Below are 57,671 nucleotides of genomic sequence, written 5' to 3'. Positions count from 1 at the left end.
AAATGAGCACGAAGAAGCGGTCCAGCAGCGGTGAATGCAGGCCATGCATCTGCCACAGCAGCGGCGCATCGAAATGGAACGATTCAAACTCGTGCACTTCGTCGGCTAGGGCGACGAAACCCGCCAACGGCAGCAGCACGCCACCGAACAGCAGCACCAGGCGCCAGGCATTGCGCGCCATCCAGTGGCGGAAACCGGAGGCGGACTCCGGCGCAGCGAGGATCGCGGGCTTATCCGGCGCTTCGGACATATTTGTGTTCGACGTAGTCGTCGATCAGGGCGACGAATTCCTGGGCGATGTTCTCGCCACGCAGGGTCACCTTCTTCTCGCCATCGACGAACACGGGCGCGGCCGGGGTTTCACCGGTGCCCGGCAACGAAATACCAATGTTGGCGTGCCGCGACTCACCCGGCCCGTTGACGATGCAGCCCATCACCGCCAGGGTCATGTTCTCCGCACCCGGGTGGTGGATCTTCCACAGCGGCATCTTCTCGCGCACATGGTTCTGCACCACCTTGGCCAGTTCCTGGAAGAACTCGGAGGTGGTGCGACCACAGCCCGGGCAGGCCGTGACCAGCGGCGTGAAGGCGCGCTGGCCGGTGGTCTGCAGCAGTTCCTGGGCGACGATCACTTCCTGCGTGCGCGACTGGCCCGGCTCCGGGGTCAGCGAGATGCGGATGGTGTCACCGATGCCTTCCTGCAGCAGCACGCTCAACGCCGCCGACGAGGCGACGATGCCCTTGCTGCCGATACCGGCCTCGGTCAGGCCCAGGTGCAGGGCAAAATCGGAGCGCTGGGCCAGGTCGCGGTACACCGCGATCAGCTCCTGCACGCCACTGACCTTGGCCGACAGCACGATGCGGTCGCGCGGCAGGCCGAGTTCCACCGCCTGCTCGGCCGAATCCAGCGCCGAGCGGATCAGCGCTTCGCGCAGCACGCGACCGGCATCCCAGGGCTGCTCGCGCAGGTTGTTCTCGTCCATCAGCTTCGCCGCCAGGGCCTGGTCCAGCGAGCCCCAGTTGGCGCCGATGCGCACCGGCTTGTTGTAGCGGATCGCGAACTCGATCAGCTGGGCGAACTGCAGGTCCTTCTTCTTGCCGAAGCCGACGTTGCCCGGGTTGATGCGGTACTTGGCCAGCGCTTCGGCACACGCCGGTTCGGCGGTCAGCAGCTGGTGGCCGTTGTAATGGAAGTCGCCGATCAGCGGCACGTCGATGCCCATCATCGCCAGCTTGTCGACGATGCGCGGGATCGCCGCAGCGGCTTCCACGGTATTGACGGTCAACCGCACCATTTCCGAACCGGCCCGCCACAGCTCGGCCACCTGCTTCACGCTGGAGGCCACGTCGGACGTGTCGGTGTTGGTCATCGACTGCACCACCACCGGCTTGCCTCCGCCTACGGTGACCCCGCCGATCTGCACGGCATGGGTCTGGCGGCGGGGCCAGGAGGTGGCATCGGAGGGAGGAGTCGGGCGGGTGACGGCGTCGTGCATGGGCGCATTCTACCGCCCGCCCCCGCATTCCGGGTGACTCGCATTCAGCCGGTGGCACGGCTGCGGCCTATTGTCGCAGGCACGGCCGCCCGTGAACGCATACGATGAGCGTGAATGACCGGTCCCGACGCCCCGTTTCTCCGTACCCTGTGCAGCCTGCGCTGGCTTGCCGTAGGCGGCCAGGCCGCCACCATCCTGGTCGCCACCTGGGTGCTGGGCCTGCCATTGCCGCAGCTGCCGCTGTGGGCAGGCGTGGCGGTGCTGACTCTGTTCAACATCTATACCCAGCTGCGCCCGGAAGCGGCCGACACCGCGCCGCTGACCGCATTCGGCCACATCCTGGTGGACGTGATCATCCTGACCTGGATGGTCGGCTGGAGCGGCGGCATGGCCAACCCGTTCAGTTCACTGTTCCTGATCCTGATCGCACTGGCCGCGTTCGCCCTGCCCCTGCGCTGGGCACTGGCGGTGGCGCTGGCCTGCCTGCTCGGCTACGCCGCCAGCGGCATCTTCGGCCAGCCATTGCCGGACGGTTATTTCCGCGCGCAGGATCTCAATCGCTGGGGCGTGGTCGCCAACTTCCTGATTTCCGCCGCGGTGGTGCTGGCCTTCTCCACCCGGCTGGCGCTGGCCCTGCGGGAGCGCGAACTGGAACTGTCGGCACTGCGCGAGCGCTTCGCCCGCAACGAGGGCATCGTCGCGCTGGCCACCCATGCCGCCTCGGTGGCGCATGAACTGAACACACCGCTGGCGACGATGACCCTGCTCGCCGACGACGTCGCCGAGCGCAGCGAAGAGCCGGAAGTGCGCGAGGACATGGAAACCCTGCGCGAGCTGCTGGTGCAGTGCCGGGAGCGCGTGCTGGCGCTGGCTGCTCCGGCCTCGGCCGACGCACCGGGCCGCAGCCACTCCAGCGCCCAGCAGGTGCTGGAGCAATGGCGCCTGGTGCGGCCGACCATCGACCTCCACCGCAACGACGATGCGCCGCTGCGGCTGCCGCTCGACCCGGGCGTGGGCCATCTGCTGATGGTCCTGCTCAACAACGCTGCCGATGCCGGCGAGAAGGCCGGCCGGCCACGTGTGGACCTGGACCTGCGCATCGAAGGCGACGACCTGATCGGCGAAGTCCGCGACTACGGCCATGGCTTCGACGCCCGTGCCGCCGTGCTGCCGGGCAAGCTGTTCGGCAGCAGCAAGAGCGAGGGCATGGGCGTCGGCCTGGCCCTGTCCCATGCCACCATCGAACGCCTCGACGGCGAGATGTGGATGCGCCCGGCCCAGGGGGCCGGCAGCCGCGTCGGCTTCCGCCTGCCGCTGGCCCCACGCGAGGACACCCCATGAGCCTTCACCATTCCACCCAGGGCCTGCTGGTCGACGACGACGAGCTGTACCTGCGTACCCTGCAACGCAGCCTGGCCCGCAAGGGGCTTGAAACGCAGACCGCACAGGATGCCGCCAGTGCGCTGGCGCTGGCCCGCCAGCATCCACCGGCGTTCGCGCTGATCGACCTGAAGCTGGGCAGCGATTCCGGCCTGGCACTGATCCAGCCGCTGCGCGCGCTGCGCGCGGACATGCGGATCCTGCTGGTGACCGGCTACGCCAGCATCGCCACCGCGGTGGAGGCGATCAAGCTGGGTGCGGATGATTACCTGCCGAAGCCGGCCACGGTGCCGATGATCCTGCGCGCCCTCGGCGAGGAAGACGACGGCCCGGCCGACGATGGCGAAATGGAAGTGCCCGATGCGATGACGCCGATCAGCCGCCTGCAGTGGGAACACATCCAGCAGGCGATGCACGAGACCGGCGGTAATGTGTCAGCGGCCGCGCGCCTGCTCGGCATGCACCGGCGCTCGCTGCAGCGCAAGCTGGCCAAGCGGCCGAGCCCGGAGCGCGACCCGAGCCGGTGACGTGGTAGTGCCGGCCGCTGGCCGGCACCAGAACCTCAGCCCTTCAACTGCGCCAGGATCTCGCGGGTCATCGGATCGGCAATCGCCACATCCTCGCCCTGCAGCGCCGGCAGCAGGCCACTGGCCAGCTGCTTGCCCAGCTCGACACCGAACTGGTCGAACGCGTTGATGTTCCAGATCACCGACTGCACGTACACGGCGTGTTCGTACATGGCGATCAGCGCACCCAGCGCCTGCGGGGTCAGCGCGTCGAGCAGGATCAGCGTGCTCGGGCGGCCGCCCGGGTAATCACGGTGCGGATCATCGCTGCTCTGGCCATTGGCCAGTGCCTCGGTCTGTGCGAGCAGGTTGGCCAGCAGGGCCTGGTGATTGATCGTGTAGGGATCATCGTTGTGCACGCAGCCGATGAAGTCGGCCGGAACGATGCTGGTGCCCTGGTGCAGCGCCTGGAAGAAGCTGTGCTGCACATCGGTGCCCGCCCCGCCCCACCACACCGGCACGGTGTCGGTGGTGACCGGCGCACCATCACGCTGCACGCGCTTGCCCAGGCTCTCCATCACCAGCTGCTGCAGGTAGGCCGGCAGCAGCGCCAGGCGCTGGTCGTAGGTCATCACCGCATGCGTGGCATGGCCCAGCACGTTGCGGTTCCAGATGTCGGTCAGGCCGTGCAGCACCGGCAGGTTGCGCTCCAGCGGTGCATCCAGCGCATGCGCATCCATCTGCGCGGCGCCTTCCAGCAGCTGCTCGAAGCGCTCGAAGCCGATCGCCAGCGCGATCGGGAAACCGACCGCCGACCACAGCGAATAACGGCCACCGACCCAGTCCCACATCGGCAGTACGCGATCGGCGGCGATCGCGAAGGCCTTCGCGGCACGTTCCGGATTGGCGCTGACGGCATACAGGCGCTCGCTGCCGCCCAGCCAGTCGTGCAGGATCTGGCCGTTGAGCAGCGTTTCCTGGGTGCCGAAGGTCTTGGAGATCAGGATGCCGGCGGTCTTGGCCGGATCCAGCGTGGCCAGCGTGCGCTGCATGGCGGCGCCGTCCACGTTCGACACGAAATGCACGCGCAGGCGCGCACCGGTGACCGGGCGCAGCGCGTCGGCGACCAGGCGTGGGCCAAGGTCGGAACCACCGATGCCGACACTGACCACATCGGTCACGCCACTGTCTTCCAGCGCGCGCACCAGCACGCCCATGCGCTGGCGGATCGCGCGCGCGGTGGCATAGGCCTCGGCCGCCACCGGCGCATCGACCACATCGCCACGCAGCGCGGTATGCAGCGCGGCGCGCCCTTCGGTCAGGTTGACCTGCTCGCCGCGGAACAGGCGCGTGATGGCGCCGCCGACATCACGCTCGGCAGCCAGCGCCAACAGCGCCTGCAACGCTGCGGCATCGTACTTCTGCCGGGCGAAATTGACATACAACGGACCGACCCGCAGCGCCAGGTCCTGTACACGGCCGGGTTCGGCGGCGAGCAGGCTGGGAATGCTTGCGCCCTTCAGGCGCTGGGCGTGGGAATGCAGCGAGTCGAATCCGTTGTTCGTTGTCATGCGGCCTGGGTCGGGATCGTGTCGTTGGTGTGGGTGATCTGGTTGTTGCCATCAACGTACACCAGCTTCGGCTTGAAGCTGTCAGCTTCCTGCTCGGTCATGCTGGCGAACGCGGCGATGATGATGATGTCACCGACCTGCACGTGGCGCGCGGCGCCACCGTTGAGCGAGACAACGCCGCTGCCTGCTTCGGCGCGGATGGCGTAGGTCGAGAAACGCGCACCGTTGGTCACGTCCCAGATGTGCACCTGCTCGAACTCGCGGATGCCGGTGGCAGCCAGCAGGTTGTCATCGATGGCGATCGAGCCTTCGTAGTTCAGCTCGGAATGGGTGACGGTGGCGCGGTGGATCTTGGTCTTGAGCAGGGACAGGTGCATGGGGGCGCTGCAACGGCAAAGGAAAGAGCGGATTCTAGCACCCGCTTGGCCGTCATCAGGGGGCTGCAGCAGGACGCTGAAGGCCGTTCAGGCGCCCTCGCCCGGCAGCGCTGGCGGCATGGGGCCAACGCTACCTGCCAGCGACAGGCGGAACACCGCATGGAACGCCCAGCCGGCCACCGCACCGAACCCCCCGGCAGCCAGCACTGACAGGCCATAGCTGATCACGTCGAAGGTGTCGATGTAGCGCAGGCGCTGCAGCAGCGGGCCGCTGTCGTCGCCCGGCCAGGCACAGGTGGCCATGGCCAGCGCGCCCAGGCCGAACCCCACAAGGACGAAACCGACCCGGCGCAGGCGCTGCTGAGACTGCAGGATCAGCGCCATCGGCAACAGCACGGCAATGGCATTGCAGACCGCCAGTACGAACATCAGCCCGCCACCGATCAGGGCCGGCACCGGCGTACGCCCGAGGTCCAATGCGAACAGCAGGCCGCCGAACAGCTGCGCCGGCAGCATGCCGGCAGCCAGTACAGCGAAGATCGAGGCCTGGGCAAGGCGGCCGGCGTCAGTGGTGCGGGGTGTCATGTCCAGTCTCCCGTCCGTGGGATGTGAGAGGCGCCCATTGCGGGCGCCCCGGAGCCGCATGCGGCTCAGAACTCCAGGTTGTCGATCAGGCGGGTGGTGCCCAGCCGCGCGGCAATCAGCGCCACGCGGCCACCGCCGTCGAAGGTCGGCTCGGCCAGTTCCGGAGTGCGCAGCACGGCGTAGTCGACCTGGAAACCGGCGGCCTGCAGCGCAGCGGTGGCATCGGCCTCGATGCGCTCGCGCGCCTGCCCCGCGACGTAGCCCTCGCGCATCCCCATCAGGGTGCGGTGGAGGGTGGTCGCGACCGGGCGCTGTTCGGCGCTCAGGTACTGGTTGCGCGAACTCTTGGCCAGGCCATCCTCGTCCCGCACGATCTCCGCACCGACGATCTGGATCGGGAACGACAGCTCGGCCACCATCTGCTTGATCACGGCAAGCTGCTGGTAGTCCTTGCGGCCGAACACGGCCACGTCCGGCTGCACCTGCAGGAACAGGCGCGCCACCACCGTGCACACGCCATCGAAGTGTCCCGGGCGGCTGGCGCCTTCCAGTACTTCACTGACACCCGGCGCGTGCATGCGCGTGGTCCTGTCCACGCCCAGCGGATACATCGCCTCCACGCTGGGCAGCCACACGGCATCGCAGCCGACCTGCTCCAGCCCGGCCACGTCGGCCTCGGGCGTGCGCGGGTAGCGGCTGAAATCCTCGTTGGGGCCGAACTGGGTCGGGTTGACGAATATGCTCGCCACCACCTTGTCGGCGTACTGGCGGGCCAGGGTCACCAGCGAATGGTGGCCCCCATGCAGGTTGCCCATGGTCGGCACCAGCGCCACGCGCAGCCCCTCGCGCTTCCACTGGGCGATCTGCTCGCGCAGTGCGCCGAGCTCGTTGAAGGTCTGGATCATTGGGCGTAGGCGTGCTGTTCGTCGGGGAAGCTGCCGTCGCGCACCGCGTCGGCATAGGCGCGGGTGGCACCGGCCACCGAGCCACCTTCGGCAAGGAAATCCTTGACGAACTTGGGACGGCGATGGCCACTGTCCAGGCCAAGGAAATCGTGCAGCACCAGCACCTGGCCATCGCACTGCGGGCCCGCACCAATGCCGATGGTCGGCACATCCACCGCAGCGGTCACTTCGGCAGCGACCGGGGTCGGCACGCATTCGAGCACCATGATGCTGGCGCCGGCAGCGGCCACGGCCCTGGCATCTTCCACCAGCTGGCGCGCGGCGTCGCCACGACCCTGGATCTTGAAGCCGCCCAGGCGCAGCACCGACTGCGGGGTCAGGCCCAGATGCGCGCAGACCGGAATCTCGCGCTCCACCAGGTAGCGGATGATGTCGACCTTGAAGCCGGCACCTTCGATCTTGACCATCTCGGCACCGGCCTGCAGCAGCTGCAACGAGGCATCCAGCGCGCGCTCCGGGGTGGCGTCGGCGCCGAACGGCAGGTCGGCCACCAGCAGCGCACGCTGCAGCACGCGGGCCACGGCGCGGGTGTGGTAGACCATGTCCGCCACGGTTACCGGCAGGGTCGAATCATGGCCCTGCACGACCATGCCCAGCGAGTCGCCGATCAGGATCAGGTCAACGCCGTTGGCGTCGAAAGTGCGGGCGAAGCCGGCGTCGTAGGCGGTCAACATGACCAGCTTCTGGCCATTGCGCTTGGCCTCGGCCAGGGCGGGAACGGTCCAGGGCTTGCTGTCTGCGTGGGTGCTCATGTGCTGATAACCGGGGGAGATAACCCGGTCATTATCACCCTATCGGCGCGATCCCGCAGGCATCGACCCGCATCACTGCATCCTGCACGCGTCCATGGCCAGGAATTGTCAGTTCCGGCGCGATTTCGGCCAGCGGCACCAACACGAAGGCACGCTCGTGCAGGTACGGATGCGGCACCTGCAGGCCGGGCTGATCGAGTACCTGCATGCCATACAGCAGCAGGTCCAGGTCCAGCGCGCGCGGCCCCCAGTGCATCGCCGGATCGCGCACGCGGCCAAAACCCTGCTCCAGTGCCAGCATCGCCTGCAGCAGCTCATCGGCCGGCAGCGTCGTTTCGACCGAGGCCACCGCATTGACGAACGGCGGCTGGTCTTCATTGCCCCAGGCCGGCGTTGCATAAAGCCGCGAGGCCTGGCGCAGGCGGGTCCCGGGCAGGCCGTCCAGCGCGGCAATCGCCGCGCCGACGGTGGCGGCCGCGTCACCAAGGTTGGCGCCGAGGCCGATCCAGGCAAGGGTCATCGCTTACTCGCCCGCTGCACCGGCCGTGGCACCGGGACGGCGACGGCGACGACGGCGCTTGCGCGGCGCCCCGCTCTCGTCATCCCCTTCTTCGCTGTGCATCGCATCCAGCGATGACTCCAGCTCACGACCGGACTGCGCCTGCGCTTCGCGCCAGAACTCGACATCGGCAGCATGTTCGGACGAAGCCACCTGACGCAGGCTGAGGAAATCGAACGCGGCACGGAAGCGCGGATGGGTCAGGGTACGGAACACGCGCTTGCGCTGGCGCGAGCTGAAGCGCGACTGCAGCAGCCAGATTTCCTGCATCGGCAGCGAGAAGCGGCGCGGCAGCGCGATGGTGCTCAACTGCTGCACGGTGACGCGGTCGGCGGCGCGGCGCTGCGCCTCTTCCGGTGCCACGCCCTGCTTGAGCAGGGTCGCCTGTGCGCGGCAGAAGGCCGGCCACAGCAGCAGCGCGAACAGGAACGCCGGCGACACCGGTTCGTCGTTGGCCACCCGTGCATCGGTATTGGCCAGGCCCTCGACCAGCATGCGGCGCAACGCGCCGGTGCGGTTGGCCTTCAGCGCCTTGGCGCTTTCCGGGAACAGCACGTCGAGCAGGCCGTAACGCTCAAGGCCTTCGAAGCTGGCCACGCCATGCCCGGACAGGAACAGCTTGAGCACTTCCTCGAACAGGCGCGCCGGCGCGGCTTCGTTGAGCAGGCCGGCCAGGTGCGGGATCGGTGCGGCAGTGCCCTCTTCGATCTGGAAGCCGAGCTTGGCCGCCAGGCGCACCGCACGCAGCATGCGCACCGGATCTTCGCGGTAACGCTGCTCGGGGTCGCCGATCAGCTTCATCAGGCGCGCCTGCACGTCCTCGAAGCCGCCGGTGTAGTCGCGCACCGAGAAGTCCTCGATGGCGTAGTACAGGGCGTTGCAGGTGAAGTCGCGGCGGATGGCGTCGTCTTCGATGGTGCCGTACACGTTGTCGCGCACGAGCATGCCGTTTTCCATCTCACGGTCGCCGCTGCCGTCATCGCTGTTGGCACGGAAGGTGGCGACTTCGATGATCTCGCGGCCGAACACCACATGGGCGAGGCGGAACCGGCGGCCGATCAGGCGGCAGTTGCGGAACAGCTGCTTGACCTGTTCGGGCGTGGCGTCGGTGGCCACGTCGAAATCCTTGGGTTGGCCATTGACCAGCAGATCGCGCACCGCGCCGCCGACAAGGTAGGCGCCGAAGCCGGCATCGCGCAGGCGATAAAGCACGCGCAGGGCGTTCGGGCTGATGTCCTTGCGGGAGATCGTGTGCTGGTCGCGCGGGATGACGCGCAGGCTGAACGGTGATGTAGCAGAGGAAATGATGTTGGCGCTTCCGGTTGAAGTTTCGGGATTGCCCAATGGCATCGAGGTGCATATACTAGCGCTCCTGCCTCGGCAGCGACACAGTTACGCTCCCTTCGTCTAGTGGTTAGGACGTGGCCCTCTCAAGGCTAAAACAGGGGTTCGAGTCCCCTAGGGAGCGCCAGTCGCCGCAGCAGGAACCGAAAAAGCCCGCCTCGTGCGGGCTTTTCTGTTTTCCGGGATTGCAGTGACTGCGGTCGGGTTGGTCGCATCGGCGCTTCCCTGCAATCGGCTTGAGCCGGTGGGGTCACCCAGGGCAGGACACGCCGTGAACCCATCCATGGGGGCTCGATGGCGCCTTGCTCGCGTGCGCTGTCCTGCGCACACGGCAAGACCGGGGTTGGGCTCCTGCCCAACCCGTCGGGCGCATGCGCCCACCCCATGGCGCCAACGGTCCCGCCCTGGGTGACCCCACCGGCTCCGGACGGTTTCCCGCGAACCCCGGCAACAACCGACCAGCGCTTCGCCGCGTCCGCACGCACCATGAAACTGTCAGGAGGGGGCAGGCCGCCCTCTCCAGGACCGTTGGCGCCATGGATGGCGCCATCGAGCACCATGGATGGGCTTTTGCGTGTCCTGGAGAGGGCGGCCTGCCCCCTCAAACTCGGGACAACCAGGCGCCAACGGAATGCAACCGAAGCCAGGCGACGTCAGCCTTCCATCTGCTCCAGCTCCTTGCCCTTGGTCTCGCGCACGCAGCGGACCACGAAGAAGATCGAGAGGATCGCGGCGACCGCGTAGATGCCATAGGCGCCAGCCAGGCCGATGCCGGCCAGCAGCATCGGGAAGGTCACGGTGATCGCGAAGTTCGAGGTCCACTGCGCGGCCCCCGCCACGGCCAGCGCCGGGCCGCGGATCTGGTTGGGGAACATCTCGCCCAGCATCACCCACATCACCGGGCCCCAGGACATGTTGAAGAACACCACGTAGACGTTGGCCGCAACCAGCGCCAGCCGCCCCATGCCATCGGACAGCTGCAGGCGCCCATCGACCAGGCTGCCGCTGGCAAATGCCACCACCATCAGCACCAGCGCCACCGACATGCCGACCGAGCCGACCCACAGCAGCGGCTTGCGACCAATGCGGTCGATCAGCAGCACCGTCAGCAGGCAGGCACCGATGCTCAGTGCGCCGGACAGCACATTGATCAGCAGCGCATCGCTTTCCGAGAAACCCACCGCCTGCCACAGCACCGCGCCGTAGTAGAACACCACATTGATGCCGACCAGCTGCTGGAACATGGCCAGGCCGATGCCCACCCAGAGGATCGGGCGCAGCTTGCCGGTGACCTTGTCGCGCAGATCACTGAAGCGTGGCTTGTGCTGGTCCTGGGACAGGCTGGCCTCGATCTCGGCCTGCTTGGCCGTGGCAGCGGCCTCGCCATACAGCCGCGACAGCACCGCCCTCGCCTGCGCCTGGCGGCCCTTCAGCACCAGGAAACGCGGGCTTTCCGGGATCACCAGCAACAGCAGCAGGAACAACCCCGACGGCAGCGCCTGCATCCAGAACATCCAGCGCCAGGCCTCATGGCCCAGCCACAAGGGCTCGGTCGAGGCGCCGGCGGCGCGGGCCAGCAGGTAATTGCTGAGGAAGGCCGCGAACAAACCGCAGATGATCGCCATCTGCTGCACCGTGGCCAGCCGGCCGCGATAGCGCGCCGAGGCGACTTCGGCGATGTAGGCAGGAGACATCACGCTGGCCGCCCCCACCGCAAAGCCGCCCAGCACCCGGGCCGCGATGAACAGCCAGGACGCGTGGGCCGCCCCGGCGCCCAGCGCCGAGACCAGGAACATCAGCGCGGACACGATCAGGACACCACGGCGCCCCAGGCGGTCGCCCAACCAGCCGGCCAGGAATGCACCGATCGCGCAGCCCAGCAGCATCGAGGCGACTTCGAAACCCAGCGCCGCCTCGCTGGAGTTGAAGGCCTGGCGCAGGCCATCGACCGTGCCGTTGATGACACCACTGTCGAAGCCGAACAGGAAACCACCGAGCGTGGCCACGCAACTGATCAGGACGATGAACGCCGTGTTTTCACCACCGTGGGAGGCGGTGCCGGACTGGGCTTGGGACATGGATGATCCTGCTGGGAAGGGAGCCCGGCCACCAGGACCGGTTGCCGCGCAGCGTCGCACAGGCCCTGCCGTGCCGCCAATGACCGCCACGGCCGCGCCTGCCAGACGCCCGTTTTCCGTCCCGCGCCGACACCGGGGGCCAACCTGTTCTAGAATTGGCGGGTTCAGGAATCGATCCACCCCCAAGCCCATGCCCTTTGTCGTCACCGAAAACTGCATCAAGTGCAAACACACCGATTGCGTGGAAGTGTGCCCCGTGGATTGCTTCCACGAAGGCCCGAACTTCCTGGTGATCGACCCGGATGAGTGCATCGACTGCACCCTCTGCGAGCCGGAGTGCCCGGTCAATGCAATCTTCCCGGAGGACGATGTTCCTGCGGGCCAGGAGGGCTTCGTTGCCCTCAACGCCGAGCTGGCGAAGGAGTGGCCGGTGCTGACCGTGCGCAAGGACCCGCCCGCCGACGCCGGCGAATGGGACGGCAAGCCGGACAAGCTGAAGCTGCTGGAGCGCTGAGAAGCGCCCGCTGCGGCAACGAAAAAGGGCGCCCATGGCGCCCTTTTTTGTTCTCGGCAGGTGCCAACCTTGGTTGGCACAGAAGCGCCGACCAAGGTTGGCCCCTACCCGACCCGCCCTTACTGGGCCAGCTTCGCCTTCAGTGCGGCGATCAGCTTCACCGGCGCTTCTGCAGTGGCCGGCAGGCCACGCGGGTCGACCGCGGAGATGTAGGCGCCGGCATCGACGGCGACCACGCGGACCAGGAAGTTGCTGCCTTCGTAGGCCACGTCATACGAGCCCAGCAGCTGCGCGCGGCTGGCGATGGTCACGCCTTCCACGCCTTCCAGCGCGGTGCCGACCTTGGCGAAAGCCTCGTCCTTGCCGCCGGCGATGGTGAAACCGGTGTTGCCCACGGCCGGGGCCGCAGCCACCGGGGCCGCCGGCTTGGTCGCCGAGGCAAGGGTCGGCACCTTGTTGTCACTGGTGGCGTTGGGCAGGTTCAGGTCCGGCGGCACTTCCAGCGGACGCATTTCCGGGGCCAGGGCGTAGTCGCCCTTGACGCCACGCTTGAAGCAGCCGGTGGTGCCGGCGGCAACGGCCACCGCAAGCAGGGCGTAGGACAGCACGCGGACGGTGGATACGGATTGACGCATGTGAATCTCCTGGGTCAGACCAAGACGGAAGGTCAGTGGCTGGAAAGGGCTTCGAGGGCGGCGATGTCGCCGGCAAGATGATCGGCCGCCGGATGGTGCGCCGCCGACAGCGGCAGCAGCGGCAGGCGCAGGTCGTGACCGATGCCGATACGGCGCAGCAACGCCTTGACCGGAATCGGGTTCGGCTCAACGCCGCAGAAATCATGGAACGGCTGCAGGCGCGCATCCCAGGACCCGGTGGCTTCGTGGTCGTGGGCGGCAGCCAGCTCGCACATCCGGCGGTAGGCGCCGGGCAGCACGTTGGAGCCGACCGAGATCAGGCCATCGATGCCGGCCCGGATCGAGCGCGCCGCCGTACCGTCGTCGCCACTGAACACGGCAAACTGCGGACTGCGCAGGGCAAGCAGCGCCTGCACCCGGCCGGTGTCACCCACCGCCTCCTTGATGCCGACGATGTTGGGATGGCTGGCCAGTTCGGCCACGGTCTCCGGCTGCATGTCGCAGCCGGTACGGCCGGGCACGTTGTACAGCACGACCGGCAGCCCGCCCTGGTCGGCAACCGCGCGGTAGTGCGCGATCAGGCCGGCCTGGGTCGGCCGCACGTACGGCGGGGTGACCACCAGCGCGTGGCTGGCGCCAAGGGCGGCGGCACGGCGGGTCTGTTCGATGGTCTTGGCGGTGCCCGACAGGCCGGTGCCGGCCATGACCGGAATGCGGCCGCCGATGCGTTCGACCGCGCTGGCCAGCAGCTGGTCGTACTCGGCATCGGTCAGGGTCGCCGCTTCGCCGGTCGAGCCAGCCACGACAACGCCATGGACGCCACCCTCCAGTTGCAGGTGCAGCAGGCGCTGCCAACCATCGGGATCGAGGGCGCCGTCGGCCCGGAACGGGGTCGCCAGCGCGGTGATGAGGCCGGAAAGGGACAAGGACGTGCTGCTCTTGGCTGGAAAGGGAAACGCCCGCCACGAAAGGCTGGGGGCGACCTGAATGTTACTTGCGGCGCGAAAGCACGGGCAAGTATGCTGGACACCGGTGGATCCCCGCCTCTGGCGGGCATTCAGACTAACGCATGCATTACCCGGAATCGCCTTGACCGACACCACCCCGCGCCCCGCGCCGAGCGAAAACCACCTCCTGATCAACGCCTATACGACGCATCCGGAGTCCCCCCTGCTGTCCGTCACCCGCCGCATCGCCGACAGCGGTTGCAACCTGGTGGACGCACGCCTGGCCACGGTCGGCCGCGATGTCTCGGTCACCGCCCTGGCCACCGGCTCCTGGGACTCGGTGGCCAAGCTCGAGGCGATGCTGACCCGGCTGGAGCGCGAGGAAGGACTGAAGCTGGTCTGGTACCGCACCGCCGCCAAGCAGGCGCAGTCCAACCTGCTGCCGTACATCGTCGAAGTGATCGCCGCCGACAAGCCGGGCATCCTGTTCCAGCTGGCCGACTTCTTCGACCGCCAGGGCATCACCATCGAGAACCTGCAGAGCACGCGCTACCGCGCCATGCAGACCGGTGCGGAAATGTTCAGTGCACAGGTCACCATCGGCGTGCCGGCCAACATGCACATCGCCGCGCTGCGCGACGATTTCCTTGAGTTCTGCGACCACCTGAACCTGGACGCGATCATGGACCCGATGAAGTTCTGAATGAATTCCTGATTTTTTCGCGCGCCTCTCACGGGCGCGTGGCGTTTCATGCAATTGTCTTGGAAAGAACCCAGGCTCGACAGAAGGACCTCATGAACAACGGCGATACCCTGGACAGCACCACCCTCTCCCTGCCGCTGGCGCTGTCCGGTGGCGAACAGGCCACTCTCGGCGACTACGTCGGCCACTGGCTGGTGCTGTACTTCTATCCCAAGGACAGCACCCCCGGCTGCACCACCGAAGGCATCGACTTCAACGCACTGCTGCCGAAATTCAAGAAGGCCGGCGCGGTCGTGCTGGGCGTCTCGCGCGATTCGGTGAAGTCGCACGACAACTTCTGTGCCAAGCAGGGCTTCAACTTCCCGTTGGTCAGCGATGGCGACGAAGCGCTGTGCAGCGCCTTCGACGTGATCAAGATGAAGAACATGTACGGCAAGCAGGTACGTGGCATCGAACGCAGCACCTTCCTGATTTCCCCCGACAGCCGCATCGTGCAGTCCTGGCGCAAGGTCAAGGTTGCAGGTCATGCCGATGCCGTTCTCGCCGAACTGAAGGCCTCCCAGTCCAAGTGAGTCCCACTGCCTACTGTGTCTGCCATCACCCTGCCCCGCAGCAGGCCGTGGTGGTTTTTCCCTGTCCGTAACCAGGAATCGACGATGACCCGAGGCAAGCGCATCTACGTGCTGGATACCAACGTGCTGATGCACGATCCCACCGCGCTGTTCAAATTCGAGGAGCACGACGTCTACCTGCCCATGCAGGTGATCGAGGAGCTGGACAACGGCAAGAAGGGCACCTCCGAAGCGAGCCGCAACGCCCGCCAGGTGAGCCGCTTCCTCAACGAGCTGGTGCAGGAATCCGGCCTGGACAACCTGGCCGACGGCATTCCGCTGCAGCGACCCAATGGCCTGCAGCTGCGCGGCAAGCAGAGCGCCGGCAAGCTGCGCTTCCAGACCAGCCATTTCGACGCCGGCAAGAGCTTCGGCAAGGTCATCCCGGACAACGCCATCCTCGGCGCGATCCTGGCGCTGAAGGAAGAAACCCCGGACCTGCCGGTGGTGTTCGTCTCCAAGGACATCAACCTGCGGATCAAGGCCGCCATCGCCGGCATCGTGTCCGAGGACTACGAGAACGACCGCGCGCTGGACGATTTCAGCCTGCTCTACACCGGCGCCACCGAGCTGCCGGAAGACTTCTGGAAGCGCCACGGCGATGACCTGCGCAGCTGGAGCGACAAGGGCCGCACGCATTACGAAATCCTGGCGCAGGATGGCGAGGAGTGGTACCCGAACCAGTACGTCTACCTGCCTGGCGAAGATGAAGTCGAGCTGCGCGTCAGCCGCGTGGTCGGCGACGGCAAGGTGGTGCTGTCACTGGTCGATGATTTCCGCCACGGCAGCCACGCCGTGTGGGGCATCAGCGCACGCAACCGAGAACAGAACTTCGCGCTCAACGCACTGATGGATCCGGAGATCGACTTCGTCACGCTGCTGGGTACCGCCGGCACCGGCAAGACCCTGCTGGCGCTGGCCGCCGGCCTGGCGCAGACGATGGACCAGCAGCGCTACCGCGAGATCATCATGACCCGCGCCACGGTCAGCGTCGGCGAGGACATCGGCTTCCTGCCCGGCACCGAGGAAGAGAAGATGACGCCGTGGATGGGCGCACTGACCGACAACCTGGAAGTGCTCACGCACAACCAGGAAGGCGGCACGTGGGGGCGCCAGGCGACCAACGACCTGCTGGCCAGCCGCATCAAGATCCGCTCGATGAACTTCATGCGCGGCCGCACCTTCCTGTCGCGCTACCTGATCCTGGACGAGGCGCAGAACCTCACCCCGAAGCAGATGAAGACGCTGATCACCCGTGCCGGCCCCGGCACCAAGATCGTCTGCCTGGGCAACGTCGAGCAGATCGACACCCCGTACCTGACCGAGACCACCTCGGGCCTGACCTACGCGGTGGATCGCTTCAAGAACTGGCCGCATAGTGCGCACATCACCCTGCGTCGTGGCGAACGCTCGCGCCTGGCCGATTACGCCTCGGAGGTGTTGTGAACCGCTGCACCCGCCTGCTGCTGCCCACGGCTGCGATCGCGCTCGCAGCCGCCCTGGGTGCCTGCACCACCACGCGCGGCCCGGCCAGCGTGCCGACCGCCGAGCGTACCGGCCAGTCCTGGGTGGTCACCCGCCCGATCATTGCCGCGCAGGTGCTCGACACCTGCTCGCGGCCCAGCCCCGGCCGCGAGGCCGGGCGGGTCAGCGGCTACTGGGCGCCCAGCCGGCAACAGGTCGACCAGCTGGAAGCGAAACTGTCTTCGCTGGAAGCCCAGGTGCCGAAGGTGCTCGACTTTGACCGCCAGTACGTCGGCATCGAAAGCGCAGGCCAACGGCTGATCTACATCAACGCCTTCCACCTGCCCGACGACAGCGGCATCAATCCGGCCCGCGAAGCGATCCGCGTCTGCGATGGCGGCGCGCAGTTCTGGGGCGCGGTGTTCGACCCGGCCAGCAACACCTTCAGCGAGCTGCAGTTCAACGGCGGCCTCGGCGGGCCCTGAGCGGCACCGCCGATGGGAATACGCCTGCCCACCTGGGTCTGGATCGGTGCGGTCGCGCTCTCGTGCGTGGCCGGCATGGTCAACGTGGTCGGCTTCCTCGGCTTCGAGCACCAGGCGGTCAGCCACATGACCGGCAGTACCAGCCAGCTCGGCATGGCACTGGCCCAGGGTGACTGGCGCGCGGTTGGCCACCTGTGGGGCCTGCTGATCGCGTTCTCGCTGGGGGCAATGCTCAGCGGCCTGCTGATCCAGGACAGCACCCTGCAGCTGGGCCGCCGCTACGGCGTGGCACTGGCGCTGGAATCGGCTCTGTTGCTGGTGGCCATTCCGCTGTTCGAACGGCACCAGATCTGGGGCGCCCTGGCCGCCGCCATGGCCTGCGGCCTGCAGAATGCAATGGCCACCACCTTCAGTGGCGCGGTGGTGCGCACCACCCACCTCAGCGGCATGTTCACCGATCTCGGCATCGGCCTCGGCCACCTGCTGCGCGGACTGCCGTTGCAGGTGCGACGACTGACCCTCAGCGGACTGATCATCAGCGGCTTCCTCGCCGGCGGCATGATCGGCGCCTGGCTGTTCATGCGCTGGCAGTACGACGCCCTGCTCGCCCCGGCCCTGCTGACGGGCCTGACCGGGCTGGGCTATGTGCTGTACCAGCAATGGGCGCGATGGCGGCATTGAATCAAGGACATCCACGCATGGCGTGGATCTACCTTCCCCAGCGGGACCACGGCACAATCGCTGGATGAGCCCGACCACTCCCGTATCCGCCCTCACCATCGCCGGCTCCGACTCCGGCGGCGGCGCCGGCATCCAGGCCGACCTGAAGGCCTTTGCAGCGCATCGCGTGCACGGCCTCTCCGCGATCGCCGCACTGACCGCACAGAACACCCGAGGCGTCATCGCCGTGCATGTGCCGCCGATCGATTTCCTGCGCGCGCAACTGGACGCCTGCTTCGACGACTTCGATATCCACGCGGTGAAGCTCGGCATGCTGGCCAACGCCGAGGTGATCAACACCGTTGCCGACGCACTGGAAAAGCATCGCCCGCCGCACGTGGTGCTGGACCCGGTGATGGTGGCCACCAGCGGCGCACGCCTGCTGGAAGACAGCGCCCTGCAGGCGATGCGCGAGCGCCTGATCCCGCTGGCCACGCTGATCACCCCGAACACGCCGGAAGCAGAGCTGCTGGTCGGACGGAAGATCGGCAACGGCGATGACGCCGAACAGGCTGCCTCGGCCCTGCTCGACCTCGGTGCCGGCGCAGTCCTGCTCAAGGGTGGCCACCTGCAGGAAGGCAACCGCGTGATCGACCGCTACTTCGACGGCGTCAGCAGCGAAGAATTCATCCACGCCCGCCTGCCGCTAGACGCACATGGCACAGGCTGCACGCTCGCCTCGGCCATCGCCGCGCAGCTGTGCAACGGCCTGAGCCTGGCCAACGCCTGCGAAGCCGGCATCGACTACGTTGCACGCGGCCTGCAGCAGGGCTATGCCCCCGGCCGCAGCGAGGTGCTGGTGCTGGATCACTTCGGCGCGGCACCGCACGCATGAGCCTCGCACCGGACGTCATTGCCGTGCAGTGCACTGATGACCATCGCTATGAAGTGATTGCCTGCGTGCCCGCACAGCCCGTCGCGCGCCTGCTGTGGCTGCCGGCGCTGGGCGTGGCCGCGCGCCACTACCTGCCGCTGGCGCAGGCGCTGGCGGCGAAGGGCGTGGCGGTGTACCTGCACGAGTGGCGCGGCAACGGCAGCAGCTCGCTGCGCCCGTCGCGCTCGCAGGACTGGGGCTATCGCGAAGTACTGGAGCAGGATCTACCGACCAGCCAGGCGGTGCTTGTCGCGGCGGATGATGAGGCCGGCGCCCTGCCCTGGATCATCGGCGGCCACAGCCTCGGCGGTCAGCTGGCCTGCGTGCATGCCGGCCGCAATCCGCAGCACTTCAACCGCTTGTGGTTGGCGGCCAGTGGCTCACCGTTCTGGCGTGGCTTCCCGCCACCGCGCGGCTGGCTGCTGCCGCTGGTCTACCGCTTCCTGCCGTGGATCGCGCAGCGCCAGGGCGTGCTGCATGGGCGGCGCCTCGGCTTCGGTGGCACCGAAGCGCGCGGCCTGATCGCCGACTGGGCGCGCGTGGGCCTGAACAACCACTACGCCGCGGCTGGCATGGACGAAGACCTCGATGCGCAGATGGCGCGCGTGCATGGCAGCGCGCAGGCGGTGCTGATGGAGCACGACTGGTTGGCACCGACCGGATCGATGCAGACGTTGCTGGCGAAACTGCCGAATGTGGACGCGCAGCTGCGCGTGCTGTCCGCGCAGGAACTGGGGACGCGCGCCGATCATTTCGCCTGGCTGAAGGCCCCGGACGCCGTGGCTGACAGCTTTTTCATTCAGTTGGATGAAAATTTTCACAAAACTATTGACGGTGCGCGCCGACATCCGCATAATTCCGCTCCTGTCGCAGGGCGCCCGTAGCTCAGTTGGATAGAGTACCTGGCTACGAACCAGGCGGTCGGGAGTTCGAATCTCTCCGGGCGCACCACTCGACAGGTTTCCAGCATCCGCCGCTGGAAATGCAGTAAAATTAGGCAGTAAGTTGATTGTGTACCGCGCGCCCGTAGCTCAGTTGGATAGAGTACCTGGCTACGAACCAGGCGGTCGGGAGTTCGAATCTCTCCGGGCGCACCATACACAGTCAGCACAACAAGTTTATGTAATTGGCGCCCGTAGCTCAGTTGGATAGAGTACCTGGCTACGAACCAGGCGGTCGGGAGTTCGAATCTCTCCGGGCGCACCATTACACCGAAACAGCAGGCCTCGGCCTGCTGTTTTTTTATGTGTGTTTTTCGGCAGGGCTGCGCCCTGCACCTGCAGATGCTTCAAGCCAAGGCAACGGCAACAGCAAAAGCTGGCATTCCGTGGGTTGGCGGGGCGGTGTCGGAGTGCGGGGACGCCGCAAGTACGTCCATGTAGGCTTGGCAGCCGCATCCATGCGGCTGACACCCCGCACTCCGACACCGCCCCACCCCTGACAGATTCTCGCGATCTGATGGATCCACGCCATGCATGGATGACTCCATCGGAATCGAATGATTCGACAATTGATCGAAGAGCATCCACGCATGGCGTGGATCTACCGTGTCGACCAAGGTCGACACCTACCAACAGCACCGGGAAACTGTCGAAGGCGGGGTGGGTCCGGTTGCGGGAGTGTCCGCGGCATGGATGCCGCGGCCAAGCCCCCATGGACGGGTTTACGGCGTCTCCCGCAACCGGCCCCACCCCGCCTCCCCACAGGAAACCAGCTTCTGCTCTTGCTGTTGCTGTTGCTCCAGCCCGTAGCGGGTGCAGGGCGCAGCCCTGCCGTACCCCTACCCCCTGGCCATTGACTGCCACCACTGCGACAGCAGCTCCGGCCTGCGCAGGCGCTCGCGCCACCAGCGCAGTGCCGCGCCATCCTCGCCGGTGCGCCAGGCCAGCCAGAACGTTTCCTCCGGCTTGTGTTCCTCCACCTCGCGGATCACCAGCTGGCCACGCGCCACCGCCGCGCGCGCACACGGCTCGGGCAGGAAACCGAAGCCCACGCCTTCGCATTGCAGCTTCAGCTTGCTGGCCATGTCCGGCACGGTCAGCATCTCCTGCCCCATCAACAGGCCCACCGTGCGCGGCAGCAACCGCCGCGCCGAATCGGAGACGGCGATCGCGCAGTGCTCGACCAGCTGCTCACGACCAAGCACGCCCGGTACGTTGGCCAACGGATGATCCGGTGCGACGGCGAACACGAACTCCACCGTGCCCAGCGGCTCGACCACATAACCACCGCCACTGGGGCCCTCGCCCGGCGCACCCACCAGCAGGTCGGCACGGCGGTCCAGCAGGGCCTCCCAGGTGCCGGACAATGCCTCGCCGATCAACCGCAGCCGGGTCGGCGCCTCCGCCTCACGAAACGCAGCGATGTCCGGACCAAGCAGCCAGGTCGGGAACACCGAGTCCACCGCCAGGGTCAGTTCGGTCTCCCAGCCCGACGCCACCCGGCGCACCCGCAGCTCCAGCTCGCGGGCCGCGCGCAGCAGATGCCGCCCCTCGTCCAGCAGGGCGCGTCCGGCCTCGGTCGGTTCGGCACGCGGGCCGACCCGGTCGAACAGCTGGACGCCGAGGTCCTCCTCCAGCTTGGCGACGGTGTAGGAAATGGTCGAGGGCACCTTGTGCAGGGCCTTGCCGGCGCCGGCGAACGAGCCGCGGCGGTCGATGGCGTCCAGGATCTGCAGGGCATCGAGGCTGAGCTTGAGCATTCGAATTTTTCGATGATGGCCGTCAAAACTATCCGTTTTTCAAACCCCGGGCGCAAGCGGATACTTCTCTCCAACGGGGAAACACGGCAACTACCGCCCTACCCCGCCCCATCGAAACCATCGAACAAGGAGATTCCATCATGCTGCAGATCCGCAAGAGCGCTACCCGTGGCCTGGCCGAGCATGGCTGGCTGTCCTCGCGCCATACCTTCTCCTTCGCCAACTACTACGACCCCCGCTACGTCAGCTTCGGCCCCCTGCGGGTGATCAACGAAGACAAGGTGATCGGCGGCCAGGGCTTCGGCACCCACAGCCACAGCAACATGGAGATCGTTTCCTATGTGCTGGGCGGCGCGCTGGAGCACAAGGACTCGATGGGCACCGGCTCGGTGCTGCGCTACGGCGACGTGCAGCGCATGAGCGCCGGCAGCGGTGTCAGCCACAGCGAGTTCAATCACTCCGCCGACGAGACCGTGCACTTCCTGCAGATCTGGATCTTCCCGGACGCGGAGAACATCACGCCGTCCTACGAGGAGACCCACTTCGCCCCGGAAACCAAGCGCGGCCAGCTGCGCCTGATTGCTTCGCCGGACGGTGCCGACGGTTCGCTGCGCATCCATCAGGATGCCCGCATCTTCGCCACCATCCTCGATGGCGGCCAGAAGCTGCATCACGCCCTCGGCAACGGCCGTGGCGCCTATGTGCAGGTGGCCCGTGGGCAGCTGCAGGTCAACGGCATCACCCTGGAAGCCGGTGATGCGCTGCAGGTCAGCGACGAAGCGCAGCTGACCCTGGAAAACGGCAACGACGCCGAAGTGCTGGTGTTCGACCTGCCGCTGTAACCGCAGCGCCCGCGATGCCATGACGCACCGCGGGCGTTTTCGTGCAGCGCCTGGCGTCAGAACCTGTACGTCATCGCCAACCGCACATTGCGCGGCTCACCCCAGGTGTAGGTGCTGTACCAGCTGAAGATCGTGTAGTAGCGCTTGTCCAGCAGGTTGTTGACGTTGAGCGTGGCCGACAGGCGATCGTTGAATTCATAGCGCGCCATCGCATCGAGCAGCCAATAAGGCTGGGTGCGATGCACCACCTTGGCCTGCGTGGCCGGGTTGGTGATCTCGCCGAAGGTGGAATCCTGCCAGCGCGCGCCACCGCCCAGCGTCAGCCCCTTCCAGTCGCCGCGCAGGCGGTAGCTGGTGTGCAGGCTGAACTGGTTTTCCGGCTCCAGCGTGGTCACCTTGCCACCGGCCTGGCGCGCGATCTTGTGCGAGAACCCACCCTGCACCTGCCAGCCCTCGGCCAGCTGGCCAGACATTTCCAGCTCGTAACCCTTGGTACGCACCCCCATCAGGGCGCGATAGGCATCCTGACCATCCGGTGTCTTGCCACCGGTGGGCTGGGCAAAGTTGTCCTGGTCAAGCTGGAACAACGCCGCACTGGCATTGAGGCGACCATCGAAGAACTCAGCCTTCAGGCCCACCTCGTAGCTGCGGCCTTCCAGCGGATCCAGCGCCTTGCCCTGCTCGTCGCGCTGCCCCTGCGGTTTGAAGATGGTGCTGTAGCTGGCGTACACCGAGTAGTGCTCACCCAGGTCGTAGACCACACCGGCATACGGCACATAGACGCCGGTCTCGCGCGTGTCCGGCGAGCGGTAGCTGGCCAGGCGGCTGCCGACGATCAGCTTCAACGGATCGGCCACGTCGAAACGGCCGACCACGTACAGGCCGTTCTCACGCGTCACTTCGTTGTTGCTGTAGCTGCGCTGCCACTCCGGCTCGGGAATGTCGCCCTGCCATGCGCGGTAGTCGGGTACTTCCGTCGGGTAGCCAGGCTGCGGCGAGTAACCGGTATTGGTCCAGCGCTTGCGCGAAGCACTGCCGCCCACCACCAGCTCATGCTCGCGGCCAAACAGGCCGAAATGACCGCTCAGATAGAAGTCGGCAGCGTTGCTGACGGTCTTGCCGACATACTTGCCCAGCCACAGCGACACGCCTTCGCCAGTGACCGGATCAGGATTTCCACCCGCCGCCCCGGCCAGCGCGGCGTCATAGCCGTTGACCTGGTGGTTGAGCTGCAGCTTGGCGACCCAATCGTTGTCGAAGGTGTGCTCCAGCGTGGCAAAGCCGGTACGCACATACTGGCGCCAGCCACTCCAACGGGTGCCGTTGTTGAACGAGCGCGGCATGTCATTGAAGCTGCCTGCACTGTCCAGCAGCGGAATGCCGCCCCAGGTCGAGCCCTTCGGATCGCTGTCCATCGCATCGCCCCCCACGGTCAGCAGGGTGCGCTCGCCCAGATCGGCCTCCAGCACGGCGTAACCGACCTTGCTGGTGCGCTGGTAGTGGTCGAGGTTGGAATGCTTGTCCTGCCACGCACCGACCGCGCGGCCGCGCACACGCCCATCGGCGGTCAATGGGCCACCCACATCGATCTCGGCACGATAGTCGTCCCAGCGGCCGACACCCAGCGTCGCACTGCCGGCGAAGTCCTTGCCCGGCTTCTTGCGCACCAGGTTGATGGTCGCGCCTGGATCGCCCATGCCGGTCAGCAGGCCGGTGGCCCCCTTGAGCACTTCGATGCGGTCATAGATCGCGGTATCGCTGAGCGTGTTGCCCGCCGAATAGGCCGAGTCACGCGACATCGGGATGCCGTCGTACTGGAAGTTCTGCACGGCAAATCCACGTGCGTAGTACTCGGTACGCTCGCTGTCGTAGGTGACGATGCTGATACCCGGGGTCACCCGCATGACGTCATCGATGCCGTTCAGGCCGAAGTCGTCCATCTGTGCGCGGGTAATGACGCTGATGCTCTGTGGCGTCTGGCGCGGCGTCAGCACCAGGCGGGTGGCGGTGGCGATGGTACCAGGCGTGTACGCGCCGCTGCCCTCGGTGATGGTGCCGAGCAGGTTGGCGGTGACCTGGACGGTCTGCAGCGTCTGCGATGCCGGCGTGCGGGGGGCCTTGTCCGGTTCGGTGGTGGACTGCGCGGCTGCGATGCCGCTGCTGGTCAGTGCGGTGATCAGCAGGCCCTGGGCAAGCGCCTGCGGCAACGCACGGCGACGTGGCAATGGGGACGAAATACGGGCATCAGGCACAGACAGCACGACGGGACCTCCACGATCGGGTGGGATCCTCTGGCGGCGGCTGGAGGGAAGACGGGGACGCGGCCGGATGGCCGCAGGCGCAGGAGTGTACTCCCCTGCGCCCCGGCTGTCGTGCGATGTGCTTTGGTGCGGCGCGCTGCCGCAGGCTCAGCCGCCGATGGCGGCGCAGGCCTCCAGGATCAGCGCGGTCACTTCCTTCGGCTGCGAGGCCAGCGAGGCATGGCTGGCATCCAGTTCCAGCAGTCGCTTGGGCTGCATCCTTGCGGCCATGGCCTTCTGGTTCTCCGGCGCGATCATGCGGTCGTGGCGGGACAGCTGGTACCAGCTCGGCCTGTGCTTCCACGCCGGGTCGCTGACCGCGTCACCAAAGGTGCTGGCCAGCGGCGCCTTCTGGGTCACTGCCATCACCCGGCCTTCGTCGGCGCTCAGGTCCTGGCAGAAGCTCTCATGGAACTTGTCCGCACGCAGCCACAGGTAGCCATCGCTGTCCGGTGCGAGGTTCGGCGCCGCCTCCGGCAGGTGCTGCTGGGTGATGCCTCCCGGGCTCTCGCCGGCATCGGGTGCGAAGGCAGCGATGTAGACCAGGGCCTTCACGTTGTCCTCGTTGCCGGCCTGGCTGATCACCGCGCCACCATAGGAGTGGCCAACCAGCACCACCGGTCCATCGATCTGCCGGATCATCTTCTGCGTGCGTCCTGCATCATCGGCCAACGACGTGAGCGGCAACTCCACCGCCTGCACACGGTCATGACCATTGCGATGCAGTTCCAGGATCACCTTGGCCCAATGTGCGGCCCCGCCCCAGAATCCATGGACGAGGAGGATGGTGGGTGTCGTGCTCATGTACAGGTCTCCGGCAGCGGCCGGCGGAATGCCGACCGTGCAGCCACTGTCCGTGTGCAGCGTTAATCGCTGGTGACGCAATCGGGCCACTGCAATCGTATGCGTCGTTCGATGTCATGCACGGCACTTGCCGACTCTGCCTGAAAACGTTTTCATACTGATTCCCCGGAGCCTCGCATCACGCATGACGCCCTCATCCCCACGTGCCCAGCAGCACGCTACCCGTGCCGCTTTCTTCATTCCCGGATTCGCCACCGCTGCGTGGGCGCCGATGGTGCCCTACGCCAAGGCCAAGGCTGGGCTGTCCGACGCAAGTCTCGGCGCGGTGCTGCTGTGTCTTGGGCTGGGTTCGTTGCTGGCGATGCCACTGGCAGGTGCGCTGACCGGGCGGCTGGGCTGCCGTCGGGTGATGGTGATCACCTGCGCGATGATGCTGTGCGCTCTGCCCTTGCTGGTGCTGGCGCCCTCGCCGGTGGCGCTGGGCGCGGCACTGTTCGTGTTCGGCGCCGGCGTCGGTGCACTGGATTGTGCGATGAACATGCAGGCGGTGGCGGTCGAGCGCGACGCCGGGCGCGCGATGATGTCGGGCTTCCACGCCTTCTACAGCATCGGTGGATTCGTCGGCGCCGGCTGCATGACCGGGCTACTGATCCTCGGCACGTCGCTGTGGCTGGCCGCGCTGGTTTCGGTGGCCGCTCTGCTGCTGGTGGCCGTGCTGTCGGCGCCGCATTGGCGTCCGCAACGGATCCTGCACGAAGGACCTCTGCTGGCGCTGCCGCATGGCGTGGTGCTGTTCATCGGCGTGCTGGCCTTCGTGGTGTTCCTTGCCGAGGGCTCGATGCTGGACTGGAGTGCGGTGTTCCTGGCTGAAGTGCGGCAGGTACCGCGCGACCAGGCCGGGGCCGGCTTCGCGTTGTTCACGCTGGCGATGACCGCGATGCGCCTGTTTGGCGACGGTATCGTCGAGCGCCTCGGACGCACCCGCACCCTGGTCATCGGCGGCATCACCGCCGCAGCAGGCTTCACCTTGGCCACGCTGGTGCCCTCGTTCCCGGTGGCGCTGGCCGGCTACGTGCTGGTCGGGCTGGGCTGCGCCAACATCGTGCCGGCGCTGTTCTCGATGGCGGGCCAGCAGCGGGTGATGCCGGAGAGCATCGCCATCACCGCGGTCACCACGCTGGGCTATGCCGGCATCCTCGCCGGTCCGGCGGCGATCGGCGCACTGGCACATGCCACCAGCCTCGGTTTCGCCTTCCTGTGCGTGGCCGCGCTGCTGCTCGGCGTCGCGGCGTCTGCGCGCTCATTGGCACGACGCGTGGCCTGACAGAAAAAGGGGACGGAGGGGATTAAGTCGATTCTGCCCCGGGTGTGCTGCAAACGACTTAATCCCCTCCGTCCCCTTTTCTCAGCTGCGTGTCAGCCACTCGGCCTGGGCCGGCAGCTGCGGTGCCGGGCACGCGCTCTGCGGATGGTGCTCGTCGCGCGCCATCCAGTCATCGACCACCCCGGCCAGCAGGTCCAGCCGCAACGGCAGGGTGATGTGGTCTTCGCCGCGCATTTCGATGTAGTGCGCGCGCGGGTTGGCCTGCGCGAGCTCGCGGCCCTGGCTGACCGGAATGTGCTGGTCGCCCTGCCCGTGCAGCAGCAGTACGCAGGCGCGGGTATCGGCCAGCGCGCGCGCCACGTCCACGCGGTCCAGATCGACGTCGATGCGGCGGCTGGCGGCGGCGATCACCTGGTTGATGTCCTGGCCGCCGTAGCGCCAGCGCGCGTACGACGCCACCGCCTGCGCCTTCAGGCCTTCCGGCTGCAGCCCCATCAGGTGCGGGATCATGGTGCGGATCGCCACGCCGGCATTGGCGAACGATTCCATCGCCACCACGCCTTCCACCTGGTCGCCGAGCTTGTCGGCGGTGAACACTGCGGTGGCCGCGCCGTACGATACACCGAACAGGTACAGCGGCCCGGTCACCTCGCCACGTGCACGCAGCTCACCGATTACATCGACCACGTCATCCGATTCATAGGTGCCATAGCCGGACGGACCGGCGCCGGACTGGCCATGGTTGCGCAGGTCGAGGGTGATCACGCGATAGCCGGATTCGGCCAGCTGCAGCGACCACGGCAGCATCGAATCGCCGTTCATCATCCAGCCGTGCAGCAGCACCACGGTGCCGCGCGGCGCCTGCGCATGGAACGGCTGCGGCACGGCCAGGCTCAGGCCGGTATCCAGCGGCAGGCCGTTCTCGTGGCGCTGCGGCAGGTAGTGGTAACGCGCGCCGTAGTCGCCCGGATCGAACACACGCCAGAAGATCGGCACGCCATCACGGCCCGGCGCGAAGCCATGGCGGTTGGGCAGTTCGGCGATGGCCGCAGCGATGCGCGGACGATCGAGCAGGGTCGATACGCCACCCGGCGCGATCAGCCGATCGGCGAGCGAGGTGGATGCGGCATTGATCGAGGAGGAGCATGCAGCCAGCCACAGGCCGGCGCACGCCAGCAACAACAGCAGCAGGCGCTTCATATCACGTCATAGGGGTGAATCAGACAGGTTGGGACGTTAACGCCCCAATAGTCCGGCCATCTATCGCGCGTGGATGACGGCTTGATGACAACGCAGGAACGATTCAGCTTGGTGTACAAGCTGTATCCGTTCAGTCATTGATCCGGATCAATGAACGCGCGCGCGGGATTGCCCACAGTGCCGCCATGCGCACCTCGTTCAAGCTCGCCATTGCCCTGGCCGCCACGCTGGCCGCCGCCTACGGCATCGCCCGCAGCACGCCCTACTGGTTCGCACCGCGGCAGACCGCGCAGGTCGACATCCACGATCCGGCGCTGATCGCGCAGGGGCAGTACCTGTCGCGTGCCGCCGACTGCGCGGCCTGCCACACCGCGCCAGGCGGCAAGCCCTTCGCCGGTGGCCTGGGCATGCAGACGCCGATGGGCACGATCTATTCGACCAACATCACGCCCGATCCGGACACCGGCATTGGTGCCTACGACTACGCCGATTTCGAACGCGCGGTGCGCCGCGGCTTCCGTCACGATGGCCAGCCGCTGTATCCGGCGATGCCGTATGCCTCGTACGTGATCGCCAGCGATGCCGAGATCAAGGCGCTGTACGCCTATTTCATGGGCTCGGTGCAGCCGGTGAAGCAAAGCAACGCCGACAGCACGATTCCGTGGCCGGCCAACATGCGCTGGCCACTGGCCTGGTGGCAGCTGCTGTTCGCGCGACCACGCAGCTTCAGTCCCGATCCGTCGCTGGATGCCGGCCAGCAGCGTGGCGCCGAACTGGTGGAAGGCCTGGCCCACTGCGGTGCCTGCCACACGCCACGTGGCCTGGCATTCCAGGAAAAGGCGATGGCCGATGATGGCAGCCGCCAGTTCCTGTCCGGCTCGGTGCTCGAAGGCTGGTATGCGAAGAACCTGCGCAACGAGTCGACCGGCCTGGCCAGCTGGAGCGAGGGCGAGATCGTCGACTTCCTGCGCACCGGACGCACCGATCGCTCGGCGGCCTTCGGCGGCATGGCCGATGTGGTCGAGCACAGCACGCAGTACCTGTCCGACGCTGACCTGCTGGCGATGGCGCGCTACCTGAAGCAGCTGCCGGCGCGTGAGGGCCGCAGCGCACAGTGGTCGCCGGGGACCGACACCACCACCGCAGCACTGCGCAATGGCGACTACCGCGTGGCCGGTTCGCTGGCCTATACCGAGCACTGCCAGGCCTGCCACCGCGCCGATGGCCGCGGCATGCCCCGCGTCTACCCGGCCCTGGCCGGCAACTCGATCGTATTCGCCGATGATCCCAGTTCGTTGGTACAGGTGACCCTGATCGGCGGCCGCACGCCGCATACCCCGCACGACCGCATGGCCTTCACCATGCCCGGTTTCGAGCAGCTGTCGAACGCGCAGCTGGCACAGATCCTGACCTTCATCCGCAGCAGCTGGGGCAACCAGGCCAGCGCAGTGAGCGAGGTCGAGGTGGCGCGCATGCGCCGGGTGGTGCGTGACAAGCCGGTGCACTACGTTCCGCAGGAGGCCGCACGATGAAACGTTCGCGCAGACGTTCCCGCCTGCTGTTCGGTAGTGCGATCACCGTGGTGCTGCTGGCCGGTGCGGGCACCCTAGCCTATCGTCACCTGCATCCGGACCTGGATGCCGCCGTAGCCAGCACGATCGACATCCTCGATGCGCAGGGCAAGGTGATCGGGCACTACCACGCGCCCAGCGCCGAAGAGATCGCCGGGCTGGGCAACGCCGAATCGGTGATGCTTGGACGCCGCATCCTCAACGAGACCGCGCGCCTGCTGCCGGACAACGTCGGCAACGATCTGAACTGTAATTCGTGCCACATGGCCGAGGGCAAGCGGCCGTTCGGCAACCACTACTTCAACACCGGTGGTGGCGCCTATCCGCGCTACATGCCGCGGCCGGGCAAGGTGATCGGGCTGGCCGAACGCATCAATGGCTGCCTGCAGCGTTCGATGAACGGCAAGCCGCTGCCAAAGGACGCGCCGCAGATGCGCGCGATGCTCGACTACATGGCGTGGCTGAGCAGTCCCGTGCCAGACGGTGCAAAGGTGGCCGCCCCCAGCGAGGGCCCCATCGACAGCACGCTGACGCCGGACCCGATCCGTGGCCAGGCGCTGTACGCCGTGCAGTGCGCGGCCTGCCATGGCGACAACGGCGAAGGCCGGCGCGACGCCAGCGGTGACATCGCCTTCCCGCCGCTGTGGGGCGACCACAGCTTCAACATCGGCGCCGGCATGGCGCGCCTGTACAAGGCAGCCGGTTTCATCAAGCACAACATGCCGCCGGCGGTGACCCGCGAGCCGCCGCTGGGGCAGCAGGTGATGCCCGACCAGGATGCGGTGGACATCGCCGGCTATTTCATCAACCAGCCCCGGCCGGACTTCGCCAACAAGAGCAAGGACTGGCCGCGCGACCCGAAACCCAAGGACGCACGGTACTGAAGCAAGTGGCGGGTGCCGACCGTCGCACAACACGATTCCTGCATCATCACGTCATGCCGATGTCATTGGCGTTGCCGACACTCCGGGGCTTCCCTCCTCTGAAGGTCCGGTCTCGATGCGAACGTCTGCGTGCTTTCCCCGTGTCTCGCTGCTTGCCCTGCTGATCGCCCCCGCACTGGACGCCCTGGCCGAAGCACCGCAGGGCGATGCCGCTGAAGCGCGCAGCAGTGAGGCCCGCACCCTCGACCAGGTGCAGGTGATCGGCCAGGCCACCAGCTACGCCAAGACCTCGGTGCGCGCGGAAACGCTGAACCGCCAGACGGTGATGAGCAGCGTCAACGACGCGCTCAATGAAGTGCCCGGCGTGGTGGTCAGCGAAGCTGATGCCACCGGCTCGTCGGTGTGGGGCACGCAGATCAGCATGCGTGGCTTCGTCACCAACCGCGACACCCAGCAGATCGGCACGACCATCGACGGCCTGCCCAACGGCGGTTCGGGTTACGGCGGCGGCTCGCTGGCCAACCGCTACATCGACACGCTCGACCTGGAAACGGTGGAAGTCAGCCAGGGCACTGCCGATATCTCCTCGCGCTCGAACGAAGCGCTGGGTGGCACGCTCAACTTCCTCACCAGCGATCCGCTGCAGGACAGCCGCCTGCGCTTCGTGGTCGGTGCCGGTGACAACGAAGCGCGCAAGTACTACGTGCGCTACGACACCGGCCTGCTCGGCGGCCATACCCGCGCCTGGATGAGTGCCTCTTCGGCGCGCGTGCATGACTGGATCGATGGCAGCGGCAAGACCAGCAGCGATCACATCGCCGGCAAGTTCATCACCGAGCTGGACCGCTGGACGCTGACCGGCTACCTGTCCTACAACGATGCCGACGAGCCGGAGTACACCAGCGTCTCGCCGAAGGGCTTCGCCACCAACCCGGACCGCGACAACCTGGTTGGTACCCTCACCGGCATCCCCTATCTGGACCAGAACTACCGTTCCGGCTCGCGTGCGCTGCGCGAGAACACCTTCGGCTACCTGCGCGCGGCCTTCGACGGCGGCAACGGCTTCAAGGCCTCGGTGGCGGCCTACGGGCACCGTATGGAAGGTCGTGGCGACTGGCTGCCACCGTACCTGGCACAGGTCAGCGATGATGGTGCCGGCCGCCCCGAGTCGGAGTACATCGGTGGAAAGACCGTGTATGGCGGCAGCAACCGCGGCCAGATCTTCTTCGTCAATCCCGACGGCAGCGTCGCGCAGCGCCTGGCCAGCTGCACGCCGCGGCTGGGCTTCACTGCCGAATACGATCCGAACTGCTATGCCGGCAACGTGCTGGGCGCGCAGTCGTATCGCCACACCCACTACGACAATGACCGCATGGGCGTGACCGCCGACGTCGAGTGGCGGCAGACCTTCGGTGCGGTCGACAACACGATCCGCGGCGGCCTGTGGGTGGAGAAGCTGGACCGCTCGGCCCGTCGCGACTGGCACCGCCTGCTCAACGTCGGCCAGGACATCGCCTTCGACCACCAGCCTTACTGGGTGCAGTTCGAGGACAAGTACAAGGTCGACGAGCAGATGTATTACGTCGAGGACGTGGCCCGCTTCGGGCCGTTCAGCGCGCGCCTGGGCGTGAAGCAGTTCTTCGTCGACCAGTCGCGCCGCCGCGTGATCGGTGCCAGCGAGCACGTCAAATCCGATTCCAAGTCCGATCCGCTGCTGTCCACCGGCTTCACCTGGGCACCCGGCGTGGAAGGCATGGAGCTGTTCGCTGGCTTCTCGCAGAACTTCGCCGCCATTCCCTCCGGCGTGCTCGGCGAGACCGACCCGCAACGCTTCCGCAACGTCGAGCCGGAAACCGCCGACAACATCGAAGTGGGCATGCGCATCAGCCGCTGGCCGCTGACCGCCTCGGTCACCCTGTACAACATCAAGTTCGACAACCGCATCGTCTACCTGCCGGCCGGTTTCGTCAGCGGCATCGACTACCTCGGCGAGACCGACGGTGTCTACGAGAACTTCGGCGGCGTGGAAAGCAACGGCCTGGAGGCGGCGTTCGGCTATGGCTGGGACAACGGCTGGCGCCTCAACGCCGCCTATACCTACAACCGCTCCAAGTACCTGGGCAGTGGCGATGCCGCACGTGATACCCAGTTGGGCATCGTCGACGGCGCCAAGGTGATCGGCCAGCCCGAACAGACCCTGGTGCTGTCGGCGGACTGGCAGGGTGAGAACTGGAACTTCGGCCTGTCCGGTCGCTACCTGGGCACGCGCTACCTCGATGCCGCCAACGTCAACAAGCTGCCTTCGGCCACCGTGTTCAACGCCAATATCGGCTTCGACCTGCAGGGCCTGTCGCCGCGCCTGAAAGGCATGGGCGCCAACCTGGTGGTGAGCAATCTGACCGACAAGCGGTATCTTGCAGGGGTGGACGGCCGCGACAACGCCTTCATCGGCGCCCCGCGCACCGTCGGCATCTCCTTCCGTGTGGACCTGTGAGTGAGCCCGTGACCGATATCGGCCGACGCCGGTTGTTGCAGGCCGGCGTTGCCGCTGGCCTTTCCCCGCTGCTGCCCAGCATCGCCCGGGCCGCAGCGATCGCCCCCGCCGCGCAGACGCGCAGCCTCGAAGACCTGCAGCACATCGTGGTGTTCATGCAGGAGAACCGTTCGTTCGACCACTACTTCGGCACGCTGCCGGGGGTACGGGGTTTCGGCGATCGCTTCGTCGCTCCGGCGCAGGCACTGCAGGCCGGCGGCCGCGCGCGCAGCCTGTGGCTGCAACCCGATGCCAGCGGCAAGCGCGCGATCGCGCCGTTCCCGCTGGATACCGCTGCGCACTTCGGCTACATGCGCGTGGAAGGCACGCCGCACACCTGGCCGGATGCACAGCGGGCCTGGGACCACGGGCGCATGGGGCAATGGCCGAAAGCCAAGCAGAACCACTCGATGGGCTACTTCCAGCGCAGCGACCTGCCCTTCCAGTTCGCCCTGGCCGATGCCTTCACCATCTGCGACGCCTACCACTGCGCGATGCAGGCCGGCACCAACCCGAACCGGGTGTTCCTGTGGACCGGCCACAATGATGCACACGCGCGTGCTGGTGGCCCGGTGATCGCCAACTCGCACGACAACTTTCCCGAGCACGGCGGGCACCCGGCGTCGTACCGCTGGACCAGCTATGTCGAACGCCTGCAGAAGGCGGGCGTGTCCTGGCAGATCTACCAGGACATGGCCGACAACTTCACCGACAACCCGCTGGCCGGCTTCGAGGCTTTCCGCCAGGCCTACCGCGCTGCGCCGGGGCATGACCCGCAGCTGCGCGCACGCGGGGTCAGCACGCGTGGCCTGGCGCAGCTGCGCCAGGACGTGGTCGATGGACGCCTGCCGCAGGTCAGCTTCATCATCGCCGACGCGGCCGGCAGCGAGCATCCCGGCCCCTCCAGCCCGGCCCAGGGCGCGGCCTATACCGCACGCGTGCTGGATGCACTGACCGCCGATCCGGAGGTGTGGAGCCGCACCGCCCTGCTGCTCATGTTCGACGAGAACGACGGCTTCTTCGACCACATGCCGCCGCCGGCACCGCCTTCGCCCGTGGACGGGGGGTGGGCCGGCGCCTCATCGGTCAGTACCGAAGGCGAGTACCACCGCCATCCGGCACCGGGCGACGAGAAGTACGATGCCGCCGAACTGCGCGGCCGCCCCTATGGGCTGGGCCCGCGCGTGCCGCTGTACGTGATTTCGCCGTGGAGCCGCGGTGGCTGGGTCGATTCGCAGGTGTACGACCACACCTCGGTCGTGCGCCTGATCGAACGCCGCTTCGGCGTGGCCGCACCGGACATCTCGCCCTGGCGCCGTGCGGTCTGCGGCGACCTGAGCAACGCCTTCGACTTCGCCCAGCGCGATACCCGTCCGTTCGTACGTGGCCTGCCCGATGTGAGCGCGGTGGCCGCACGTGCCGCCGCCCTGCCGGGACGCACCGTGCCGACGTTGCCTGACGGACTGAAGCCGGCGAAACAGGAAAGCGGCGTACGCCCGGCGCGTGCCCTGCCCTACCGGCCGCAGGCATCGATTGCTGCGATCGACGGCTCGGGCGTGGACCTGACGTTGTCCTGCGAAGGTGCAGCGGCAGTGCTGCATATCTACGATCGGCTGCGACTGGGTGCGGTGCCACGCCGCTATACGCTGGTGCCAGGCACAGCACTGCAGGAGCGCTGGCCGCTGGATGCGCACGGTCGCTACGACCTGTGGCTGCTGGGCCCGAACGGCTTCCACCGCCATTTCCAGGGGGTGGCCAAGGCACCCGCCGTACAGGCTGCGGTCGAGCCTGCGGACGGCCAGCTGCGGCTGCACCTGCGCAATCTGGGTGACAGCGCGCAGCAACTGCGCGTGCATGCCGGTGCCTATGCCGGGCACATGCCCGAGCAGACGCTGGCACTGCCCGCGCATGCGGAGACGTCGTTGGCGTGGGATGCAACGCCTACCGCCGGCTGGTATGACCTGCAGGTCAGCGCGGGTGAGAGCGTGCTGCGCCTGGCGGGCCGCGCCGAGGATGGTCGCCCCGGCACCAGTGATCCGGCGATGGGCAGCGAACCACTGCGGTTCGAGCACGATTGAAGGATTTCTGTAGAGCCGAGCCCATGCTCGGCTGCTTTTCCGGTCCATTATCGAAGAGCAGCCGAGCATGGGCTCGGCTCTACAGAGTAGTCCGGTAGATTCAGGCGTCCTGCAATCCCGGCCGGCCGTGCTCCACCGCGTAGCGCTTCCAGCTCTGCACGGTACCGTTCGGACGCATCACGGAATCCAGCGTCTTCATGTCGCCGATCCACGCATCACGGGTGACATCGCACAGCACATAGCCACGCTTGTCGGTGGTCGCCTTCAGGTAATGGCTGTGCGCAAGCTGGTTGTGGGCGTACGCATCCACGCCCTGGCCGTCGGCGCCGGACGTGATCGAGGTGGCAAGGAACTCGCTGGAGACCACGCCCGAATCACGATGGTCCTGCACCAGGTCGCTGGCGTAATGCCGGTGCGCGTCGCCACAGGCGGTCACCACGTTGCCGAAGCCGACCTTCTGGATGTGGTCGAGCAGGCGCCGGCGGCTGTCCAGATAACCCGACCACTGGTCATCGGACGACTGCACCACGCCGTCCTTCTCGCGCATGTAGTTGCCCAGCGCCACCTGGTGGGCGATGGTGTGCCAACGCGGCGCGGCATCGGCCAGGCCGTCGAACAGCCAGCGCTCCTGCTTCGCACCCACAATGCTGCGCTGCGGTGATTCCACCTCCTCACGCAGCGCCATGTTCACCTGCTTGCTGCGGTACTGGCGTGTGTCGAGCATGTGCAGGTCCATCAGCGTGCCGAAGCGTGCGCGCCGGTACAGCTGCATGTGGCCATCGCGCGGGAATGCCGAGCGACGCAGCGGCATGTTCTCGTAGTAGGCCTGGAACGCCTGCGCGCGGCGCAGCAGGAACACTTCGCTGGGCGTATCGTCCTGGTCTTCGGCACCGGCCCAGTTGTTGTCCACTTCATGGTCATCGAAGGTGACAAACCATGGTGCCGACGCATGTGCGGCCTGCAGGTCGGCATCGCTCTTGTACTGGGCGTAGCGGCGGCGGTAGTCGTCCAGCGTGTACGTCTGCGGCCCGACATGATTGCGCAGGTTGGTGAACGGCTGGCCGTTCATCTTCCGCAGGCCCGGCTGGCTTTCGCCTTCGTAGATGTAATCGCCGTAGTGGAAGACGAAGTCCAGCGGTTCCTCGGCGATGCGCCGCCACGCGGTGTAGTGGCCCTCTTCGTAGTGCTGGCAGCCAGCCACCGCGAAGCGCACCCGGTCCACCGCCGTCGTGGCCGCAGGCAGCGTGCGCGTGCAGCCCACCGCACTGGCATGGCCGCCCACCGTGAAGCGGTACCAGTAGGGTCGGCCCGGTGCCAGCCCTTCCAGCTCCACGTGCACGGCATGGCCCAGCTCGGGATGGGCCATCGCCGAACCCTGGCGCACCACCTTGCGCATGCGCTCGTCCGCGGCCAGCTGCCATTCGACCACCATTGGCCGGGTCGGCATGCCGCCGCCGAACACCAGCGGCTCGGTCGCCAGCCGTGTCCACAGCACCATGCCATCGGCCGAAGGATCACCCGAGGCCACGCCCAGGGTGAACGGAGTGCTGGCGAACCGCGGCGAGGCCAGCAGGTTGCGCGGGTTCAGCGCAGCGGCATCGGCCTGTGCGGCCAGCGCGCGCGCCGTGCCCATCCAGGCGCCAGCAGCGGACAGGCCGGCCAGGGCCAGGAATCGCCTGCGATTGATCGTCTCCACGGCTGTGCCCTCAGTTGTAGATGATGTGGAAGTAGAAGAAGCGGCCGTAGTCGTCGATCTCGGTACGGAAGCGCCCGTTCGGACCGGTGCTGTAGGTCGGCTGGGTGTTGAACAGGTTCTTGGCCTCGTACTTCAGCGTCACGTGCCTGCTGACCTTGTGGCTGAAGGCCATGTTGAAGGTCATGTACGGGTCGTAGTACGAATCCAGCCACTGGGTATCGCCGAAGTCGACCAGCATCCGGCTGCGGTAGGTTCCGGACAGGCGCAGCTGCGCGCTCTTCCACGGCATGCGCCAGATCACCGAGCCATTGAGCGACCAGTCCGGCTGGTACAGCAGGCGATCCAGGCGGCGCTCAGTGCCATCGCTGATTCGGTAGTTGGTCTGGCCCTCCAGCCGCGTGGCGTTGAAGTACATGTCGAAGCGCTGGCGGCCCCACTGCAGGTTGCGGTTGGCCACCGCGAACTCGAAGCCGCGCAGCCTGGACTCATCGGTGTTCATCGGCTGGGTGACCCGGTAGCGCGTGTCACCCACGTTCTCGAAGGTAGTCAGGGTGTAGATGTCGTCCTTGATCACCTTGTCGAACAGCGCGATCGAGACCAGGCCGTTGTTGCCGTTGAAGTACAGGTCCCACGCCAGGTCGATGTTGGTGGAGCGCCGCGGCTGCAGGTTGGCGTTGCCCTGCTTGATGGTGCAGAAGCCCCTGCCCTCCTCGTCATCGCCACAGCTGGTGGTGGTGGCCTGGGCGATGTTGCTTGGCGTCGGCCGGCCCAGTGTTCGGCTGGCGGAGAAGCGCAGGCGCTGGTCCTCGGTAAGCTTGAACGTCGCATTCAATGACGGCAGCAGGTTGGTGTAGCCACCACTCGTCTTGCGGAAGGCCGAGGTATAGGTGGTGCCGCCATCGTCGCTGAACGGGCTGTACGCATCGAAGCGGGTGTGGTCGTAGCGCAGGCCACCGATCAGCAGCAACCGGTCCCAGGCGTAGTGGGCAGAGGCATAGGCGTTGGTGATGTCCTCCACGTACTTGTAGTCACTGGTGAAGTTGGCATTCGGATAGGCCGCATTGTTGCTGCCCAGCGTCGGCGCCAGCTCCTCGTTCCACTTGCGGTTGTCGATCAACGGGAAGCCCGGCACGCTGCCCAGCAGGGTCGAACCCGGATACAGGTAATCGTTGAGCGTGGCACTGCTCTTGTAGTAGTCGAAGTCGATGTCCTGCCAGATTTTCAGGTGCCGGTACTCGGCACCGGCGGCCAAGCCGAAGCCACGCGCGTCGGCATCGATGTTGTAGCTGAAGTCGGCGCGCAGGTTGTCGATGCTCTCCTTGGCATCCCGCGGCGAGACATAGGCCTGTGCCGGGTTGAGCTTGAACGCCGAGCTGGTCAGCAGGCTGGAATCGGATACCGCCACCGCATTGGGAAAGCCGTGGCTGTCGTTCTCGTAGTCGACGAACAGGTTGCTCGGGTAGGCGCGTACCCCCCAGTAGACCTGGCTGTTGTGGAAGGTCTCTTCGGTGTGGCCACCGCGCAGGGTCAGCCGCGAGCGATCACCGATATCCCAGTTGAAGCTGGCGATGGCGCCGCGGTTGCTGCGGTCCCAGCGGTCGTGGCGGTTCTTGATGTAGATGCTGTTGATCTGGGTGGTGCCGCTGTCTTCGGTCTGGTTGCGGATCGGAAACTTGGCGTTGCCGTACAGGTCTGTCTTGTTCATCGTCGAGTTCTCGTAGAACCGGTACGAGTACAGCAGCAGCGACGCGTAGAACGGATCGTCCGACGGCTTCCATTCCACCTTGGCCGAGCCACCGAAGTTGGTGATGAAGTTGGTGTAGGTACCGGTGCTGAAATTGCCGGGCGCACGCAACCCGTTCCAGCCCTTGGCCTCGTCCGGCCCGGTGGTGCCGTCGGTGAGGTACTTGCCGGCGTCGTTGTAGTAGTAGTTCGACTCCACCCAGCGCTTGACGCTGTTGCGCGAACGCTGCTCATAGCGCGCCACCGCGACGATGCCGAATTCCTGGCCGGCACCGAACTGGTTGGAGAACACCATCTTGGCGCTCTTGCCGAAGTGGCCCAGGGTCTCGTGGTTGCCACCGGCGCTGCGCTCGACATGGGTCTCGGCCGTGGAATAGATACCGGCCACATCGGCGAACACGTACTTTCCGGAACGGTCGAAGGCGCTGCGGCTGATGATGTCGATCACGCCGCCGATCGCGTCCGGCGCCTGCTCGGCGCTGAAACTCTTGTAGATGTCGGTGCGGGTGCCGATGTCGCTGGGAATCAGCTGCAGGTTGTTCATGCGCTCACCCGAGCCACTGCCACCCACGCTGGCAATAGCGATGCCATCGATGGTGGTGTAGTTGAGGTTGGCCTGCACGCCACGCACCGTCACGTAACGGGGCTCGCCGGCATCCTCCACCGCACTCAGGCCCGGCGCGGCCATCAGGCTTTCGGCCAGGGTTTCGTCGCCATAGCTGTCCATCTCGTCGTAGACCACCGAATCCTTGATCACCGGCGAGGTCTTCTTCTGGTCGATCACCTCATGCGCGGCAATCACCTTCACCGTGTCCAGGGTCGGCGCCACCACCGCCTCGGCCTCGCGCGGCTTCGGCGCGGCCGGCTTCGGTTCGTTGCGTGCGGGCGCCGGATCGATGGCGATGACGTTGCCATCCACCACGGTGTAGCCCAGGCCGGTCCCTGCCAGCAGCGCGTCCAGTGCCTGCTTGACGGTGGCACCACGCGGCACCGCCCCGGCCATGTGCGCTTCACTGCTACCCGAATACAGGAACTGCACGCCGGAACTGCGCGACAACTGTTCCAGCGCACGCGCCAACGGCTGCGCCGCGATCGGCGCCGACACGCGGGCCTCCAGGCCATCGACGGTAGCCGCAGACGCCAGCGGAACGCTGCAGGGAGACAGGGCGAGGATGATCGACAGGTAGAGCGTGTTGCGCATCACGGGTCCTTGGAAGAGAGAATGCAGCAGGTGCCGCTGCGCGGATCGTCAGCGGCTTCTCCCAAGTAAGAGCCCGCTTCCACCGAAGTGGAGAACGCGGATTCGATGAATCTTTTTTGACAGTGCGCGGCCACGTCGCCTTCAGCGACTGCCGACCCGCACCGTGTCGCCTTCGCGACGGACGACAAAGCGTGGGTCGCGTTCGAGGAAGGCCTGCAGTGCGCCGATGCGATGCGCGTCCAGGCTGCCGGACAAGCGCGCCGACGCCGCGCCTTCATCCAGCACCCGCACCTGCACCTGGTTGTGCCGGTTGAACGCGGCAGCCACCTCATCCAGTCGCTCGTCCAGGAAGGACACCTTGCGTTGCTGCCAGTCCAGCAGCATCGACAGCGGCACATCCAGCGACTCCACGGCATGGCTGCGCGCGTCGACCTGCACCACCCGGCCTTCGCCCAGCTGTGCAAGGCGCCGCGCGTCCGTGCCCTGGCTCCATACTTCCACCTCGCCGTAAACCACGCCGATGCGCGTACCCTGCAATCGCCGGGATACGTCGAACACGGTGCCAATGTCGCGGATCTGCAACCCGTTCACCTGCACTTCGAACGGGCGCCGATCGCGTGCGATGTCGAACGTCGCCTCACCCTGCAGCAGTTCCGCCTTGCGGCTGAACCAGCCCATGCGTACCCGCAGTTGGCTGTCCGCATTGAGCCGTACCTGTGTCCGGTCGGGCAGCACCAGGTCACGCAGTTCACCATGGTCGGCGCTGTACAGCTGTTCGGTGGGCATCAGCTGCGGAACCAGGCCCACGCCGAGCAGGGCGATACAGGCTGCGGCAGCCATCACCCACCTGCGCGTGCGGTGGCGCTGCGGCGCTGCGTGCGGCGCGGCGGATGCGCTACCGAACAGAGGCACCACCTTGGCGGCCGCCTGCCGTTGCGGCACCGGCGCCTCTTCAAGCAACGGCGATTGCAGTGCCTCGGCGACCTGCCGGTGCAGCGCGAGGGCGTGCATATAGGCGCGCACGTGTTCGGGCGAGCGCTTCATCCAGTCCAGGAACGCAACCCGCTCGGCCTCGTCCAGCACTCCCTCGCGATTGCGCAGGAACCAGTCCATAGCCTCGCAGGCGATCGTGTCGTCGGCCACGGGCGATGCGTTCCGGTTCATGTGTGCTCCCTGGCGCCCAGCGCCTTCCTGCAGGCCTCCAGCCCCTTGCCGATGTGCTTGCGCACCATGTGCACCGACACCTGCAGCTGCTGGCTGATGGCCGGGCAATCCAGCCCGTCGCGGTAGTGCAGCTCCATCACCCGCCGCGTGGTCGCCGGCTGTCGTGCGATGGTGGTGCGGATATCGTTCCAGCGCTGCGCGCGCTCGAACTCGCCTTCGATGTCTTCTTCGCTTTTCAGCACTTCCGCCAGCAGATCAACGTCTTCCAGCGGCGGCAGCGACGAACGCGCGCGCGCGTGCTCGCGTGCCAGGTTGGCCGCGACCGTGAACAGGTAGGCCTCCGGGTTCTTGATCGCTGCGGCATTCTCGCCGGTGGTCCGCAGCAGCCGCAGGTACACCTCCTGCGCCAGGTCCTCGGCGTCTTCGCTGGCAGAACCGCGGCGCAGGAAAAAGCCACGCAGCAGCCGTCGGCGCAGCGCGTAGCTCTTCTCCCAGATCCTCACGCTGTTCACGGCCGGCCAATCACCCCGAGGCTGGAAAGGCCAGCAGGGTGACGGCCATCGATGACAGTGGCGTTGCAGCAGGCGGCCAGGCCAGGCACTCCCCGCCCAGCACATCCGCCCATGATACGGCGCACCGCGCCAACCCTTGCTTCCCATAGACCCAAGCCAGGCCCGCCTATCGAAGGCACAGGGCCAGGCCTACGCTTGCCTCCCCGGTGACCGCTACGGTCGCCCTTCGCGTCACGGCCCCGCCGTTGCGACCCCGCTCCAGTGCTGTGCGCCCTGCCGGTGTTGTCGCCCAGGCAGGAGTCCGACCGCGGCCCTTTGGAGACAGTCATGAACCAAGCCCTGATCCCCTTCGATACCGACCCACTGGAAACGCGGGAGTGGCGTGAATCACTGGAGGCGGTGATGCAGGCCGGTGGCCGGCCGCGCGCGCATTACCTGATCGACCAGCTCAGCGAGCTGGATGCGCAGCAGCACGGCGACCTGCATACGCGCGCATGGACGGCCTACGTCAACACCATCCCACCCGAGCGCCAGCCGGTCTACCCGGGTGACCTGGCCATCGAGCGCCGCCTGAACGCGATGATCCGCTGGAATGCGATGGTGATGGTGCTGCGCGCGGGCAAGCACTCCAACGTCGGTGGTCACATCGCTACCTACCAGTCGGCGGCGGTGCTGTACGACGTGGGCTTCGACCACTTCTTCCGTGGCCGTACCGACACCTTTGATGGCGACATGATCTACATCCAGGGCCATTCGGCGCCGGGCATCTACGGACGCGCGTACGTGGAAGGCCGCATCGATCCGGCACGGATGGACAACTTCCGCCGCGAAGCCGGTCGCGAAGGCCTGTCCTCGTACCCACACCCGCGCCTGATGCCGGAGTTCTGGCAGTTCCCCACCGTGTCGATGGGCCTGGGCCCGCTGACCGCCACCTACCAGGCGCGCTACATGCGCTACCTGGAATACCGCGGCCTGAAAGAACACCAGGGCCGCAAGGTCTGGGCCTTCCTCGGCGACGGCGAGATGGACCAGCCCGAATCGCTGGCGGCGATCTCGCTGGCCGGCCGCGAGCGGCTGGACAACATCGTGTTCGTGGTCAACTGCAACCTGCAGCGCCTGGACGGTCCGGTGCGCGGCAATGCCAAGGTCATCCAGGAGCTGGAAGGCACCTTCCGCGCGGCCGGCTGGAACGTGATCAAGCTGATCTGGGGCAGCGGCTGGGACGACCTGCTGGCCCGCGACCACAGCGGCCTGCTGCGCCAGCGCATGATGGAATGCGTGGACGGCGACTACCAGACCTTCAAGTCGCAGAACGGTGCCTACGTGCGCGAGCATTTCTTCGGCCGCTACCCGGAACTGCTGGAGCTGGTCGCACACATGAGCGACGACGACATCTGGGCGCTCGCACGTGGCGGCCATGATCCACAGAAGGTGTTCGCCGCCTACCAGCAGGCGGTGGACACCAGCGGCCGGCCGACGGTGATCCTGGCCAAGACGGTCAAGGGTTTCGGCAAGGGTGAGGCTGGCGAAGGCCAGAACATCAACCACCAGCTGAAGAAGATGAGCACCGATGCGGTGCGCGCCTTCCGCGACCGCTTCAACCTGCCGGTCAGTGACGAGCAGCTGGAAGACATGCCGTACCTGCGGCCGGAACCGGGCAGCGCCGAAGCCATCTACTTTGCCGAGCGCCGCCGCATCCAGGGCGGCCAGCTGCCAGCGCGCGTGGCCAAGGTCGATCCGCTGCCGCTGCCTCCGCTGTCGATCTTCAGCAGCCAGCTGCAGGGCAGCGGCGATCGAGGCCAGTCCACCACCATGGGCTTCGTGCGCATCCTCACCCGCCTGCTGAAGGACCCGGAACTGGGCAGGCTGGTGATTCCGATCGTTCCCGATGAATCGCGCACCTTCGGCATGGAAGGCCTGTTCCGCCAGATCGGCATCCACTCCTACCTGGGCCAGCTGTATACCCCGCAGGACGCCGGCCAGCTGAGCTACTACAAGGAAGCCAAGGACGGCCAGATCCTGCAGGAAGGCATCAACGAATCCGGAGCGATCTGTTCGTGGATCGCTGCCGGTACCGCCTACAGCAATCACGGCCTGGCGACGATTCCGTTCTATATCTTCTACTCGATGTTTGGCCTGCAGCGCGTGGGCGACCTCGCCTGGGCCGCTGCCGATGCGCGCACCCGCGGCTTCCTGCTCGGTGCCACGTCGGGCCGCACCACGCTGATGGGCGAAGGCCTGCAGCACGATGACGGCCACAGCCACGTGCTGTCGTCGGTGATTCCGAGCTGCGTGTCCTACGACCCGACCTACAACTACGAGCTGGCGGTGATCATCCACGACGGCCTGCGCCGCATGTACGTCGATCAGGAAGACATCTACTACTACATCACCGTACTCAACGAGAACTACCCGCAGCCGGCACTGCCCCCAGGCGCCGAGGCGGGTATCCTGAAGGGCCTGTACCTGCTGCGCCCTGCAGCCGCCGACAGCACCTCACAGCCACGCGTGCAGCTGATGGGCAGCGGCGCGATCCTGCGCGAAGTGGAAGCGGCGGCCGCGCTGCTGCAACAGGACTTCAGCGTCGCCAGCGATGTCTGGAGCGCGACCAGCCTGACCGAACTGCGCCGCGACGGCCTGGCTACCGAGCGCTGGAACCTGCTGCACCCGGCCGAGGCACCGCGCGTACCCTACGTGCAACAGTGCCTGCGGGGTCATGAAGGCCCGGTGGTGGTGGCCACCGACTACATGAAGCTCGTCGGCGACCAGATCCGTCCCTTCATCAACGACCGTCGCTTCACCGCATTGGGCACCGATGGCTTCGGTCGCTCCGACACGCGTGAATCGCTGCGCACCTTCTTCGAAGTGGATCGCCACTTCATCGTGCTGGCCGCCCTGAAGTCGCTGGCCGATGAAGGCCGCATCGAGCGCTCGCGGATGCAGCACGCCATCGACAGGTACGGCATCGACACCGGCAAGCGCGATCCGGCCACCGTGTAAGGCCGCTGCATTCACCACGCCCATTCGGCGGGCGTGGTGAACGCAGCATCGCTATGGCATGCGCTTGAACAGGTTGGTCTGCAGGATCGGCGTACCGTCGTGGCCGTAGAACGCCTTGGTCTCGGTCATCGTCGCCTGGTCATCGGCCACCGTGTAGATGCGGGTGGAGGCCGGCGTGCCATGGTCCACCAGCTGCATCACCAGCGTGTTCGGTGCAGGCAGTTTCAGGTTGGCCTTGTCCGCGCCATAGGTGCCGGACAGGGCGCCCGGCGTGCCATCCAGGGCCAGCGTGCCGTCGGACTTCATGGTCTTGCCGTCGTGCAGGACGATGTCCACGTGTGAACTCCAACGCCCGGCACCGGCGTCCTTGAACTCCAACACTACCTGCTTCGGGCGCTGCGCCTCGGGCAGCGCTGATGTGGTGATATCCAGCGACCAGCGTCCCAGCAGCGGTGAGGGCGAAGCCTCCACTGCCAGCGCCGGAACGGCGGGAAGTGAAAGCGCAGACAACAACACAGCGGACAGCAGCTTCATGGCTTGCTCCGTTCCAGTGAAGAAGGCGCTGCGTGAGGCGCGGTGGGGGGCAGCGCCTCGGATCGTGCACAGCATCGGCGACCCGCACAAGCAGTGCACTGAATGCAAGGCAACCGCATCTGCGCGTTCCGCGTTTCTGGCCCGCCGGCAAGGCCCAATCCGCCCTTGTTGATACAAATAGTTACGTTATAACATTTTACTCCAACTTCACGGATTGTGTCATGCGCCGCCATCTCCTTGCTGCAGCCATTCTGTTCGCCGTCCACACCGCCCAGGCCGCGGACGAACCCACCCTCCCCACCCTCCAGGTCCAGGCCTCCCAGCCCTCGCGCATCGACAGCCGGGTCACCGTCGACAACCCACAGGCACAGAACCGCACCCTCGGCGGCCTGCTCGAACACGTCTCCGGTGTGCAGAGCACGGCCTTCGGGCCGAACGCGGGCGCCCCGGTCATCCGCAGCCTCAGCGGCAACCGCGTGCAGATCCTGCAGGACGGCCAGTCGATTCTGGGCATGAACGCGATCAGCGGCGACATCAACATTCCGTTCGATCCACTGTTCGTGCGCAGCGTCACCGTCAACAAATCCTCCGACACGGTGCGCTATGGGGGCAACGCGATCGGTGGCAGCGTGGAGATCGACTCGGGCCTGATCTCGCGAAGCATGGAAAACAAGGACCAGTCGATGGAACTGGTCCTGCGCAAAGGCTTCAACGCCGCCGACGCGCAGGGCTTCCGCATGAACTTCAACAACCAGCGCAATCTCTCCACCAACCTGCAGGTCTCGCGCCAGCGCATCTCGCACTACGACATTCCCGGCAACAGCAAGGCCAGTGTCTGCAACACCGGGCTGTTCCCGGTCGGCGGCGGCGTCAATTCCGCGCTGGCCGACAGCTGCCAGAAGGAAGCGCGCGTCCAGCAGATCTACAACAAGGCCTCGCAGCCGTACATCGACCAGTTCATGACCGAGAACCCGGACTGGGCCGACGGCGATTTCTCGTTCTACACCAACGCTCCGACCTCGGTCTGGCAGCGCCGCACCTACATCAATCCGGTCAACCCGGCCTACGTGCCCGGCACGCCGTCGTACGTGCAGAAGCAGATCAACAACGATGTGACGCCCGACTACCATCACCGGCTGGGCAACAGCTATGCGCGCAACTCGCAGGTGGCCTTCGGCTCGACCCTGTTCTTCGACCGCGGCTACGTCGGTGTCAGCATCGATGCCAAGGACAGCGAGTACGGCGTACCGGGCTTCTCGATGCAGAACCTTTCGTTCGGTTCCAACTATGCCGATGGCCTGCCGGTGGGCGTGGTGATCAAGCAACAGCGCTACGCGCTGGAAGCCCTGCTGCGCGATCCGCTGCCGTGGTTCGAGCGCGCGGAACTCCGCGTTTCCAGGCTGGACAACACCTCGGGCGAGCGGCTGGGCGCCACCAAGGCCAACGACTACGATTTCGAGAGCACCCAGGCCGAGTTGCTGCTCAGCCATCAACGCGTCGGCCCGCTCAGCGGCCTGCTCGGTTTCAGTCATCAGTCGCGTGATGTCACCGGCAGCGGCTCGCAGCGCTACCTGCCGGACGTGGACACGCGCAGCAATGCGGTGTTCCTGAAGGAGACGCTGGACTTCGGCTGGGCCACCTTCGATGCCGGCGTGCGCCACGAGCGCGTCGACCACGCACTGCAGCCCAGCCGCTTCAAGACCGCGCGCAATGCCGCCAACACCAGACTGCAGGACCGCGATTACCGGCTCAACAGCTACAGCCTCGGCTCGTACGTCGAGCTCGGCCCCTTGTTCGCGGCCAAGGTCCGTTACTCATCCTCACAGCGCGCCCCGGAGATCAACGAGCTGTATGCCAGCAACGCGCACTATTCGGTGATGACACAGGAAGAAGGCAACCAGAACCTGGAACCGGAGCGCGCGAAGAACCTGGAACTGACCGGACTGTTCCACCTCGGTGGTTTCGAGCTGTCCGCCACCGCGTACCGGATGCGGTATGAGAACTACCTCTACCTCGGCTACTCCGGCCTGCAGACCGCCAACCGCCTGCCACTGAAGTACTGGAAGCAGACCGACACCACGGTGAAGGGCTTCGAGATCGATGCCTCGCAGGCATTGGACCTGGGCCGCTTCGGCACGTTGAATGTGTCCGCCTTCGCCGACCTGGTCAAGAACAAGGCCGACCGCCCCGATTCGCTGCGTGCCCACAATGACGGCGAGTACCTGCCGAACATGCCGACCAACCGCTACGGCGCCAACCTGCAGTGGCAGCACGAAAGCTGGAAGGCACAGCTGTCCAGCACCTACTACGACACGCAGAAGTACCTCGGCCGCAACGTCAGTGAGGAAGTGCCGCTGGATGCATTCAACCTGGTCGACCTGCAGGTCAGCCGCGAACTTCCAGTGCGCAACAGCTACATCGCCGGCATGGAAATTTTCGTCAACGGCAGCAACCTGCTCAATGAAGAAGCACGGCCGCACAACTCGCCACTGAAGTACATCGCACCACTGCCGGGGCGGGGCTTCCAGGTGGGGGTGACGGTGAAGCTCTGAGCGGACAATGGATCCGCCGCCATCCACTGATCGATGATCGGTGGATGGTGATTCAGAGATGAGTGCTGGAGCAAAGAAAAACGCCTGCAGATCGAGGATCTGCAGGCGCTTCTTTGTATCTGGCGGAGTGAGAGGGATTCGAACCCTCGATAGAGCTTTTGACCCTATACTCCCTTAGCAGGGGAGCCCCTTCGGCCACTCGGGCATCACTCCGGGGTTTTCTCCGCGTCTGGTGCGTTGCACCTCAGCGGGGCGTGAATCATAACGTTAATCGAGTGCGAAGGTAAAGCGTTATTCGGCAGAATTTTCGCTACCGGTGCCACCGGCTTCATCACCACGCTGGATGCGCTGGTAGATCTCTTCGCGATGCACAGCGACGTCCTTCGGCGCAGTGATGCCGATACGCACCTGGTTACCCTTGACGCCAAGCACGGTGACGCTCACCGAGTCACCGATCATCAGGGTTTCGCCGACGCGGCGAGTCAGGATCAACATTTTTGTAAGTCTCCATGGAACCGTGTGGAAGGGTATCCCCCACCGGCTTGACGCTCCGTCAAGAAGCGCTACCACGACAAAGGGAAAAGATTCGCAATGGTACCGTCAGCCGTCCCGCTCCTACAAGGAGGGGGACGGCAGGGTTCATCACAGGCGGGGGCTGACCCATTCGACGACTGCAGCCAGCGCAGTGGCAAGGGCGGGCCCGTCCTCGCCACCACCCTGGGCGAGGTCCGGGCGTCCGCCGCCCTTGCCCCCGATCTGACCGGCGATATGGGACAACAGTTCCCCGGCCTTGACCTTGCCCATTGCGCTGCCGTTCACACCCGCGACCAGGGCCGCCTTGCCGTCCTGGGCGCCGGCCAGCACGATCACCGCGTCGCCGAGCTGCTGCTTCAGGCGGTCCATGGCATCACGCAGGGCCTTGGCATCGAAGCCCTCCAGGCGGGCGGCCAGCACCTTCACACCGGCAACCTCGACGGCCTGGCCGGACAGGTCGGCCGTGGCGCCGGCGGCGACCTTGGCCTTCACGGCGTCCAGTTCGCGTTCCAGCTGCTTCTGGCGCTGGCCGAGCGCACGGATCTTCTCGACCACGTCGGCAGCGCTGCCGCCGAGCAGGTCGGCGGCCTCGGCCAGGCGGGCCTCTTCGGCGTCCACGTAATCCAGGGCGCCCTGGCCGGTGACCGCCTCGATGCGGCGCACGCCGGCGGAAACACCGCCCTCGGAGGTGATCTTGAACAGGCCGATGTCGCCGGTACGGTTGACGTGGGTGCCACCGCACAGCTCGGTGGAGTAGTCACCCATCTTCAGCACGCGCACGTGCTCACCGTACTTCTCGCCGAACAGGGCCATCGCGCCGAAGTCCAGCGCTTCCTGCATGGCCATGGTGTGCACTTCGGCGGCGTTGTTGGCACGCACCTGCTGGTTGACCTTGCGCTCGATCACCGCCAGCTCTTCCGCGCTGATCGGCTGGAAGTGCGAGAAGTCGAAACGCAGGCGGTCCGGCGCGACCAGCGAGCCCTTCTGCTGCACGTGGGTGCCCAGCACTTCGCGCAGGGCGGCGTGCAGCAGGTGGGTGGCCGAGTGGTTGAGGATGGTGGCGCCACGGCGCTCGCCATCGACCTGGCCGGACAGCACATCGCCGACCTTCAGGCCGCCTTCGGACAGGGTGCCGACGTGGCCATGGAACTGGCCGGCGAACTTCTGGGTGTCCTCCACCGCCAGGCGCACGCCGTTGCCGGTCAGTACGCCGGTGTCGCCGACCTGGCCGCCGGATTCGGCGTAGAACGGCGTCTGGTTGGTGATGACGATGACCGAATCACCCGCATCGGCCGACTGCACCGGACGACCGTCCTTGAGCAGGGCCAGCACGCTCAGGCCGTCGGCCTGCAGGCGGTCATAGCCCAGGAACACGGTCGGGCTGAGGGTGGCCACCAGCTCGGCCGGCAGGGTCACGCCGCCGCCGAACTTGCCGGCCGCACGTGCGGTCTCGCGCTGCTGTTCCATCGCGGCGTCGAAGCCGGCGATGTCGACCGTCAGGTCGCGCTCGCGGGCGATGTCCTGGGTCAGGTCGAGCGGGAAGCCATAGGTGTCGTACAGGCGGAAGGCGTCAACGCCCGGGATCACGCCATTGCTGGCCTTGCCGGCCACGTCCTCGAAGATCTTCATGCCGGCATCGAGGGTTTCAGCGAAACGCTCTTCCTCGGCCTGCAGCGCACGGGTGACGGTATCCACCGCCGCCGGCAGCTCCGGGTAAGCCTCGCCCATCTGCTCGACCAGGGTCGGCACCAGCTTGCTGAAGAACGGCTGGCGCACACCCAGCATCCAGCCATGGCGCAGGGCGCGGCGGATGATACGGCGCAGCACGTAGCCGCGGCCTTCGTTGGACGGCAGCACGCCGTCGACGATCAGGAACGAACAGGCGCGGATGTGATCGGCGATCACGCGCAGCGACTTGTTTTCCAGGTCGGCGGTGCCGGTCAGCTCGGATGCCTTGCGGATCAGGGCCTGGAACAGGTCGATCTCGTAGTTGGTGTGCACGTGCTGCAGGATCGCGGCCAGGCGCTCCAGGCCCATGCCGGTATCCACGCAAGGCGCCGGCAGCGGCACCAGGGTGCCATCCGGCTGGCGGTCAAACTGCATGAACACCAGGTTCCAGATTTCGATGAAGCGGTCGCCGTCCTCATCCGGGGAGCCCGGGGGGCCGCCAGCAATATGGTCGCCGTGGTCGTAGAAGATCTCGGTGCACGGGCCGCACGGACCGGTGTCGGCCATCTGCCAGAAGTTGTCCGAAGCGAACGGTGCGCCCTTGTTGTCGCCGATGCGCACGATGCGCTCTTCCGGCACGCCCACCATGTCGCGCCACAGCGCGTAGGCCTCGTCGTCGGTCTGGTAGACGGTGACCAGCAGGCGCTCTGCCGGCAGCTTCCAGACCTGGGTCAGCAGCTCCCAGGCCCAGGCGATCGCGTCCTTCTTGAAGTAGTCGCCGAACGACCAGTTGCCCAGCATTTCGAAGAAGGTGTGGTGACGGGCGGTGTAGCCGACCTGGTCGAGGTCGTTGTGCTTGCCGCCCGCGCGCAGGCAGCGCTGCACGTCGGCCGCGCGCACGTAGCTGCGCTTCTCCGCGCCAAGGAACACGTCCTTGAACTGCACCATGCCGGAGTTGGTGAACAGCAGGGTCGGATCATTGCCCGGCACCAGCGGCGCCGACGGCACGATGGTGTGGCCTTTGCCCTTGAAGAATTCAAGGAAGTCGCTGCGGATCTGGGAAGTCGTGAATTTGGCGGATGCGTTCATTGGGGGCTGGCAGTCGGCGGGCCGGCGGACCCGGACCACCGGCCGCGTTGGCCAGGGTCACGAGGGACCGCCGAAAACCTAAAGGGTATCAGGCCCGGCGCCGCCAGTCTCAGTCATCCGGGTCGTAGCGGGTTGCACGGCGGATGCTGTCGCCGTCGAAGCCCCTCCGGGCCAGCAGATCGGCGGCCTTGCGCCGCTGCGTCAGGTCCTGCGGACCGGCCTCGCCGAAGCGTCGGCGGACCAGATCACGGGCATTTTCCTGCCAGTCGCCTTCGTAGCTGTCCATCGCCGCCGCAATTGCGGCACTGTCCAGGCCATGGGTACCCAGTTCGGCACGGACATGGATCGGACCATAGCCGGTGTTGGCGCGCACCCGCACCAGGTTCTCGGCAAATCGGGTGTCGTCCTGCCAGCCGGCCTCGGTCAGCTTGGCGACGGCCGCCTGCGCGGCTTCGTCTTCGATGCCACGGGCCGTCAACTTGCGGGTGAGTTCCTTGCGCGAGTGCTCACGGCGGACCAGCAGGCCCAGTGCCCGTTGCACGGGCGTCTGCTCGCGCGGCCGACGTTTGCGGCCGGTGGGAATGTCGTCAGCGTCGGACATCGGTGCTCCAAGGGTGGCGCCATCCCTGGCGCCCTGCCCATCCCTGGGCGATTCGAACCTGCGGGACAGGGCGACGTCACTGACGGCGCCGCCCTGCCCCACAGCAAGCCTTATTCGTCGTCGCCTTCGTCGTCGCCTTCCTCACGGCTGGCTTCGGTCGGCTGGAACTTCTCGCGCAGCTCGGCTTCGAGCTTGGCGGCGACCGTCGGGTTGTCGCGCAGATAGCCGCGGGCATTGTCCTTGCCCTGGCCGATGCGTTCTTCGCCGTAGCTGTACCAGGCACCGGCCTTCTCGACCAGCTTGGCGTCCACGCCCATATCGATCAGTTCGCCTTCGCGGCTGATGCCCTCGCCGTACAGGATCTCGGTGATGACCTGCTTGAACGGAGGCGCCAGCTTGTTCTTGACGACCTTGATCTTGGTCTGGTTGCCGATGATCTCGTCGCCCTTCTTGATCGCGCCGATGCGGCGGATGTCCAGGCGTACCGAGGCGTAGAACTTCAGCGCGTTGCCGCCGGTGGTGGTTTCCGGGCTCTGGCCCGGCATCATCACACCGATCTTCATGCGCAGCTGGTTGATGAAGACCACCAGGGTGTTGGAGCGCTTGATGTTGCCGGTCAGCTTGCGCAGCGCCTGGCTCATCAGTCGGGCCTGCAGGCCCGGCAGCTGGTCACCCATCTCGCCTTCGATTTCGGCCTTCGGGGTCAGCGCGGCGACCGAGTCGATCACCAGGATGTCGACCGAACCGGAACGGACCAGCATGTCGGCGATTTCCAGCGCCTGCTCACCGGTATCCGGCTGCGACAGCAGCAGGTCGTCCACGTTCACGCCCAGCTTGGCGGCGTAGATCGGGTCCAGCGCGTGCTCGGCGTCGATGAAGGCCGCGGTGCCGCCCATCTTCTGGCATTCAGCGATGGCCTGCAGGGTCAGCGTGGTCTTGCCCGAGGACTCCGGCCCGTAGATTTCAACGACACGGCCCTTCGGCAGACCGCCAATACCCAGCGCGATGTCGAGCATCAGCGAACCGGTCGGGATGGCTTCGACGGGTTCGACCACGCGGTCGCCCATGCGCATCACCGAGCCCTTGCCGAACTGCTTTTCGATCTGGCCCAGAGCTGCAGCGAGGGCGCGCTTCTTGTTCTCGTCCATCGGATTGGTCCTTGCAGAGGTCGTGTCGTTGGGGGTGCTGTCTTTGGGGGTCTTCTTTGCCATGGGTTCACTTTAAGTCGGACGTATCGCACAGGCTGAGATTCTGCCCGGCGCTCTGAAAAGAATTATCGGACATCCGTACCAACCTCAGTGGAACCAGAGAATCGCCACAAAAGACCGCGGGGTAATGCGCTATGGAACAGGTCAACGGTTGGGCCGCAGCAGGCCGCAATAGAGGCCTTCGATCGCGAAGTCCTGATCCGGCAGCACCTCGATCGGCTTGTAGTCGGGGTTGCGCGGCAGCAGGCGGATACGATCCTTGGCGATCTTCAGCAGCTTGACGGTGATCTCGTCATCGATGCGGGCCACCACGATCTGCCCGGAATGGGCATCGCGGGTGCGGTGCACACCGATCAGGTCACCGTCGAAGATGCCCTCGTCGATCATCGAATCGCCCTGCACCTTCAGCAGGTAGTCCGGCGCCGGCGAGAAGAACACCCGGTCCAGCACCACGAAGTCGTCCGAGCCGATGTCGGCGCCGATCGGCAGGCCGGCCGCGACCCGGCCCAGCACCGGCAGGCGCAGGACGCTGTCGGGCAGGCCCGGCTCGGCCAGTTTTTCGACCGGCGGTGCCTGCACCAGGCGGATGCCGCGGGCCTGGCCCGGGATGCGACGGATCGCACCGGCCTGCTCCAGGGCTTCTAGGTGGTACTGGGCTGCGCGCACGCCCTTGAAGCCGAACGCACGCGCGATTTCAGTCTGCGACGGCGGCGCGCCTTCGCTCTCGATACGCTCGGCGATCAACTGCAGGATCGCCTGCTGGGTGTCGGTCAGGTCCATGATTAGTAGTATTACTACTAACGCACTGGACTGCAAGTGCCGGGGGCGACAAGGGCATCGGCAATCGTCGCCGGCTTGGCCCGGCTGGCAGAGACAAAGGGGAGAGCAGAAGCAGCCGACCAGCGGTCGGCTCTACAGGAATCGCGCAGCGATTCCGCGGTTCCCGCTGGGAACCGCTGCGGCAAGCACACTAGGTGTGCTTGCCGCTTCTCCATATCGAAACCAGGATCCATACGCCGCAGAAGCCGGCGCCGATGAAGCCGCACACGCCCAGCGCCAGCAGCCAGCGGCTGGAGACGCCACCAACGCTGTGCATCACGATCGACGAGCCGATGATCAATGCGGCGGTGACGATGCCCATCACCAGCCGGTTCGCGGCACGGTTGACCTGCTCGCCGAAGCCCTGCAGCGCGCTGGTTTCCACCTTCAGCTGCAGGCGCCCACGGCGGGCTGCCTGGACCAGCTTGCGCAGGTCGCGTGGCAGTTCGCCGGCAAAGTCGACCAGGCCCAGCAGGCTGCGCCGGCCGCGCTTGAGCAGCGCCCTGGGCGCGTAGCGCTGCAGCACCACCCGCTCCAGGAAGGGGCGCGCAGCACTGGCCATGTCGAAATCCGGGTCCAACTGGCGGCCCATGCCCTCCAGGGTCAGGAACGCCTTGATCATCAACGCCAGGTCGGCCGGCAGGGTCAGGCTGTAGCTGCGCAGCAGCTGGGTGATGTCGCCCAGCATCAGGCCGATCCGCAGGTCCTTCAACGGCACGCCGCGGTACTGGTCGACGAACTGGCTGATGTCGTGCTGCAGCCGGTTCTCGTCCACTTCCACGCCACCGGCCCAGTCCAGCAGCACGTCGGCCACGCCCTGCGGGTCCTGCTCGACCAACCCGTGCAGCAGCTGCGCGACCTGGAAGCGCCGCACTTCCGACAAGGCACCGACCATGCCGAAATCGATCACACCGATGCGGCCGTCTCGCAGGTAGATGATGTTGCCGGGGTGCGGGTCGGCGTGGAAGCTGCCGTCCTCCAGCACCATCTTCAGCACGATGTCCGCACCGCGCCGCGCCAGCTCGCGCCGGTCCAGGCCCGCCGCGTCGACGCCGGCCAGGTCGCGCCCGGGAATGCCGTCAACGAAGTCCTGCACATTCAGGCTTTCGCAGGTCCACTGCCAGTGCACGTCGGGAATCAGGATGTCGTCGCGGCCCTTGAAGTTGCGTGCGATGCGCTCGGCATTGCGGCATTCGGCGGCAAAATCCAGCTCGCGGCGCAGCGATACGGTGAACTGCTGCACGACTTCGGCCGGGCGGTAACGACGCAGGTCCGGCAGGCGCGCCTCGACGATCTCGGCCAGGCGGGCCAGCAGCCGCAGGTCGGCCTCGACCACATCGCGGATGCCGGGGCGTCGCACCTTCAGCACCACCTCGCGACCATCATGCAGGCGCGCGCGATGGGCCTGCGCCAGCGAGGCGGCAGCCATCGGGGTTTCATCGAGGAAGGCGAACACCTCTGCAGGCGATGCGCCAAGGTCGGCTTCGAGCTGCTCGCGGATATCCGCATACGGCAGCGCCGGCACCGCGTTCTGCAGTTCAGAGAGCTCGGCGATCCACTCCGGCGGCAGCAGATCGACGCGCGTCGCAAGCACCTGCCCAAGCTTGACGAAGGTCGGGCCGAGATCCTGCATCGCGCTGCGCACGCGCACCGGCGCGGTCATCCGCAGCAGTTCCTGCCGCTCCTCGTTCCAATGCAGGAGGCGCCCTGCCCGCTCCAGCGTACTGGCCAGCCCAATGCGCCGCACCACGTCGCCGAAGCCATAGCGGATCAGGACGACGGCGATTTCCTGCAGTCGGCCCAGGTCACGGACCGTGCCCAGCGTTTCCCACATCATGCGTGCTCCGGACGATTACCGGAGCAGCATGTCACAGCTGGGCGTCGATACCGCGCAATGCCGCCGCCACGGTTTGCCGGCGGATGGCTTCGCGGTCGCCGTCGAACTGGAACAGCTCGGCGCGCGCGTAGCCGCCCCGGCGCTTCCAGCCGATCCAGACGCTGCCGACCGGCTTGTCCGGGCTGCCACCGCCGGGACCGGCGATGCCCGTCACCGCAACGGCGATGCCGGCACCGGAATTGACCAGTGCGCCGGACACCATCTCCAGCACGGTTTCGCGGCTGACCGCACCGAACTGCTCCAGGGTCTGCGCGCGCACACCGAGCAGGCGCTGCTTGGCTTCGTAGCTGTAGACCACCATGCCGCAGTCGAAGAACGCCGAGGAACCGGCGATGTCGGTCATGCACTTGGCGATCCAGCCGCCACTGCAGCTTTCGGCGGTGACCAGCTGTAGCGAGGCCTGTTGCAGGCGCTGCCCGAGCGCGGCGGACTGGGCGTTGAGGTCGGCGTCGGTGGGGATGGACATCGGCATGACGGTGGGGTGAAGAACCTGCACGTTGTACCGCAGATGACAGCTGGATGTCGCGCCCCTCCGGCACGGTTGTGCTGCCGGCCAGCGGCCGGCACTACCGGGCATGGGCCGCTACCTCACCACTCCGGCAGCTTCTCCGGCAGCAGCGCCCGGATCGGCGCGCCATCGGCACTGGCGGCCAGCTTCTCGGCTTCGGCGATCGGCAGATCCACCTGCAGCAGCCAGCCCTCTTCATCGGCCTGTTCGCTGCGGATCACTTCCAGCTGGTGCAGGCGCGCACGCAGGCGGCCGGCATCCGGCGGCAGGCGCAGTTCACCGGTCACGTGCTGCAGGCCCAGGCGCTTGCCCAGCACCGCCTGCAGCAGCTCAAGGCCCTGCCCGTCACGCGCGGAGATCCAGACGCGTTCACGACGCGACTCGTCGGGCACACCGTCCTGGCCATCGTGGCGGACGTCGGCGCCGTCGATGCGGTCGATCTTGTTGAACACCAGCAGCTGCGGCAGGTCACCGGCACCGACTGCGGTCAGCACCTCATCCACCTGCGCTATGCGCTCCTCGCGGTGCGGATCGGCAGCGTCGACCACGTGCAGCAGGAAATCGGCCTCGCGCGCCTCGGACAGGGTCGAGCGGAACGCGGCGACCAGATCATGCGGCAGATCGCGGACGAAGCCGACGGTGTCGGCCAGCACCACGTTGCCGCCCGGCACCGCGATACGGCGCACGGTCGGATCCAGCGTGGCGAACAGCTGGTCGGCGGCGTAGGCCTCAGCGCCGGTCATGGCGTTGAACAGGGTCGATTTGCCAGCGTTGGTGTAGCCCACCAGGGCGACACGCGGCAGCTCGCTGCGCACACGCGCACGGCGCATCTGGGTGCGCTGCACCTCCACCTTTTCCAGGCGCTTCTGCAGCTGCTCGACCCGCTTCTGCAGCAGGCGGCGGTCGGTTTCCAGCTGGGTTTCACCCGGGCCGCGCAGGCCGATCGAACCGCCGCGCTGGCGCTCCAGGTGGGTCCAGCCGCGCACCAGCCGCGTGGCCAGGTGACGCAGCTGCGCCAGCTCGACCTGCAGCTTGCCTTCGTGGCTGTGCGCACGCTGGGCGAAGATGTCCAGGATCAGGCCGGTACGATCGATCACCCGGCGCTCGAGGAAACGTTCCAGGTTGCGCTCCTGGCCCGGGCTCAACGCATGGTTGACCAGGATCAGGTCGGCACCGCTGGCATCGGCCGCGGCCTTGATCTCGTCCAGCTTGCCGCTGCCGATCAGGGTCGACGGATTCGGACGATCCAGGCGCGCGGTGATCGTTGCGGCGATGCTGGCCCCAGCCGAGCGGGCCAGATCACCGAACTCTTCAAGCACATCGTCTTCCAGCTTGCCGAAATGGGGCTGGATCAGAAGGGCGTGTTCGCCCTTTTTCGAGCGGTCAAACATTCACCGCTCCGGTATTACTCGTCTGCTTCATCACCTGCCTGACCACCTTCACCCGACTGCACATAACCACCGCCCGGGCCGACCTTCACATTGCGTGCCGGAACCACCGTGGAAATGGCGTGCTTGTAGACCATCTGACTGACCGTGTTGCGCAGCAGGACCACGAACTGGTCGAACGACTCGATCGTGCCCTGCAGCTTGATGCCGTTCACCAGGTACACCGAAACCGGCACGCGTTCGCGCCGCAGTGCGTTCAAGAAAGGATCCTGCAGCGATTGCCCCTTGGACATTGCACACTCCTGATTATTGTTCTTATTGGGTTGCCGACGGTTGCCACGGCCCCCGAGCCGCCCGCCGACCGATGATGTTACACGGCTGGCGGGGGTTCAGCGTGCGACGAAGGTCGACACCGCGCCGGCCAGGCGCTCGTGGTCGATATGGGGGTCGAACCAGCGCGCATCAAGCTCGCCGCGCAGCCAGGTCAGCTGGCGCTTGGCCAGCTGGCGGGTGGCAAAGATCGCCTTGTCACGGAAACGGGCGCCATCGCCCTCCCCGTCCAGGTACTCCCAGGCCTGGCGATAGCCGACCGCACGCACCGCCGGCAGGTCCAACGGCGACTCCACGACGGTCATTTCCGGCATCGCGCGCAGTGCCCGCACCTCGTCCAGAAAGCCCTGCGCCAACATGGCGTCGAAGCGCGCCTCGATGCGCTGGTGCAGTACGGCGCGGTCACGCGGGGCCAGGACCAGCT

At 66.6% G+C, this 57,671-nt stretch carries 49 protein-coding genes and 5 tRNA genes (2 of these 54 cut by a window edge); 22 read left to right on the top strand and 32 right to left on the bottom strand.

What is annotated here, in order from left to right:
- Window positions 1-250, bottom strand: partial view of a phosphatase PAP2 family protein gene (locus DFO63_RS20065; protein ID WP_119007670.1) — the 5' end (the start) only. The gene continues 500 nt to the left of window position 1, outside the view; only the first 250 of its 750 coding nucleotides appear in the window; the start codon lies at window positions 248-250; its stop codon lies beyond the left edge, outside the window.
- Window positions 231-1,496: a flavodoxin-dependent (E)-4-hydroxy-3-methylbut-2-enyl-diphosphate synthase gene (gene ispG, locus DFO63_RS20060; protein WP_087922229.1), complete on the bottom strand. Its 1,266-nt coding sequence runs from the start codon at window positions 1,494-1,496 to the stop codon at window positions 231-233. The genes DFO63_RS20065 and ispG overlap by 20 nt, the downstream gene beginning before the upstream one ends.
- 114 nt (window positions 1,497-1,610) lie before the next feature.
- Between ispG and DFO63_RS20055 the strand changes: the two genes are divergently transcribed.
- Entirely contained in the window at window positions 1,611-2,837 is a 1,227-nt protein-coding gene (locus tag DFO63_RS20055; RefSeq protein WP_119007669.1) for an ATP-binding protein, read from the top strand.
- On the top strand, window positions 2,834-3,403 hold the full coding sequence (locus DFO63_RS20050; protein WP_049447255.1) for a response regulator transcription factor: 570 nt from the start codon (window positions 2,834-2,836) through the stop codon (window positions 3,401-3,403). Before DFO63_RS20055 ends, DFO63_RS20050 begins: the two co-directional genes overlap by 4 nt.
- A 35-nt stretch (window positions 3,404-3,438) precedes the next feature.
- Here DFO63_RS20050 and pgi read toward each other — a convergent pair whose 3' ends face one another.
- The 7 genes from pgi to pcnB all read right to left on the bottom strand — a co-directional run bounded on the left by pgi (window position 3,439) and on the right by pcnB (window position 9,535).
- On the bottom strand, window positions 3,439-4,953 hold the full coding sequence (gene pgi, locus DFO63_RS20045; protein ID WP_119007668.1) for a glucose-6-phosphate isomerase: 1,515 nt from the start codon (window positions 4,951-4,953) through the stop codon (window positions 3,439-3,441).
- Complete coding sequence (gene panD / locus DFO63_RS20040; protein WP_006432456.1) at window positions 4,950-5,330, bottom strand: aspartate 1-decarboxylase; 381 nt, start codon at window positions 5,328-5,330, stop codon at window positions 4,950-4,952. Before panD ends, pgi begins: the two co-directional genes overlap by 4 nt.
- Before the next feature lie 87 nt (window positions 5,331-5,417).
- The gene (locus DFO63_RS20035) at window positions 5,418-5,915 is read right to left on the bottom strand and encodes a hypothetical protein (RefSeq protein WP_049447199.1); all 498 of its coding nucleotides are present in this window, start codon (window positions 5,913-5,915) and stop codon (window positions 5,418-5,420) included.
- 65 nt (window positions 5,916-5,980) lie between these two features.
- Window positions 5,981-6,820, bottom strand: a complete 840-nt coding sequence (gene panC, locus DFO63_RS20030) for a pantoate--beta-alanine ligase (RefSeq protein WP_049447197.1) — start codon at window positions 6,818-6,820, stop codon at window positions 5,981-5,983.
- The gene (gene panB / locus DFO63_RS20025; RefSeq protein ID WP_004153072.1) at window positions 6,817-7,632 is read right to left on the bottom strand and encodes a 3-methyl-2-oxobutanoate hydroxymethyltransferase; all 816 of its coding nucleotides are present in this window, start codon (window positions 7,630-7,632) and stop codon (window positions 6,817-6,819) included. Before panB ends, panC begins: the two co-directional genes overlap by 4 nt.
- A gap of 34 nt (window positions 7,633-7,666) precedes the next feature.
- A complete protein-coding gene (gene folK, locus DFO63_RS20020; RefSeq protein ID WP_014036788.1) occupies window positions 7,667-8,152 on the bottom strand; it encodes a 2-amino-4-hydroxy-6-hydroxymethyldihydropteridine diphosphokinase in 486 nt (161 codons plus the stop codon).
- A gap of 3 nt (window positions 8,153-8,155) precedes the next feature.
- Window positions 8,156-9,535, bottom strand: a complete 1,380-nt coding sequence (pcnB, locus tag DFO63_RS20015) for a polynucleotide adenylyltransferase PcnB (protein WP_119007667.1) — start codon at window positions 9,533-9,535, stop codon at window positions 8,156-8,158.
- A 52-nt stretch (window positions 9,536-9,587) separates the two neighbouring features.
- On the opposite strand from pcnB, the gene DFO63_RS20010 reads away from it, so the two are divergent.
- A tRNA-Glu gene (locus tag DFO63_RS20010) sits at window positions 9,588-9,662 on the top strand.
- 526 nt (window positions 9,663-10,188) lie between these two features.
- Here the strand turns inward: DFO63_RS20010 and DFO63_RS20005 are convergent.
- Window positions 10,189-11,613, bottom strand: coding sequence for a sugar porter family MFS transporter (locus tag DFO63_RS20005; RefSeq protein WP_119007666.1), 1,425 nt, complete (start codon window positions 11,611-11,613; stop codon window positions 10,189-10,191).
- 190 nt (window positions 11,614-11,803) lie between these two features.
- Here DFO63_RS20005 and fdxA point away from each other — a divergent pair, with 190 nt between their 5' ends.
- Window positions 11,804-12,127, top strand: coding sequence for a ferredoxin FdxA (fdxA, locus tag DFO63_RS20000; RefSeq protein WP_005409054.1), 324 nt, complete (start codon window positions 11,804-11,806; stop codon window positions 12,125-12,127).
- Between the two features lie 119 nt (window positions 12,128-12,246).
- Here fdxA and DFO63_RS19995 read toward each other — a convergent pair whose 3' ends face one another.
- Window positions 12,247-12,762, bottom strand: a complete 516-nt coding sequence (locus DFO63_RS19995; protein ID WP_006432432.1) for a hypothetical protein — start codon at window positions 12,760-12,762, stop codon at window positions 12,247-12,249.
- A 32-nt stretch (window positions 12,763-12,794) separates the two neighbouring features.
- Window positions 12,795-13,688 carry a 4-hydroxy-tetrahydrodipicolinate synthase gene (gene dapA, locus DFO63_RS19990; RefSeq protein WP_049447188.1) on the bottom strand — a complete coding sequence of 298 codons (894 nt, stop codon included), beginning with the start codon at window positions 13,686-13,688 and terminating at the stop codon, window positions 12,795-12,797.
- Between the two features lie 163 nt (window positions 13,689-13,851).
- Here dapA and DFO63_RS19985 point away from each other — a divergent pair, with 163 nt between their 5' ends.
- The 10 genes from DFO63_RS19985 to DFO63_RS19940 all read left to right on the top strand — a co-directional run bounded on the left by DFO63_RS19985 (window position 13,852) and on the right by DFO63_RS19940 (window position 19,772).
- The gene (locus DFO63_RS19985; RefSeq protein ID WP_005409051.1) at window positions 13,852-14,412 is read left to right on the top strand and encodes a glycine cleavage system protein R; all 561 of its coding nucleotides are present in this window, start codon (window positions 13,852-13,854) and stop codon (window positions 14,410-14,412) included.
- 92 nt (window positions 14,413-14,504) lie between these two features.
- Entirely contained in the window at window positions 14,505-14,984 is a 480-nt protein-coding gene (locus tag DFO63_RS19980) for a peroxiredoxin (protein WP_049447186.1), read from the top strand.
- 84 nt (window positions 14,985-15,068) lie between these two features.
- Entirely contained in the window at window positions 15,069-16,469 is a 1,401-nt protein-coding gene (locus DFO63_RS19975) for a PhoH family protein (protein ID WP_010484287.1), read from the top strand.
- Window positions 16,466-16,972, top strand: a complete 507-nt coding sequence (locus tag DFO63_RS19970; protein WP_049447183.1) for a hypothetical protein — start codon at window positions 16,466-16,468, stop codon at window positions 16,970-16,972. Before DFO63_RS19975 ends, DFO63_RS19970 begins: the two co-directional genes overlap by 4 nt.
- A 12-nt stretch (window positions 16,973-16,984) precedes the next feature.
- Window positions 16,985-17,653 (top strand): YoaK family protein, encoded by a 669-nt coding sequence (locus tag DFO63_RS19965; protein ID WP_049447181.1) that lies wholly within the window; start codon window positions 16,985-16,987, stop codon window positions 17,651-17,653.
- 64 nt (window positions 17,654-17,717) lie between these two features.
- On the top strand, window positions 17,718-18,527 hold the full coding sequence (thiD, locus tag DFO63_RS19960) for a bifunctional hydroxymethylpyrimidine kinase/phosphomethylpyrimidine kinase (RefSeq protein WP_049447179.1): 810 nt from the start codon (window positions 17,718-17,720) through the stop codon (window positions 18,525-18,527).
- Window positions 18,524-19,450, top strand: a complete 927-nt coding sequence (locus DFO63_RS19955; protein WP_119007665.1) for an alpha/beta fold hydrolase — start codon at window positions 18,524-18,526, stop codon at window positions 19,448-19,450. Before thiD ends, DFO63_RS19955 begins: the two co-directional genes overlap by 4 nt.
- Window positions 19,441-19,517 (top strand) — tRNA-Arg (locus tag DFO63_RS19950). The genes DFO63_RS19955 and DFO63_RS19950 overlap by 10 nt, the downstream gene beginning before the upstream one ends.
- Window positions 19,518-19,586: 69 nt before the next feature.
- Window positions 19,587-19,663: transfer RNA gene (locus DFO63_RS19945), tRNA-Arg, on the top strand.
- Window positions 19,664-19,695: 32 nt separating this feature from the next.
- Window positions 19,696-19,772: transfer RNA gene (locus tag DFO63_RS19940), tRNA-Arg, on the top strand.
- Between the two features lie 574 nt (window positions 19,773-20,346).
- On the opposite strand, the gene DFO63_RS19925 is transcribed toward DFO63_RS19940, so the two are convergent.
- Window positions 20,347-21,267, bottom strand: coding sequence for a LysR family transcriptional regulator (locus DFO63_RS19925; protein ID WP_119007664.1), 921 nt, complete (start codon window positions 21,265-21,267; stop codon window positions 20,347-20,349).
- Window positions 21,268-21,407: 140 nt separating this feature from the next.
- Here DFO63_RS19925 and DFO63_RS19920 point away from each other — a divergent pair, with 140 nt between their 5' ends.
- Window positions 21,408-22,109 (top strand): pirin family protein, encoded by a 702-nt coding sequence (locus DFO63_RS19920; protein ID WP_012510689.1) that lies wholly within the window; start codon window positions 21,408-21,410, stop codon window positions 22,107-22,109.
- Between the two features lie 56 nt (window positions 22,110-22,165).
- On the opposite strand, the gene DFO63_RS19915 is transcribed toward DFO63_RS19920, so the two are convergent.
- Both DFO63_RS19915 and DFO63_RS19910 read right to left on the bottom strand, forming a co-directional pair.
- Window positions 22,166-24,370 carry a TonB-dependent siderophore receptor gene (locus tag DFO63_RS19915; protein WP_119007663.1) on the bottom strand — a complete coding sequence of 735 codons (2,205 nt, stop codon included), beginning with the start codon at window positions 24,368-24,370 and terminating at the stop codon, window positions 22,166-22,168.
- Window positions 24,371-24,517: 147 nt separating this feature from the next.
- A complete protein-coding gene (locus DFO63_RS19910) occupies window positions 24,518-25,213 on the bottom strand; it encodes an alpha/beta hydrolase (protein ID WP_049445631.1) in 696 nt (231 codons plus the stop codon).
- A 184-nt stretch (window positions 25,214-25,397) separates the two neighbouring features.
- Between DFO63_RS19910 and DFO63_RS19905 the strand changes: the two genes are divergently transcribed.
- Window positions 25,398-26,537: an MFS transporter gene (locus tag DFO63_RS19905; protein ID WP_049445633.1), complete on the top strand. Its 1,140-nt coding sequence runs from the start codon at window positions 25,398-25,400 to the stop codon at window positions 26,535-26,537.
- 81 nt (window positions 26,538-26,618) lie between these two features.
- Here the strand turns inward: DFO63_RS19905 and DFO63_RS19900 are convergent, their stop codons facing one another.
- The gene (locus DFO63_RS19900) at window positions 26,619-27,737 is read right to left on the bottom strand and encodes an alpha/beta fold hydrolase (protein ID WP_049445635.1); all 1,119 of its coding nucleotides are present in this window, start codon (window positions 27,735-27,737) and stop codon (window positions 26,619-26,621) included.
- A gap of 185 nt (window positions 27,738-27,922) precedes the next feature.
- Between DFO63_RS19900 and DFO63_RS19895 the strand changes: the two genes are divergently transcribed.
- The 4 genes from DFO63_RS19895 (at window position 27,923) to DFO63_RS19880 (ending at window position 34,803) form a co-directional block, all read left to right on the top strand.
- Entirely contained in the window at window positions 27,923-29,269 is a 1,347-nt protein-coding gene (locus DFO63_RS19895) for a cytochrome c (RefSeq protein WP_119007662.1), read from the top strand.
- Entirely contained in the window at window positions 29,266-30,192 is a 927-nt protein-coding gene (locus DFO63_RS19890; RefSeq protein ID WP_119007661.1) for a c-type cytochrome, read from the top strand. The genes DFO63_RS19895 and DFO63_RS19890 overlap by 4 nt, the downstream gene beginning before the upstream one ends.
- A gap of 115 nt (window positions 30,193-30,307) precedes the next feature.
- Window positions 30,308-32,686, top strand: a complete 2,379-nt coding sequence (locus DFO63_RS19885; RefSeq protein ID WP_119007660.1) for a TonB-dependent receptor — start codon at window positions 30,308-30,310, stop codon at window positions 32,684-32,686.
- Window positions 32,687-32,694: 8 nt separating this feature from the next.
- Window positions 32,695-34,803, top strand: a complete 2,109-nt coding sequence (locus DFO63_RS19880) for a phospholipase C, phosphocholine-specific (RefSeq protein ID WP_119007659.1) — start codon at window positions 32,695-32,697, stop codon at window positions 34,801-34,803.
- A gap of 100 nt (window positions 34,804-34,903) precedes the next feature.
- On the opposite strand, the gene DFO63_RS19875 is transcribed toward DFO63_RS19880, so the two are convergent.
- From DFO63_RS19875 to DFO63_RS19860, 4 genes are all read right to left on the bottom strand, one after another.
- Window positions 34,904-36,499: an alkaline phosphatase D family protein gene (locus DFO63_RS19875; RefSeq protein WP_119007658.1), complete on the bottom strand. Its 1,596-nt coding sequence runs from the start codon at window positions 36,497-36,499 to the stop codon at window positions 34,904-34,906.
- 10 nt (window positions 36,500-36,509) lie between these two features.
- Window positions 36,510-39,443: a TonB-dependent receptor gene (locus DFO63_RS19870; protein WP_119007657.1), complete on the bottom strand. Its 2,934-nt coding sequence runs from the start codon at window positions 39,441-39,443 to the stop codon at window positions 36,510-36,512.
- A 141-nt stretch (window positions 39,444-39,584) separates the two neighbouring features.
- Window positions 39,585-40,607 (bottom strand): FecR domain-containing protein, encoded by a 1,023-nt coding sequence (locus DFO63_RS19865; protein WP_049445647.1) that lies wholly within the window; start codon window positions 40,605-40,607, stop codon window positions 39,585-39,587.
- Window positions 40,604-41,119 (bottom strand): sigma-70 family RNA polymerase sigma factor, encoded by a 516-nt coding sequence (locus tag DFO63_RS19860; protein WP_119007656.1) that lies wholly within the window; start codon window positions 41,117-41,119, stop codon window positions 40,604-40,606. Before DFO63_RS19860 ends, DFO63_RS19865 begins: the two co-directional genes overlap by 4 nt.
- Window positions 41,120-41,446: 327 nt before the next feature.
- On the opposite strand from DFO63_RS19860, the gene aceE reads away from it, so the two are divergent.
- Window positions 41,447-44,119 (top strand): pyruvate dehydrogenase (acetyl-transferring), homodimeric type, encoded by a 2,673-nt coding sequence (gene aceE / locus DFO63_RS19855; RefSeq protein WP_119007655.1) that lies wholly within the window; start codon window positions 41,447-41,449, stop codon window positions 44,117-44,119.
- Window positions 44,120-44,170: 51 nt separating this feature from the next.
- Here the strand turns inward: aceE and DFO63_RS19850 are convergent, their stop codons facing one another.
- The gene (locus tag DFO63_RS19850; RefSeq protein WP_119007654.1) at window positions 44,171-44,653 is read right to left on the bottom strand and encodes a LuxR family transcriptional regulator; all 483 of its coding nucleotides are present in this window, start codon (window positions 44,651-44,653) and stop codon (window positions 44,171-44,173) included.
- A gap of 221 nt (window positions 44,654-44,874) precedes the next feature.
- On the opposite strand from DFO63_RS19850, the gene DFO63_RS19845 reads away from it, so the two are divergent.
- Window positions 44,875-47,205, top strand: a complete 2,331-nt coding sequence (locus DFO63_RS19845) for a TonB-dependent receptor (RefSeq protein ID WP_119007653.1) — start codon at window positions 44,875-44,877, stop codon at window positions 47,203-47,205.
- Window positions 47,206-47,325: 120 nt separating this feature from the next.
- On the opposite strand, the gene DFO63_RS19840 is transcribed toward DFO63_RS19845, so the two are convergent.
- The 11 genes from DFO63_RS19840 to miaA all read right to left on the bottom strand — a co-directional run.
- Window positions 47,326-47,418 (bottom strand) — tRNA-Ser (locus DFO63_RS19840).
- Between the two features lie 78 nt (window positions 47,419-47,496).
- Window positions 47,497-47,700 (bottom strand): carbon storage regulator CsrA, encoded by a 204-nt coding sequence (gene csrA, locus DFO63_RS19835; protein WP_004152909.1) that lies wholly within the window; start codon window positions 47,698-47,700, stop codon window positions 47,497-47,499.
- 147 nt (window positions 47,701-47,847) lie between these two features.
- Entirely contained in the window at window positions 47,848-50,496 is a 2,649-nt protein-coding gene (gene alaS / locus DFO63_RS19830) for an alanine--tRNA ligase (RefSeq protein ID WP_119007652.1), read from the bottom strand.
- A gap of 109 nt (window positions 50,497-50,605) precedes the next feature.
- A complete protein-coding gene (recX, locus tag DFO63_RS19825; RefSeq protein WP_119007651.1) occupies window positions 50,606-51,097 on the bottom strand; it encodes a recombination regulator RecX in 492 nt (163 codons plus the stop codon).
- 110 nt (window positions 51,098-51,207) lie between these two features.
- Entirely contained in the window at window positions 51,208-52,245 is a 1,038-nt protein-coding gene (recA, locus tag DFO63_RS19820) for a recombinase RecA (RefSeq protein WP_010484252.1), read from the bottom strand.
- Window positions 52,246-52,449: 204 nt separating this feature from the next.
- Window positions 52,450-53,085, bottom strand: a complete 636-nt coding sequence (gene lexA, locus DFO63_RS19815) for a transcriptional repressor LexA (RefSeq protein WP_005412936.1) — start codon at window positions 53,083-53,085, stop codon at window positions 52,450-52,452.
- Window positions 53,086-53,275: 190 nt separating this feature from the next.
- Window positions 53,276-54,958: a 2-polyprenylphenol 6-hydroxylase gene (ubiB, locus tag DFO63_RS19810; RefSeq protein WP_119007742.1), complete on the bottom strand. Its 1,683-nt coding sequence runs from the start codon at window positions 54,956-54,958 to the stop codon at window positions 53,276-53,278.
- Window positions 54,959-54,992: 34 nt separating this feature from the next.
- On the bottom strand, window positions 54,993-55,487 hold the full coding sequence (locus tag DFO63_RS19805) for a nicotinamide-nucleotide amidohydrolase family protein (protein ID WP_005409020.1): 495 nt from the start codon (window positions 55,485-55,487) through the stop codon (window positions 54,993-54,995).
- A 122-nt stretch (window positions 55,488-55,609) separates the two neighbouring features.
- A complete protein-coding gene (gene hflX, locus DFO63_RS19800; protein WP_049445660.1) occupies window positions 55,610-56,920 on the bottom strand; it encodes a ribosome rescue GTPase HflX in 1,311 nt (436 codons plus the stop codon).
- Window positions 56,921-56,934: 14 nt separating this feature from the next.
- Complete coding sequence (gene hfq, locus DFO63_RS19795) at window positions 56,935-57,210, bottom strand: RNA chaperone Hfq (protein ID WP_004152891.1); 276 nt, start codon at window positions 57,208-57,210, stop codon at window positions 56,935-56,937.
- A gap of 96 nt (window positions 57,211-57,306) precedes the next feature.
- Window positions 57,307-57,671, bottom strand: the end of a protein-coding gene (gene miaA, locus DFO63_RS19790; RefSeq protein WP_119007650.1) for a tRNA (adenosine(37)-N6)-dimethylallyltransferase MiaA. 589 nt of this gene lie beyond the right edge of the window; only the last 365 of its 954 coding nucleotides appear in the window; its start codon lies beyond the right edge, outside the window — the gene reads right to left on this strand; its stop codon occupies window positions 57,307-57,309.

Source organism: Stenotrophomonas sp. AG209 (assembly GCF_003550055.1).
In the GTDB taxonomy this organism is placed as follows: domain Bacteria; phylum Pseudomonadota; class Gammaproteobacteria; order Xanthomonadales; family Xanthomonadaceae; genus Stenotrophomonas.
The sequence above is the reverse complement of the archived record's forward strand: the minus strand, read 5'-3'. Positions and strand labels throughout refer to the sequence as shown.

Bases quoted from the DNA above. Each gene is read 5' to 3' on its own strand.
- thiD (WP_049447179.1), top strand. From the start codon at position 17,718: ATGAGCCCGACCACTCCCGTATCCGCCCTCACCATCGCCGGCTCCGAC.
- pgi (WP_119007668.1), bottom strand. From the start codon at position 4,953: ATGACAACGAACAACGGATTCGACTCGCTGCATTCCCACGCCCAGCGC.
- DFO63_RS19980 (WP_049447186.1), top strand. From the start codon at position 14,505: ATGAACAACGGCGATACCCTGGACAGCACCACCCTCTCCCTGCCGCTG.
- DFO63_RS19995 (WP_006432432.1), bottom strand. From the start codon at position 12,762: ATGCGTCAATCCGTATCCACCGTCCGCGTGCTGTCCTACGCCCTGCTT.
- DFO63_RS19805 (WP_005409020.1), bottom strand. From the start codon at position 55,487: ATGTCCATCCCCACCGACGCCGACCTCAACGCCCAGTCCGCCGCGCTC.
- hflX (WP_049445660.1), bottom strand. From the start codon at position 56,920: ATGTTTGACCGCTCGAAAAAGGGCGAACACGCCCTTCTGATCCAGCCC.
- DFO63_RS19920 (WP_012510689.1), top strand. From the start codon at position 21,408: ATGCTGCAGATCCGCAAGAGCGCTACCCGTGGCCTGGCCGAGCATGGC.
- fdxA (WP_005409054.1), top strand. From the start codon at position 11,804: ATGCCCTTTGTCGTCACCGAAAACTGCATCAAGTGCAAACACACCGAT.
- DFO63_RS19910 (WP_049445631.1), bottom strand. From the start codon at position 25,213: ATGAGCACGACACCCACCATCCTCCTCGTCCATGGATTCTGGGGCGGG.
- DFO63_RS19865 (WP_049445647.1), bottom strand. From the start codon at position 40,607: ATGAACCGGAACGCATCGCCCGTGGCCGACGACACGATCGCCTGCGAG.
- DFO63_RS19895 (WP_119007662.1), top strand. From the start codon at position 27,923: ATGCGCACCTCGTTCAAGCTCGCCATTGCCCTGGCCGCCACGCTGGCC.
- alaS (WP_119007652.1), bottom strand. From the start codon at position 50,496: ATGAACGCATCCGCCAAATTCACGACTTCCCAGATCCGCAGCGACTTC.
- DFO63_RS19870 (WP_119007657.1), bottom strand. From the start codon at position 39,443: ATGCGCAACACGCTCTACCTGTCGATCATCCTCGCCCTGTCTCCCTGC.
- csrA (WP_004152909.1), bottom strand. From the start codon at position 47,700: ATGTTGATCCTGACTCGCCGCGTCGGCGAAACCCTGATGATCGGTGAC.
- DFO63_RS20050 (WP_049447255.1), top strand. From the start codon at position 2,834: ATGAGCCTTCACCATTCCACCCAGGGCCTGCTGGTCGACGACGACGAG.
- DFO63_RS20035 (WP_049447199.1), bottom strand. From the start codon at position 5,915: ATGACACCCCGCACCACTGACGCCGGCCGCCTTGCCCAGGCCTCGATC.
- panD (WP_006432456.1), bottom strand. From the start codon at position 5,330: ATGCACCTGTCCCTGCTCAAGACCAAGATCCACCGCGCCACCGTCACC.
- DFO63_RS19845 (WP_119007653.1), top strand. From the start codon at position 44,875: ATGCGCCGCCATCTCCTTGCTGCAGCCATTCTGTTCGCCGTCCACACC.
- ispG (WP_087922229.1), bottom strand. From the start codon at position 1,496: ATGCACGACGCCGTCACCCGCCCGACTCCTCCCTCCGATGCCACCTCC.
- DFO63_RS20055 (WP_119007669.1), top strand. From the start codon at position 1,611: ATGACCGGTCCCGACGCCCCGTTTCTCCGTACCCTGTGCAGCCTGCGC.
- DFO63_RS19900 (WP_049445635.1), bottom strand. From the start codon at position 27,737: ATGAAGCGCCTGCTGCTGTTGTTGCTGGCGTGCGCCGGCCTGTGGCTG.
- recX (WP_119007651.1), bottom strand. From the start codon at position 51,097: ATGTCCGACGCTGACGACATTCCCACCGGCCGCAAACGTCGGCCGCGC.
- panC (WP_049447197.1), bottom strand. From the start codon at position 6,820: ATGATCCAGACCTTCAACGAGCTCGGCGCACTGCGCGAGCAGATCGCC.
- DFO63_RS19925 (WP_119007664.1), bottom strand. From the start codon at position 21,267: ATGCTCAAGCTCAGCCTCGATGCCCTGCAGATCCTGGACGCCATCGAC.
- lexA (WP_005412936.1), bottom strand. From the start codon at position 53,085: ATGGACCTGACCGACACCCAGCAGGCGATCCTGCAGTTGATCGCCGAG.
- hfq (WP_004152891.1), bottom strand. From the start codon at position 57,210: ATGTCCAAGGGGCAATCGCTGCAGGATCCTTTCTTGAACGCACTGCGG.
- DFO63_RS19955 (WP_119007665.1), top strand. From the start codon at position 18,524: ATGAGCCTCGCACCGGACGTCATTGCCGTGCAGTGCACTGATGACCAT.
- DFO63_RS19885 (WP_119007660.1), top strand. From the start codon at position 30,308: ATGCGAACGTCTGCGTGCTTTCCCCGTGTCTCGCTGCTTGCCCTGCTG.
- DFO63_RS19965 (WP_049447181.1), top strand. From the start codon at position 16,985: ATGGGAATACGCCTGCCCACCTGGGTCTGGATCGGTGCGGTCGCGCTC.
- ubiB (WP_119007742.1), bottom strand. From the start codon at position 54,958: ATGTGGGAAACGCTGGGCACGGTCCGTGACCTGGGCCGACTGCAGGAA.
- DFO63_RS19975 (WP_010484287.1), top strand. From the start codon at position 15,069: ATGACCCGAGGCAAGCGCATCTACGTGCTGGATACCAACGTGCTGATG.
- folK (WP_014036788.1), bottom strand. From the start codon at position 8,152: ATGACCCTTGCCTGGATCGGCCTCGGCGCCAACCTTGGTGACGCGGCC.
- aceE (WP_119007655.1), top strand. From the start codon at position 41,447: ATGAACCAAGCCCTGATCCCCTTCGATACCGACCCACTGGAAACGCGG.
- panB (WP_004153072.1), bottom strand. From the start codon at position 7,632: ATGAGCACCCACGCAGACAGCAAGCCCTGGACCGTTCCCGCCCTGGCC.
- DFO63_RS19850 (WP_119007654.1), bottom strand. From the start codon at position 44,653: ATGAAGCTGCTGTCCGCTGTGTTGTTGTCTGCGCTTTCACTTCCCGCC.
- DFO63_RS20005 (WP_119007666.1), bottom strand. From the start codon at position 11,613: ATGTCCCAAGCCCAGTCCGGCACCGCCTCCCACGGTGGTGAAAACACG.
- recA (WP_010484252.1), bottom strand. From the start codon at position 52,245: ATGGACGAGAACAAGAAGCGCGCCCTCGCTGCAGCTCTGGGCCAGATC.
- DFO63_RS19905 (WP_049445633.1), top strand. From the start codon at position 25,398: ATGACGCCCTCATCCCCACGTGCCCAGCAGCACGCTACCCGTGCCGCT.
- DFO63_RS19890 (WP_119007661.1), top strand. From the start codon at position 29,266: ATGAAACGTTCGCGCAGACGTTCCCGCCTGCTGTTCGGTAGTGCGATC.